The organism is Phenylobacterium sp. (assembly GCF_016124325.1).
Taxonomy (GTDB): domain Bacteria; phylum Pseudomonadota; class Alphaproteobacteria; order Caulobacterales; family Caulobacteraceae; genus Phenylobacterium.
In genome coordinates, this window is the sequence record NZ_WGNY01000008.1 from 1 (window position 1) to 55,286 (window position 55,286).

A 55,286-nucleotide genomic window follows, 5' to 3' on the forward strand; every position below is an offset into this window, starting at 1 on the left:
CCGGAGCCTCTACAAGGAGCTGGTCGAGACCAACACGACCTTCTCGGCGGGCGACTGCACGGTGGCCGCCCAGCGGATGGCGGATCGGCTGAAGGCCGCCGGCTTCGCCGACGCCGACCTGCATCTGATCGTGCCGCCCGATCGGCCCAAGGACGGCAACCTCGTCGCGGTCTATCCCGGCAAGGATCCCAAGGCCAAGGCGGTGCTGCTGCTGGCGCACATCGATGTGGTCGAGGCCAAGCGCGAGGACTGGACGCGTGATCCGTTCAAGCTGATCGAGGAGGACGGCTACTTCTACGGACGCGGCGTCGCCGACGACAAGGCGCAGGCCGCGATCTGGACCGACATGCTGATCCGCTTCAAGCAGGCCGGCTACAAGCCGCGCCGCACGGTGAAGATGGCGCTCACCTGCGGCGAAGAGGGCGGCGGCCAGATCAACGGGGCAAGCTATCTCGCCCGCAACGACCGCGACCTCATCGACGCCGGGATCGCGCTGAACGAGGGCGGCGCCGGCATGCTGGACGGCGCCGGCAAGCCCGTCTCCCAGAACATCCTGGTCGCCGAGAAGTACCCGGTGAGCTTCACCTTCGAGGTGACCAATCCGGGCGGACATTCCTCGCGGCCGGTGCCGGACAATGCGATCTACCGGCTGGCCCGCGCGCTCGACCGGCTGTCACAGTACGAGTTCCCGGTCACGTTCAACGACGCCAACCGCGCCTTCTTCGAGCGTATGTCGAAGGTGGTCGGCGGCGAGGACGGGGCGGCCATGGCCGCGATCGTCGCCAATCCGCAGGACGCCGAGGCCGACGCGCGCCTGTCGAAGAACCCCAGCTATCACGCCTATCTGCGCACCACCTGCGTGGCCACCATGCTCGACGCCGGCCATGCGGCCAACGCCCTGCCCCAGCGCGCCCGCGCCACGGTGAACTGCCGCATCCTGCCGGGCGTGCCGATCGACGAGGTCCAGGCGACGCTCGAGAAGGTGGCGGCCGATCCCGAGGTCAAGATCACGGCCGGCCGGCGGATGATGGTGGCCGCGAAGCCGCCCGCCCTCACGCCCCAGGTGCTGGGCCCGATCGAGAAGATCACCGCCGACATGTGGCCGGGCGTCCCCGTCGTGCCGCTGATGGAGGCCGGCGCCACCGACTCCACCGCGCTGAACGCGGTCGGCATCCCGGCCTATGGCGTCTCGGGCATCTTCTGGGATCCGGACCTCGGCCACATCCACGGCCTCAACGAGCGCATCCGGGTGAAGTCGGTGATGGAGGGCCGCGAGTTCCTCTACCGGCTGGTAAAGGCCTACGCCGAGCAGAAGGACTGAAGTGCGATCCGCAAAAGTGGAGGCCGGTTTTGCGATCAGATCGCACTCAAACTCTTGAATTAGAGCCTTTTTGTCCCGTTCAAACGATCCCGTTTGAACGGGAAAGGCTCTGGCCGGTGCGGGGGCTCGCGATCCTGGCGGCCGTCGCGGCCCTGGCCCTGTCTGCTTTGGCGGGTCCGGCGGCAGCCGCGCCCCAGCCCGGGGAGGCGGCGTTCCGTGCGCTCTACAAGGAGCTGGTGGAGACCAACACCACCCAGTCCTCCGGCAGCTGCACCCTGGCCGCCGAGCGGATGGCGGCGCGGCTGAAGGCGGCGGGTTTCGCCGACGCCGACCTTACCCTGTTCGCCCTGCCCGAGTTCCCCAAGGACGGCGGCCTCGTCGCCGTCTACCCCGGCCGCGACCCGAAGGCCGGCGCGATCCTGCTCTTGGCCCACCTCGACGTGGTCGAGGCCAAGCGCGAGGACTGGACCCGCGACCCGTTCACGCTGTTCGAGGAGGGCGGCTACTTCTACGCCCGCGGCGCCGCGGACGACAAAGCCCAGGCCGCGATCTTCACCGACCTCTTCATCCGCCTGCGCCAGGAGGGCTACCGGCCGCGCCACACGCTGAAGCTGGCCCTGACCTGCGGCGAGGAGGGCGGGCGCTTCAACGGCGCGAGCTGGCTGGCCCAGAACCGCCGCGACCTGATCGACGCCAGGTTCGCGCTGAACGAATGGGCCGGGGTCAATCTGGACGCTGCCGGCAAGCCGGTGTTCCACGCGATCATGGCCGACCAGAAGACCGTCGGCACCTATCGGCTGGAGGCCACCAATCCTGGCGGCCACTCCTCGCGGCCCCTGCCCGACAACGCCATCTACCACGTCACCCGCGCGGTCGACCGGATCGCGGCCTACGAGTTCCCGGCCCAGCTCAACGACGTCACCCGCGCCTACTTCGGCGCCATGTCGAAGATCGTGGGCGGCGAGCGCGGCGCGGCCATGGCCGCCATCGTCGCCGATCCGAACGACGCCGCCGCCAAGGCGGTCCTGGCCCGCGATCCCAACGACCACGCCATGATGGGCACCACCTGCGTCGCCACCATGTTCGAGGCGGGCCACGCGGCCAACGCCTTGCCCCAGCGCGCCACCGCCACCATCAACTGCCGCATCGTCCCGGGCGTGACCCGCGCGGCGGTGCGCGACACGCTGGTGGGCCTGATCGACGACCCGCAGGTCACCGTCTCGGAGTCCCGCGGCCGCGAGGGCGTGGCCGGCCCGCCGCTCACCCCGCAGATCATGGATCCGATCCGCAAGGTCAGCGAACAGCTCTGGCCTGGCGTGCCGGTGGTCCCCACCATGGAAGCGGCCGCCACCGACGGGAAGGCGCTGATCACGGCCGGCATCCCCACCTATGGCGTCATGGGCCTGGCGCTGGAGCCCGACCTCGGCCACATGCACGGCCTCAACGAGCGGATCGGCGTGAAATCGGTGCTCGACGCGCGCGAATTCACCTATCGCCTCGTGAAGATCTACGCCGACCAGAAGGACTGAACTTGAGGATCTGGCTCGCCGCCGCCCACGACGCGGCGCACAGGAACGGCGGCTGGGCGTTCGTCCGGGCGAACGGCGAGGTTTCCGGCCGCGCCGGGGGCGATCGCCGGACCACCCGCGCCCGCATGGCGCTCTCGGGGTTCGCCGCGGCGCTGGAGGGCCTCGCCGCCGACGAGGCGCTGGCGGTGGTCGCGCCGCGCCCGGACGCCCTGGTGCTCCACACGCTCCTGAAGCCGCCCGCCGATCCGCCCCAGGACGACCTCGACCTGCGCGGCGTGCTGGCCAAGGCGCTCGCGGACCGCGCCTGGACCCTCGCCGTGGGCGATCCGAACGGCCCGACGCCCGCCGCCTTCGCCGCGGCCTGGGCCGGCCAGGCGTCGGAGAAGGCCAAGATGGGCGGCGCGTTCGTCGCCGCGATCCCCAAGACCAACCTGGCCAAGGCCAAGGGGCTCTAGGCGGCGTCACCTTCCCTATTTGGACTACTCTATAGACCATTTTCGCCAGTTTTGGACTATGATATAGTCCGCACATGACCACCCACGCCTCCGTGAGCGACGCCAAGGGCCGCCTCACCGACCTCGTCCGCCGGGCGGAAGCCGGCGAAGAGGTGATCCTCACGCGCCATGGCCGGCCGGCCGTGCGGCTGGTTCCGGTGCGCGCCGTGGCCGACCGCGCGGAGAGGCGGCGCCTGCTGGAGGCCGCACGCCGCGAAGGCGCCCGCAAGGCTGTCGAGGGCGCCGGCGCCGCGGCCAGCCAGGACTTCCTCTACGACGACGAGGGCCTGCCCCGGTGATCGTGGTCGACACCTCGGCCCTCATGGCGATCCTGCTGGCCGAGCCCGAGAGCGACCGCTGCATCGCCAGGCTGGAAGCCGAGACCGACGTGCTCATCTCCGCCGCCACCCTGGCGGAAGCCCTCATCGTCGCCGGCCGCCGGAATGTCGGGCCGGAGATGGCCGCGCTGGTCGACGGGCTGGGCTTCGAGGTCGCGCCCGTCTCGCAGGCCGCGGCCGCACGGGTCGCCGACGCCTACGCCCGCTGGGGCAAGGGGATCCACAAGGCGTCGCTGAACTTCGGCGACTGTTTCGCCTACGCCCTCGCGCAGGAGACGGGCGCGCCCGTGCTCTTCGTCGGCGAGGATTTCGCGCTCACCGACGTCGCCGTCGCCTGACACTCAGGGCAGTTCGCTCATCCAGACGCGCAGGGCCCGCAGGAACGGCAGCGCCTCGCGGAACTCCTTCTGGGTGAAGCCGTCGCGCAGGCGCTCCACCTTGGGTCGGATGCCGGCCATGGCCCGGTGGTAGGCCTCGCGCCCGCCTGTGGTCATCCGCACGTACTTGCGCCGTCGGTCGGCCTCGCAGACGCCCACCGTGACCAGCCCCGTCGCCTCCAGGCGCTGGAGCGTGTTGGTGATGGCGCCGGGCGTCATGCGCAGCGCCGTGGCGATGGCGTTGGGGCTCAGGTCCTCGCCCCGGCGGGCGATCAGGTTGAGCACCTCGTACTGCGGATAGGTCAGCCCCACCGGCAGCGCCTTGGTGATCGCCATGCGCACGCCGTGCTCGATGAGGCTGATCTCGTCGAAGACCTGGACCTCGGGGTGTTCCTCGATGACTGCGGCCATATCCCTCCGCCTCCGAATCACCGGCAGGCCGAAGATATCGTTCAAGCTCAAAACTTCAAGATTGAAGCATCAGCCCGACGCCGCCTCGAGGGTTTCCTTCATGCCCCGACGGGCGAGCTCGTCGGCCCGCTCGTTGAGTTCATGACCCGCATGGCCCTTCACCCACCGCCAGTGGACGTCGTGATGCGAACGCGCTTCGTCAAGGCGCCGCCACAGATCGTCGTTCTTCACCGGCTTGCCGTCGGCGGTCCGCCAGCCGCGGCGTTTCCAGCCGTGGATCCATTCGGCGATGCCTTTCTGGACGTATTGGCTGTCGGTGTGCAGCTCGACCCGGCAGGGCTTCTTCAGCGCCTCCAGCGCCTGGATCGCCGCCATCAGCTCCATGCGGTTGTTGGTGGTGGCCAGCTCCCCGCCCGTCAGCTCCTTCTCGGTCTGCCCGTGGATCAGGATCGCGCCCCAGCCGCCCGGCCCCGGGTTTCCCGAGCAGGCGCCGTCGGTGAAGATCATCACGTGCGGGGTCACGTCTGGCTCCCGCACACCAGGAGGTCCGGCGAGGCGCGGTGCACCGCCAGCTTGCGCTCGTACTCCAGCGGGTCCTTGGGCTTCACCAGCGCCCCGGCGGGCGTGGCGCCCCAGTCGTAGAGCCGGGTCAGGAAGAAGCGCATCGCCGCCCCGTGCGCCAGCAGCGGCAGGGCCGCCCGTTCGGCGTCCGAGAGCGCCCGCAGTCCCTCGTAGCCGGCCAGCAGGGCGCGGGCGGCGGTGATGTTGAAACTGCCGTCCGCCTCGAAGCACCAGGCGTTCAGCGCCACGGCCACGTCGTAGGCGAAGGCGTCCGTGCAGGCGAAGTAGAAGTCGATCGCGCCCGAGAACTTCCCGCCGGTGAAGAACACGTTGTCCGGAAAGAAATCGGCGTGGCAGACGCCCGTCGGCAGCCCCTCGGGCCAGCGCTCGGCCAGCATGGCCAGGTCGGCCCCGATCGTCTTCGCCAGGCCCGGCTTGAGGCCGTCGGCCGCATCCTCCAGCCCCGCGAACATCCCCGCCCAGGCCGCCTGGCCCAGGTCGTTCTCGCGGCGCATCGGGAAACCCTCGCCCGCCAGGTGCAGCGCGGCCAGCCCCGCCCCCGCCTCGCGGCAGTGGGCCACGGTCGGCCGGCGCACCGACAGGCCGTTCAGGAACCCGGTGATCGCGCAGGGCTTGCCGCCCGCCGTCTTGATCAGCCGTCCCTGCCGGTCGGCCATCGGCTCGGCCGACGGATAGCCGTGGCGCGCCAGCCAGCGCATCAGCTCCAGGAAGAACGGCAGGTCGTCGGGGTTCGTCCGACTCTCGTAGACCGTCAGGATGTAGCGGCCCCGCTCGGTCTCCAGCAGGAAGTTCGAGTTCGACACGCCCTCGGCGATGCCCTTGAACGCCAGCGGCGCGCCCAGGTCGAAGTCGGCCAACAGCGCCGCCAGCTCCTCGTCGGTGATGTCCGTATAGACCGCCATGGGAGCCGCATGGGCGAGCCCGCGCCCGCGGTCAAGCGATCAGGCGCCCGGCCGGCGCGCGGGGTCGTCCCGCCGGGCCGGCAGGCGACGGCGCACGCGCGACGTGCTATTCATCCCACCTGGAGCGCACCCCATGATCGAACTCAAGATCGAGCAGACCGAGAAGGGCCTCGCCATCGTCCTGACGCCCGAGGCGCAGGAATTGCTGGGCGCGGCCGACGGCCAGACGATCGGATTTCAGGTCACCGACGACGGCGAGTTGCGCCTGGGCGCGCTCGACATGTCGTTCGAGGCGCGGCGCGCGCGCGGGCGCGCGTTCCTCAAGCGCTACGACGAGACCTTCAAAGCGCTTGCGAAGTAGCTCGTGGCCGAACCCGTCTGGCTGGACGAGGCGCTGATCCTGGCCTTGTATGAGGACGTCGTGGCCGCGTCGGGCGGCGCGTCGGGCGTCCGCGACCAGGGCCTGCTACGCTCGGCCCTCGCCCGGCCCGTCAATCGGCGCCTCTACGAGCGCGTCGATGACACGCTCGAACTGGCCGCGGCCTACGCCGTCGGCATCGCGTCGAACCATCCCTTCGTCGACGGAAACAAGCGGATGGCGTTCATCGCGCTTGGCCAATTCCTCGCCGACAACGGCGTGGTCCTGACGGCCAAGCCCGCCGACGCAACAGCGATCATGCTGGGCGTGGCCGCCGGCGAGGTCGACATCCCGCAACTGACCGAATGGCTGCGGTCTCGAACGCTGCGCCCTTAGGCGGAGACGTTAGGCGGCGGCTTGAATTGCTTCCCGGCCCGCGCGCCGCCGGCGCAGGGCGCCCCCGGCGAGGCCGAGGCCCCCGATCATCAGCGCCCAGGTCGCCGGCTCGGGTACGCTCCCCGGTTCGACATAGCCCCTCGCATAGTCGAAGCCGGTGTCCCCGCTGATCGCCGAGAAGTCGGTCACCGCGACGCCGCCCACCGTCACGCCGGTGATGCCCGCCCACGAGAACGTATTGCCGAGGTCCATCGTGCCCGACACCGCCCCCGGCTCGCCCATGCTCATGAACACCGAATTGTCGACGTGCAGGCTCATGCTGACGCCGTTCACGGCGCCGATCACCGCGTAGAAGCCGATGGTCTGAAGCCCCAGCGTCCCGCCGTTGGAGCAGGCCGGACAGACAGCGTAGTTCGATTGGAAATCCGACCAGGCCCCGCCGCCGCCGTTCGTTCCGGCCGCGACCCAGGCGTTCCAGCTCTGGGCGTAGCGATAGGAGCCCGAGCCGTCGTGCTCGAACAGGCTTCCATCCAGAAACACGTTGGCGGTCACATAGGCCAGCGTGCCCTGGGAATAGCCGTCCGCCAGGAGCAGGAAGCCGTCATGCGACGAGGCGTCGGCCGCGCCGTAGGAATAGGCGGCGCTCTGGGTCCCTGCGGGTTCGTTGTTGGTCGCCGCGCCGGTCGCGTAGACGTGGAGGGCGCCGGCTTCCGCCGCGGCCGAGGCCAGCGCCGACGCGTCCTGGCTCGCGGCGACATGGCCCGTCTGCGACGTCACCGAAACCGGGGCCGCGCCACTGGCGCCCTGCGGATCGGTCAGGATGATCGTGCCGGGCGCGCTCGTCTCCACCCTCACGGTGCTGCTGGCGCTGTAGTCGGCGGCCAGCGCCGCGGCAGGCAGCGCGACCGCGACGGCCGACGCCATCAGGATTCCAAGCCTCTTCGTCATCTGCATACCCCCACACCACGCCGACGCCTCCACTCGTGCGCCGTGGAGAAAGGCTAGAGGGCCGGCCGGGAATGCGCGTCCATCAGATGGTGTACCGCCGTGCGGGTCGCGCCGCCGCCTTCAGCCCGCGGGCAGCGCCAGGCTGGCGGCGAGCCGCACGAGATCCGACTGACGGTGCGCGCCGGTCTTGGCGTAGATCCGCACGAGGTGGGTGCGCACGGTGCTGACCTCGATGCCGAGCCGCTCCGCCGCGCCGCTGGGCGTCAGCCCTTCGGCGATGAGATCGAATATCCGCGCCTCGCCCGCGCTGAGATCGAACAGCTGGGCCGCGAGCATGCCGGATTCGGCCGCCGATGGCCGCCCCGTGCTCACGAAGATCGCCGCCGCCGCCCGGTTCACCAGGCCGGGACGCAGCGCGCCGCCCCGCAGGGGCAGCACATGCAGCACATAGGGCTCGCCGTTCTCGGCGCGGAGCGGAATGCCCAGGCCGCGGCGGCCGATCTGCGCCTCGTCCTCGGCCGCCTGCGCCACGGCCAGGGCGAGCGCCCGCGTCGCCGACGGCAGGTTGGTGGCGAGCCGCCCTCCGTTGAGGACCAGCGGGTCGCGCGCGTCGAGCAGCGCGCGCGCCGCCTGGTCCGCATGGATCAGGCCGAGTTGCGCATCGGTGACCAGGGTGGGCGTGCTGGTCCGGTCGAGAACGGCCTCGAAGGTCGCCGCCGCGACGGTCCGGGCGTCCAGCAGGCGGCTGATCGTGACGGCCCGGCGCAGGTGCGGCGCGAGCAGACGGATCGCGTCCGTCTCGCTCAGGCCGATCGGGCCCTGGTCCCTGTGGCGGGTGAGGCTGATCGACGCCAGCGCATTGGCGTCGCGGATCAGTCCGACCGCGGCGGTGTCGATCAGCTCCTGAGGGAGAAACCACTCGGTGTAGAAGGCGTTGCGGACGTCGCCGTCGCGCAGGCGCGGGTTCATCTCGCTGAGGAGTATCGGCTCCTCAAGCGGCGTGGCGGCGATCCGGGCGCCGCCGCCCCAGAGGGCGATGACATCCGCCCCGTAGGCCTTGCTGCGCTCGAACCACGGCTCGGGGATGCCGCTGGCGACGCTGAGCATGACCGCGCCGCCCGGCATGGCCTGGAGCGTGAGCGTCACCTGCTGGAACCCGAGCCGCTGCCCGATATGATCCAGCACATCGGGCCAGAGCCCCGGATCGAGCGCGCAGTCGTAGATGCGGCCGATGAGGTCCGACATCTCGAACAAGGACCCCGTGTCGATCCTACTCACGTACTGGCGCCCTCCAGCAGGCTGCCTGCAGTGCTTCCGCCGCGCCGAGGCCCGCGTCAAGCGTGACGCGGAGGGGCGCGCCGGAACGGCGGAGAGAAGGCCTGGAACCTCCCCTTCGGGCGCAGCGCGTCGCTAGCCCGCCAATACTCGCGGCAGCTTGAAGGTCACCGTCTCGCGCGCGGCATCGACCTCCTCGACGGTCACGTCGAACCGTTCGGCCAGCCGGTCGATCACGCCCCGCACCAGCACCTCGGGCGCCGAGGCGCCGGCGGTGACGCCGACCGTGCGCGCGCCCTCCAGCCAGGCGAAGTCCAGCCCCGCCGCATCGTCGATCAGGTGGGCCCTGGACCCGGCCCGGCGGCCCACCTCGGCCAGGCGCACCGAGTTCGAGGAATTGGCGCTCCCCAGCACCAGCAGCACCTCGGCCCGCGCGGCCACCGTCTTCACCGCCTCCTGGCGGTTGGTGGTGGCGTAGCAGATGTCCTCCTTGTGCGGCGCGGCGATCTCCGGGAACCGCCGGCGCAGCGTCGCCACGATCTCGGCGGTGTCGTCCACCGACAGCGTCGTCTGGGTGACGAACGCCACGTTCGCCGCATCTGCCGGCGCATAGGCCTCGGCGTCGGCGACCGTCTCGATCAGCGTCACCGCGCCTTCGGGAAGCTGGCCCATGGTGCCCACCACCTCCGGATGGCCGGCGTGGCCGATCAGCACGATCTCGCGGCCGGCGTCATGATGGCGCGCCGCCTCCACGTGCACCTTCGAGACCAGCGGGCAGGTGGCGTCGAGGTAGAGCATCTTGCGCGTCCGCGCCTCGGCCGGCACCGACTTGGGCACCCCGTGGGCCGAGAACACCACCGGCCGGTCGCCGGGCGCCTCGCTGAGCTCCTCGACGAACACCGCGCCCAGCGCCCGAAGGCGCTCCACCACGTGCCGGTTGTGGACGATCTCGTGGCGCACATAGACCGGCGCGCCATACTTCTCGATCGCCCGCTCGACGATCTGGATCGCGCGATCCACGCCCGCGCAGAAGCCGCGCGGGCTGGCGAGCAGGACGGTGAGCGGCGGGGGCGTCGGCATGGCCCAGGAACCTAGTGCGCCATCCCCTCCGCCGCCAGCCGCGTTGCGGCCCCAATCATGAGGCTGTAATCAGGCCCCGACCCCGCGACGCCCTCGCGGCCCTCTTGTCTGGACGCCTTCATGCGCCGCCAAATGCTTCTCGTCGCCGCCGTCCTGGCGGCTGCAACCTCGCTTCCGGCGATCACGCACGCCCAGGGCCGCAACGACCCCGACGAGCAGCAGCGCCGCCAGGAGCAGGAAGCCGCCAAGAAGCGCAAGCAGCGCGAGGAATGGGGAGACGTGCAGGGGCCCCTGCCGCAGTTGCGCAACGCCGGGCCCTGCCCCTTCGTGAAGTCGCTCTACGACGCGGCGCGCTACGTCGAGTTCAAGGACGGCAAGGAAGCCTCGGCCTCCGTCGGCTACACCGGCGAGATCCAGGGCGTCTCGGCCGGCTGCGAGTACAAGGACAGCGATCCGATCAAGGTGAAGATGCAGGTGCTGTTCGAGCTGGGCCGCGGGCCCACCGCCGGCAGCCGCGAGAAGACCTATCACTACTGGATCGCCGTCACCGACCGGAACCGCGAGGTGATCGCCAAGGAAACCTTCGATCTGCCCGTCACCTTCCCCGAGGGTCAGGACCGGGTCTATGCGACCGAGGACATCGACGAGATCCTCATTCCGCGGGCCAGTTCCACCACCTCGGGCTCCAACTTCGAGGTGCTCGTGGGCTTCGAAGTCACGCCGGAGATGGCCGAGTTCAACCGCCTCGGGAAGCGGTTCCGGTTGAACGTCGGCCAGACGGCCAGCAATACGGAACAATGAGCGACCTCAAACGCGCCCTGGGCGAGACGGTCGAGGCCGCCTTCGCCGCCATTGGCGCGCCTTCCGAACTGGGCCGGGTGACGGCCTCCGACCGCCCCGACCTGGCCGACTTCCAGTGCAACGGCGCCTTGGCCGCGGCAAAGCGCCTGGGCAGGAACCCGCGCGAGATCGCGACCGCCGTGGTCGAGCGGCTGTCCGGCGATCCGCGCCTGGCCTCGGTGGAGATCGCGGGCCCCGGCTTCATCAACCTGCGGGTTTCCGACGCGGCGCTTTCGCAGCGCGCCGACGCCATCGCCGCCGATGACCAGGCCGGCGCCGAGACGGTCGGCCAGCCCCGCCGGGTGATCGTGGACTACGGCGGCCCCAACGTGGCCAAGGAGATGCACGTCGGCCACCTGCGCGCCTCGATCATCGGGGAGTCGATCAAGCGCATCTACCGCTTCCGCGGCGACGAGGTGATCGGCGACGCCCACTTCGGCGACTGGGGCTTCCAGATGGGCCTGCTGATCGGCGCGGTGACCGACGCCCATCCGGCCATCGCCGCCTTGGTGGAGGACATCGACGCCGGGCGCGAGCCCACCAACGCCGGCCAGGAAGCGCTGCTGGCGCTGACGCTGGACGACTTCGGCGAGCTCTATCCCGCCGCCGCCGGGCGGGCGAAGACCGACCCCGCCTACCGCGACCGCGCCCGCAAGCTCACCGCCGACCTGCAGGCGCATCGCCCCGGCTGCTACCGGCTCTGGGAGCGGTTCCGCGAGGTGACCCGCGTGGCGCTGGAGCGCGACTTCCACGCGCTGGGCGTCGACTTCGACTGGTGGAAGGGCGAGAGCGACGTCGACCACCTGATCGAGCCGATGGTGGCCGAGCTGGACGCCAAGGGCCTGCTGGTCGACGACCAGGGCGCGCGGATCGTCCGCGTCGCGCGCCAGGGCGACAAGCGCGACCTGCCGCCGCTGCTGGTCGTCTCCTCCGAAGGCTCGGCCATGTACGGCACCACCGACCTGGCGACGATCCTCGACCGCAAGCAGACGTTCGACCCGGACCTCGTCATCTACTGCGTCGACCAGCGCCAGGCCGACCACTTCGAGATCGTCTTCCGGGCCGCCTACCAGGCCGGCTACGCCGCCGAGGGCCAGCTCGAGCACATCGGCTTCGGCACGATGAACGGCACCGACGGCAAGCCCTTCAAGACCCGCGAGGGCGGTGTTTTGAAATTGAACGATCTGATCGAGATGACCCGCGGCAAGGCGCGCGAGCGCCTGCACGAGGCGGGCCTGGGCGAAAGCCTGCCGGCCGAGGAGTTCGAGGCGATCGCCGGCAAGGTGGCCGTCGCGGCCCTGAAGTTCGCCGACCTGCAGAACTTCCGCGGCACCTCCTACGTCTTCGACCTCGACCGCTTCTCCAGCTTCGAGGGCAAGACCGGCCCGTACCTGCTCTACCAGGCCGTCCGGGTGAAGAGCCTGCTGCGCCGCGCCGCCGAGGAATCGAAGAATGGGGAAGGCGCCGAGCCTGGCCCCGTCGCCATCGCCGAGCCGGCCGAACGCGACCTCGCGCTCACCCTCGACGCCTTCGACGCGGCGCTGGCCGAGGCCTACGACAAGAAGGCCCCCAACGCGCTCGCCGAACACGCCTACCGCCTGTCGCAGGCCTTCTCGAAGTTCTACGCCGCCTGCCCGATCATGAGCGCGGCGCCGGCGGTCCGCGCCTCGCGTCTGACGCTGGCCTCGACGGCGCTGCGCCAGCTCGAACTCGCCCTCGACCTCCTGGGGATCGCCACGCCCGAGCGGATGTAGGCCCTTCTCAGGCCGCCTTCGCCGTCACGGCCGCGTCGAACTCGGCCTTCCAGGCGGCCAGGGCCGGGCGGTTGTCCTGGTCCCAGGGGTGGAAGCCCGGGCGGTACCAGGCGAAGTAGCTGCGCCAGCCGCGGCTGAAGAGGCCGGGCGTCTTCCAGACATAGGCCTTCACCGCCTTCAGCGCCGCCTCCGGCGAATAGCCGTCGGCCTCCAGCAGACGGGCGGCGTAGCGGGTGATGTTGCGGGTGAACATAAAGGTGATGATCGCCATCGAGATCGCCCGCCTGCGGTAGCGCAGGAACGGCGACCAGCCCTTCGTCACCTCCATGAAGACGTCGTAGGCCACCGCCTTGTGCTCGGTCTCCTCCATGGCGTGCCAGCGCCACAGCCGTTCCACGTCGGGCGCCACGCCCTCGAAGATGTCCTGATGGGCCATGTGCATCTCGGCCATCATGGCCGTGAAGTGCTCCAGCGCGATGGTCGACATCAGCATCGCCATCGGCCCGCGCTTGCGGCCCTGGGTCACCCGCTCGCGCACCGCCGCCTCGATCTCGGCCACCGGATAGCGCTCGCGGTCGATGAGCTGGTTCAGCACGTGGTGCTCGCGCGAGTGGATGGCCTCCTGGGCGATGAAGCCCTTCACGTCCTCGGCCAGCTTGCCCTTCAGCTCGCCGCGGTAGTGGCGCACCGCGTCCATGAACATCCGCTCGCCGTCCGGGAAGGTCAGCGAGAGCGCGTTGAAAACCGCCGTCCCGACGGGGTCGCCGCCCAGCCAGTGGCCGCCCCGGGCGGCCTGCAGGTCGAAGCTGATGTCGCGGCCGCGCACGTCGACGTCGGCGGGAGTGGTCTTGGCGCTCATGGCATGGTCCCGTTCGGCGGGTTAGGTAGGGGAGGGTCCGAGGCTGAGATGAGCTCTTATCAACAAAAATGTCAATAGTGAAGACGCCCGCCCGCGCGCCCCGCGCCCGCCGCTCGCCCGAGGCGGCGCGCGAGAACATCCTGGCGGCGGCCGAGCGGCTGCTCACCGAGAAGGGGCCCCAGGCCCTGAAGCTCACCGACGTGGCGGCCGCGGCGGGGATCGCCCACGCCACCGTCCTGCATCACTTCGGCTCGATCGCCGACGTCCAGACCGCGCTGATGGAGCGGATGATCCGCCAGCTCGTGGCCCAGATCCTCGCCGAGGGGGCTGTGGCCGCCGACCCGCAGGGCCGCGTCGGCCAGGGCGCGCGGGTGCTCTTCGACGCCTTCGGCGACCGGGGCGCCGCGCGGCTGGCCGCCTGGCTGGAGCTGACCGGCGAGTCGCGCCGTCTCACCATGGCCCGCGAGGCCGTGCGCGAGGTCATCGCCAACCGCCTGGCCCCCGAGGGCGTCGACCCGGCCGTGGCCGAGGACATGGTGCTGGTCAGCGTGATCCTGGCCATGGGCGTCGGCCTCTTCGGCCGCTCGCTGTCCGAGCTGATGGGCCGCCCGCCCGACACCGCCCGCGGCCTGGCCCTCGACCTGCTGCGCCGCCTTCTGCCCGCCGAAGGCGCCTGAGCCCGCCCGTCAGGGCGCCGCGCCCAGCGGCAGGCGGATCTCGACGCGCGCCCCGCGCCCGCCCGCGCCGCTCGTCCAGCTCACCGCGCCGCCGTGCCGCTCGGCCCGTTCGGAAAGGCCGCTCAGGCCCGCGCCTTGCGCTACCGCGGCGGGATCGAACCCGATGCCGTCGTCCTCCACGGCCAGCACCAGCTCGCCGCGCCGCTCGGCCATCTCCACCTTCGCCGTCTGCGCCAGCGCGTGCTTGAGGATGTTGTTGGTGATCTCGCGCAGCATGGCGCGCAGCGACTGCAGCAGCCGCGAGTCCGCCTGGCGGCTCACGTCGGCGTCGAGCGCCGGGTCCGGCCGCCAGTCCAGCGTCATGCCCCTCGCCTCCAGCCGCTCGGCCATCTCCTTGCGCGCCCCGGCCAGCGCCAGCACCAGCCCGGTCTCGCCGTTGGCCGGCTCGGTGACGATGCTGCGCAGGTCGGCCAGGGTCTCGCGGATGAAGCGGTCCTTCCGCTCGCCGTCGCGGCTGTGCAGGGCGCTGAGCAGGGAGGCGCCCAGGTTGTCGTGGATGTCGCCCGCGATCCGCCGCCGCTCCACCTTCACGCCGCGCTCGTAGGCGTCGCGGCTGTCGAAGACGAAGTCCAGCATGCCGGCCAGCGAGGCGGCCTGCGCCAGGTCGGCCGGCGTGAACAGCGCCCGGCCGCCGCGGGCGTACTCGAGCCGCAGCGCCGGCAGCCCCTTCACGGCGGGCGCCACCAGCGCCAGCCCGTCCGCCTCCAGCCGCGGCTGGGCGGCGCCCCAGCCGTCGCAGATGTCGATGCGCAGCGGATCGAAGCTGGCGTTCAGCACCTGCGTCCACCGCGCCAGCTGCTCGGCGGGCGAAGCCGTGAGGCCGATCTGCACCACCCCCTCGAACAGGGCGCGCGGGTCGGTCTTGCGCCGCCGCAGGATCCGCTCGGCCAGCCAGGTGCGCAGCGGCAGCCAGACCAGGCCGCAGACCAGCAGGGCCAGCGACAGGCTCGCGCCCGCCGACAGCTGCAGCCCGGCGAGCAGCGCCAGGTCGAGCGCGGCCAGCAGCATCAGGCCCAGCGCCCAGGTCATGATCCGCACCCACCACTCGCCCAGCTCGAAGAGGCGGTAGCGCATGATGCCGACCGCGAGGCCGAGGTAGATCACCGGGAACAGCAGGAAGCCGTACGGCTCGATCGCCGAGGTGTCGACGCCGAACATCTGCGGCGCCAGCACGAGCCCGGCGAACGTGCTCACCACCACCACCCACGACACCAGGAACCAGCCCAGGGCCGCGCGCCCCAGCGGATCGCGGCGGGTCGTCCGCCAGTGGACCGCCGCCAGGCCAAGGCTCGCCGCCAGCGCGCACATCACCAGGAAGCGCCGCGCGAAGGTCAGGTCGGGGAACAGCCCGGCGGCCTGGGCGACGTACCAGGCCAGGAACACGCCGATGATCGCGCCCCCCGCCCAGCGCGGCGCGATCCGCCGCGGGTAGTAGAGCAGCAGCGCCAGCACCGCGGCGGCGAAGAGGCTGCCGCCCAGGAAGTTGCAACCGTTGATCAGGTAGAAGGCCGTCGTCGGCAGGCCGAGCTCGCGGGCGGAATACATCACCCCCATCGGCGAGCAGAACAGCATCGCCGCGCCGCTCAGCAGGACGTAGCGGGCGCTCGCCTCCCGCGGACGGAAGACGAAGATCGCCGCCGACATCAGCCAGGAGAAGACCCCCACCAGCACGCCGATCCAGAAGTCGGGCCCCAGCGTGGAGATCGGCCGGCCGGAGCGATCCGGACGGATGGTCCAGTCGCGCCCCTGCGCGTCGGTGAACGTCATCTCGGGCGCGCGCTGCATCTGCGCGTAGAGGCCCTGGCGCGTCATGAACCGGCGGAAATCGGCGAACGGGCCGAAGCTGCCGTCGACCTGGCCCGTCAGGTCGTTGCGCTCCAGGCGCAGCCGCGCGCCCGCGCCATGGGCCGCGACCAGCACGGTTCCCGCCGGAATGGCCGCCGAGGGTCCCGCCGAGGCCTCCACCACCGCCCCGCCCGCCCGCGCGTCGAAGCGCAGGTCGAGGCCGAGCCACGGCTGGCTGATGGAGAAGCCGATCGCGCCGCCGGCCACGCCGAGGGCGACGAGCAGCGCGACCGTCAGCAGCCGGACGGGCGTCAGGCGCACGGTCAGGACGCGCTCAAGGTTTCCGGCCGCGGCCGCGAACCCGCCGCTCGCCATCGCTCACCCCCCACCCCTGGTCGAGCGTCCACCAAACCTTAGAAGATTCATGCGCCTGTGCCAGGGTTTGATAACATCGTCGTTGCAGGTCAGACGGAGTACGGCGTCCCGCCCATGGTGGAGGATAGTGCCCCCCCTTCCCTCGACGCCCCCCCAAATAGGGGGTGTCTGATCGTCGAGGACCGCCCGGACACCCGCGAGTGGCTGGAAGCGGTGGTGGGCGACGCTTTCCCCGGCATGGCCGTCGCCTCGGCCGCCAGCCTGCGCGACGCGCGGCGCTGGCTCGAGCTCTACGCCGCCGACCCGCCCTGGAGCCTGACGCTGGCGCTGATCGATCTGGGCCTGCCCGACGGGTCGGGCGTCGACCTGGTGCGCGAGATCGCCCAGGCCTTTCCGCAGGCGCTTCCGGTGGTCGCCACCATCTACGACGACGACGTCCACCTCTTCGACTCGCTGGCCGCCGGCGCCCAGGGCTACGTGCTCAAGCAGGAGCACCCCGAAGCCGTCGCCGACTGCCTGCGCCGCATCGACGCCGGCGAGCCGCCGCTGTCGCCCTCCATCGCGCGCCGCATGCTGGAGCGCCTGCGTCCGCCCCCGCCGGAGGCCCCCCCGCGGGCGCGCGACGAGGCCGGCCTGAGCGCCCGCGAGACCGAGGTGCTGACCCTCCTGGCCCGTGGCCTCTCGGCGCCCGAGGCCGCGCGCGCCATCGGCCTCAGGCCGCAGACCGTCGCGGGCTACGTGAAGGTCATCTACCAGAAGCTCCACGTCTCCAGCCGCGCCGAGGCGGTGCTGGCGGCGGCGCAACGCGGCCTGACCTGAGCGCGGCGGCCTAGAGGCCTTCCCCCTCACGATGAGGCATCGTGAGGGGACGAGAAGGCCTCTAAATTCAAAGACGCGAGCGCGTTGATCCCAGTCGGCCTGATTCAAGCCGACCAGGACGCGCTCTAGTCCTCGCCCTCGATCCGCCCGTCCACCATGTGGACCCGCCGGTCCGCGGCGGCGGCGACCTCCATGTCGTGGGTGACGCAGACCACGGCCCGGCGCTCCTCGTGGGCCAGTCGCCGGAACTCCTCCACCACCCGGGCGGAATTGGCCGAGTCGAGATTTCCGGTGGGCTCGTCGCCCAGGATCAGGGCGGGGTCGTTGGCGAGCGCGCGGGCGATGGCCACCCGCTGGCGCTGGCCGCCCGACATCCGGTCGGGGCGCTTGCCCCCCTCGGCCTCGATGCCCAGCTTGGCCAGCAGGGCGCGCGCCCGTTCCTCCGCCTCGCGCCCGTCGAGGCCGGCCCGCCGCATCGGCAGCGCCACATTGGCCAGGGCGGTCAGCTCGGGCAGCAGGAAGTGGAACTGGAAGACGAAGCCGATGTGCCGCAGCCGCAGCCGCGTGCGTTCGGTTTCCGACAGCGCCTCGGTGGCGCGGCCTTCGATCCGCACGCTCCCGGTGGTCGGCCGGTCGAGCAGGCCGAGGAGGTAGAGGAGCGAGGACTTGCCGCAACCCGACGGGCCGATGATGGCGACGAACTCCCCGCGATCGACGCGGAGCGAAACGTCGCGCACCAGCACCACGGGCTGGGGATCGGCCAGCCGCCGCGAGACGCCCTCCACCTCCAGCAGCCCGCTCACGCCGCCCCCCGCAGGATGTCCACGGGATCGACCATCGCCGCGCGCCGCGCCGGCAGCCAGGCGGCCACCAGGGCCGAGCCCATCGAGGCGGCGCCGGCGATCAGGTACTGCTCCAGGCCGCGCTCCAGCGGGATCACCAGCGGCTTGCCCTGGACCGTCAGCGGCGCCCGCGACAGCGCTTCGAGCAGGGCCGTGCCCAGCGCGAAGCCCATGGCCGCGCCGATCACGCCCACCACCAGCCCCTCGATCAGGAAGACCGTCTGAACGTCGCGGGCCGTAAAGCCCATGGCGCGCAGGATGGCGATGTCGCGCCGCTTGTCCGCCACGCTGGTCGAGACGCCGGTATAGATGCCGAAGCTGGCCACCAGCATGATCGCCGAGATGACCGCGTAGAGGATCACCCGGCGCGCCACCAGCAGGTTGAGCACGTCGCGCGAGCGCTCCTGCCACGACTCCCAGGTGTAGCCCCACCGCGCCTCCAGCGCCTTGGCGTCGGCGTCGGCCGCCTGCGGATCGGCGACCTTCACGTGGAGCTGGTTGACCACGTTGGGCCGCGCGAACAGCACCTGGGCGGTGCGCAGCAGGCCATAGGCGGTGTTGTCGCCCGCGTAGAAGCCGGCCATGGCGTCGGGCTCCACCAGGGCCAGGATGCGCATGCGCTGGGTCACCCCGGCCGGAGAGACCGCCACCAGCGTGTCGCCCAGCTTGGCCCCCATGCGGTCGGCGAGCGGGCGGGTGATGATGATCCCGTCGGGCCGCGCCTCCAGGTCGAGCAGGCGTCCGCCCACCAGGCTCGCCTCGATCTTGGCGAGGCGGCCCTCCAGCCGGGGATCGATGCCGTTCAGCGCCACCGCCTCGGTGCGGCCGGCGAACTGCAGCGTGGCGGCCCCGCTCAGCGACGGCGCGGCGATGGCGCCGGGCAGCGCCCTCGCGTCGGCCAGCATCGCCGGCCAGTCCTTGAGGCCCCGGACCTCCTCCGCCGGCTTCACGCCCGCCACCGCCACCGCCGCGCCCGGATAGGCGTCGCGCGCCGGCTGGCGCGCGCCCGCCCGCTGCTCGTCGCGCACGATGACGTGCGGCGCGGCGTCGATCAGGGTGCGGACGAAGTCCTTGTCCGAGCCCACCATCATTCCCGACACGGCCAGGAAGAAGCCGACGCCCACGGCCACGCCCACGGTGGCGACCAGCGTCTGGCGCGTGCGCACGACGAGGTGCGCCATCGAGATGCCGAGCAGCGTGAGGAAGCCGCGCATCAGGAGCCGATCGAGAGGCGCGTTCCGTCCTTCAGCTTTTCCGGCGGGTCCAGCACGACGGTCTGGCCGGCCTTGAGGCCTTCGGTGATCTCGGTGCGCTCCACGCCCTTGGTTCCGGTCTTCACGGCCTGGCGTCGGGCGCGGCCGTCCCGCACCAGCCAGACCGCGCCGTCCCGCAGCGCGGCCGTGGGCGCCAGCACCGCGTCGGCGCGCCGCGCGGTGACGAGATTGGCCTCCACCGTCATCCCCGGCTTCAGCGTGCTGTCGGGGTCCAGCGCCAGCCGCGCGCGGAACACCCGGCCGGTCGAGTCGCCCTGCGGCGTGATTTCGCTGATCCGCGCGTCGAACACCTGGCCGGGGAACGAGTCCGAGCGCACCGCCGCCGCCTGCCCCACCGCCAGCCGGCCCACGTCGCGCTCGTCGATGTCGGCGGTGATGCGCAGCGCGCCGGTGTCGGCCACCACGAACATCGCCTTGCCCACGCTGGCCAGGTCGCCCGGCTCGGCCTCGCGGCGGATCACCCGGCCGGCGAACGGCGCCTTGATGCGATAGTCGGCCAGCCGCGCCCGCGCGCTCTTCGCCGCCGCGTCCGCGGCGCGCGCCTGGGCGAGCGCGTCCTCCCAGGCGGCCTTCGCGCCGAAGCCGGCCTCGTGCAGCCGCGTCTGCCGGGCCGCCGTGGCGCGGGCCAGGGCGGCCTGGGCCTCCAGCTGCAGGGTCGTCCCTTCCTGCGGCCCGTCGTCGAGCTGGGCGAGGGTCTGGCCGGGGCGCACCGCATCGCCCTCGTGCGCCAGCACCTGGCGGATCGGGGCGGTCACCACCGGGGCGATGCTGGCCTGGCGCACATATTCCACGACGCCCGAGGCGTAGACCGCGTCCACCGCCTCGCCCGTGACCACCTGGGCCGTCTTCACCTCGACCGGCTTCAGCACCGACCAGGCCCCGAAACCGCCGGCCGCGGCCAGCGCCAGGACGATCAGCCCCCGCCGCCAGGGCCACCGTCGCCGCCGGGGCGGCGGTCCCGGCCGCGCCGCTTCCGGCTCGCTCACCACGCGCAGATCATGGATGGCCATAAGCAACGCCTCCGCGACGCGGACCCTAGTAGACCGACGGTCGGTCTGCTATCGGAATCGGACGCGGAGCCTGCTTTTCCAGACCGCGGGCGCGAGGGCCATGACGGCAATCAAGACGACGGTGCGGATCAAGCGGGCGCCGGCCGAGCGGCGGGCGCAGTTCCTCGACTGCGCCCAGGCCCTGTTCTTCACCCGCGGCTACGACGCCGCCACGGTCAACGACATCATCGAGCGCGCAGGGCTCTCGAAGGGCGCGTTCTATCACTACTTCGACTCGAAGGAGGCGCTGCTCGACGCCCTGACCGAGCGGGTGGCGGCCCAGATCGTCGCCGATGCCGAGGCCGTGCTGGAGGACCCTGCGCTCGACGCCCTGTCGCGCCTCAACGCCTTCCTCGAGCAGGGCCGCCAGTGGAAGATCGAGCGCGCGCCGGCGCTCAAGTCGGCCTACACGGCGGTGCTGCGCGCCGACAACGTCATGCTCAACCAGCGCCTGATCGACGCCACGGCCCGCGTGGTGCTGCCGGTGCTGACGGACATCGTGCGGGAAGGCGTTCGCGAGGGCCTCTTCCACCCGCCTTCACCCGAGATGGTGGCCGAGATTCTCCTGCAGATGTCGCACGCGCGGATGTCGGTCGCGGTCGAGGCCATGGCCCGCGCCGCGGCCGGCGACCTCGACGGGGCCGTGGCCTTGCTGGAATCCCGCCTGGCCGACGAGTCCGCCGTGGTCGAGCGCCTGCTGGGCGTCGCGCCCGGCTCCGTGCGGCTGGTGGAGCCGGGCTTCCTGCGCGCGATGCTGGCGGCCTTGAGCTAGAACATGTTGATCCCCTCACGACGCGCCTCGTCGTAAGAGGAAGGCCTCTAGGCGCCGGCGAAGGCGGCCGCCCTGCGGCGGCGCAGGGCCGACCCCAGCCCGCCGAAACCCACCAGCATCAGCGCCCAGGTCGCCGGCTCCGGCACGCCGCCGGGCGCCCCGCCCGAACCCCGGGTCTCGGACGAGAAGGTGACGGGCGCCGTGCCATCATAGAGCGCGATGTCGAAGGCCAGGTCGCCGCCCGTGGTCGGGATGACGTTGGCGATCACCTGGACGAGGGGGTTGGAGCCGACCGGCCCGAACGCCGTCGTCAGGTCCTGCGGCGTGGTCGTCTTCCAGAGCAGGATGTTGCGCAGTCCGGGCAGGTAGGTGTCGAACGCCACCTGGCCGGTGAGGGTGTCGTTGTAGAGCGCCGTGGGCGTGAGGATCGTGAACCCATCGAACCCGTCGATCACGCCCTGGGCCGAGATCAGCGGATCCAGCGTCTGGAGGGTCCCGGCCGCCACCACCTGGTCGGTGTCGCCGGTCAGGGTGAAGGTGAAGCCGGCGTCGCTGAAGGCCTGGCCGTCGAGGTGTCCGCTCGCCGAGCCCGTGATGGTGTAGACCACCGGGGCGGCCTGGGCGGCCGACGCGGCGAGCGTGAAGGCGGCGAACGCCGCGATCAGTCCAGTTTTCACGATCGTCTCCGAACTTGCGCCGCCGTCGCGGACGCAGGGCGTCGGCGGCGGCGGCATGATTTGATGAGCGCCCTCGCGGGCGGCGGATATGGCGGGGTCAGGCGGCCTGGAGCGCCGCGGCGCCGCGGCGGCGAAGCATCGCCCCCAACCCGCCGAAGCCCAGCAGCATCAGCGCCCAGGTCGCCGGCTCCGGCACGCCGCCCACCGGCTCGTCGATGGCGACGCCGGCGCCCGCGTAGGTGAAGTCGTCGATGAAGGCGGCGTCGTGGTACGTCGTCAGCGCCTCGGTGTTCGTGAGCGTGGCCCGCGTGATGCTGGACGCCGAATAGCCGAAGTAGTCGCCGGCGTTGGATCCGTGCACCGGGCTCAGCGCGACGGCCTCGATCAGATCGGCGCCGTTGTAGACCGCGAGCGACCAGACGACGTCCGTCGCGCCGAAGTTGAAGGTGAAGGCGGTCACGGGGCTCGTGAAGTCGAACACCCATTGCAGCGTGTCGCCGGACCCGCCGTTGTCGAGATAGTGGCCGGAGGTGTTGTAGTTGCCGCCGTAGAGGCTATCGATGTGGAGCTGGCCGCTGCCGCCGGCTCCCGACAGCGTCACCCCGCCGAACGTCTTGCTTCCGAAGCTCGACAGCGGCTCCGCATCGAAATCGATCGTCGTCCCGCCCGCGACCGCAGCGTCCGTCGGCGCCCCGCCCGTCCCGGACAGGAAGGCGGCCGAAGCCGAACTCGCCGAAGCGATCATGAGAGCCGCGGCGACGCCGCCAAGAAGAACACGCATATCAAACCACCCCTGAAACCCATCGTTGGGCCGCAAGGCTAGGTGGGGCGCCCTCACGCGGTCAGGTGCATCGGCGTGCGCGGAATTGCACGGCTGCGCGCCTGAGGCGAAGTTCTCGCCCGAGACGGGAATTCCGACAGCCTATTGATTAACCTTACAGATTTCGGCTCGCACGCCGGCAAGCCGCGCGCGGCTGACCGGCAGGGGCTCGCCCGCCGCCATCTCCAGGCCCCAGCGGCCGCCCCGCGCCGAAAGCCGGCGCGCGTGGGCGAGATTGGCGATGGCCGAGCGATGGACCCGCAGGAACGGCGGCGGCAGCGTCTGCTCCAGTTGGTCGAGGCGCGCGGCGTGCAGCAGCGTGCGCCCGTCGGTCAGCCGCAGTTCGGCGTAGTCGTCGGCGCCGACGATGGCGGCGATATGGTCCAGCCGCACGATCTCCACGCCCCGGCCGGCGGCCACGCTCAGGCTGTCGGGCCGGGTCGCGGCCCGGACCAGCTCGTCCTCCCGCGCGGTCGCGAGGCGCCGCAGCCGCACGACCTCGGCCACCAGCAGCGCGAGCGCCAGGGCGGCCATCACCATGAACAGCGAGAGGTCGAGGAAGGCGTCCGGCGCCGCCAGCAGCAGCGCCAGGAAGCCGCCCAGCGCCGCCAGCGCCGCGCGCGCGCCGGGCGCGCCGCGCCTCAGGCCCAGCGCCGCCGCGACCGCCGAGACGCCCGCGCCCAGGATCAGCGCCAGGCCGGTGCGGGTGTCGAAGCCGATGGGCAGGACGGCGGCCACGGCGCCGGCCGCGGCGGTCAGCGCGGGCGGGAGCCAGCGGCGGCGCGCCAGGAACCGTTCGCCGGCGAAGGCCGACAGCAGCACAGCGAACGCCCAGGCCGCCGCCAGGATCACCACCAGGCGCACGGCCTGCACCGGATAGGCGTAGGGCAGCAGCGAGCGCCACATCTCCGCGCCGGCCTGCAGCAGCGCCGCGCCCGACAGCGCCGCGAGCAGCGCGCTGGAGCGGGTGCGCTCCAGGATCGCCAGCGCCAGGAAGTAGAGGCAGCCGGCCAGCAGCGCCCCCGCGGCGACCAGCGTCGGCGCCAGCCGCCAGGCTCCGCGCGGCGCCGGTCGGTCGGGCGCGATCCCGAACGCGTGGGTCGGCGCGCCCAGCCGGACGGGGCTCAGGTGGCCGGACATCCTCAGGGCGATCTCGTTGCCGTCCGCCCGCCAGAGGTCGGGCGGGATCGGGAAGCTCGCATCCATCAGGCCCGGCCGCTCGTCGGCGGGGTCGGCGGCGGGCCGTCCGTTGCGCCCGATGAGCACGCCGTTGAACCACACCTCCGAGGCGGCCATCGAGGAGATGTGGACGCGCATGGGTCCCGTCGGCGTCCCGCGGACCTGCGCGATCACCCAGATCAGCCGCTTCTGGGCGTCGATCCGATACCAGGGGACGGGCCGGCAACCGCGCCGCGCCGCGTCGCAGGCCTCGATCCCCGTGATCCGCGGCTCCGCCGGCGCGGTCTGGGCGTGCGCCGTCCCGGCGGCCAGCAGGGCGACGGCGAAGAGGAGCGCGCGGAGCATCGCGCCAACCTAACCCGCCGCGGCCGGCCCGCGGCGTCATTTCACCGATCCCGCCCGCCGTTTCGCCGAGCCGCGGCCCCACGACCGCGCGAGGCGCGCTCCTATCGGGGTTCCCGTGACCAAGGAGCGTTCATGTATCTCCGCACCCGGCGCGCGATCCTCGGGACCGCCGCCGCCTTCGCCCTCCCCGCCCTGATGCCGGGCGCCGCGCGCGCCGCGTTCAAGGCGGGGCCCGGCGAGTTCCGCGCCATCGACGGCTCGACCTCCGACGTCGTCTACGGCGAGTTCCAGGTCCCCGAGAAGCGCGGCGACCCGGCCTCGCGCACCCTCACCCTGCGCTACGCCCGCTTCCCGGCGACCACGCCAAATCCCGGGCCGCCGCTGGTCTATCTGGCCGGCGGACCAGGCGGGCCCGGCACGGGCACGGCGATGGGCCCCAGGTTCCCGATCTTCCAGGCCCTGCGGCAGGTGGGCGACGTGATCGCCTTCGACCAGCGCGGGACCGGCTACTCCAACCAGATCCCCCGCATCCGGCCGGTCCAGGCGCCCGAACTGTCCCTCACCCGCGACGGCATGACCGATTGGTATCGCGCCGAGCTCGTCCGCTGCTTCGGCCTGTGGCGCGACCAGGGGATCGCCATGGAGGCCTACAACACCGTCGAGAGCGCCCACGACCTCGACGACCTGCGCCGCCACCTGGGCGCCGACAGGATCGATCTCTGGGGCATCAGCTACGGCACGCATCTGGCCCAGGCGGCGCTGAAGTATCACGGCGACCGGATCGGCCGCGTGGCCCTGGCCAGCCTGGAGGGCCTGGACCAGACCGTGAAGCTGCCCGCGCGCGTCGACGGCTATCTGGAACGCGTGGCCGAGCTGATCCGCGGCGAGTCCGCCGCCCGCGCCGCCTGTCCCGACCTCGTTGGCCTGATGCGCCGGGTCCACGCCCGCCTCGACGCCGCCCCGTCCCGCGTGAGCGTCGTGCTCGACCGCGACGCCCCGCCCACCGAGGTGGAGGTCGGCGCCTTCCCGCTGCAGCTCATGGCCGGCGGCCTGGTCAAGAACCCCTCCAGCCTGGTGCGCCTGCCCCGCCTCTACGCCCAAATCGACAGGGCCGACGCGGCCGCCGCCGGCCGGATGATCGCGCTGGCGGTCGGCCGCATGGGCGGCGTGGGCGGCATGTCCGACGCCATGGACATGGCCTCCGGAATCTCCGCGGCGCGTCTGGCCCGCGTGGAGACCCAGGCGAAGACCGCGGTGCTGGGCGACGCGCTCAACTTCCCCATGCCGCACGTCCGCGGCGCCGTGGCCGGGATCGAGCTGGACGACAGCTTCCGCGCGCCCTTCCGCACCCGGGTCCCGGCGCTGCTGATCTCCGGCAGCCTCGACGGGCGCACGCCCCTGGCCGAGCAGCGCGAGGTGGGAAAGCAGTTCGCCGACAAGCGCTGGCTCACCGTCGAGAACGCCGGCCACGACGTGCTGGAGACGACGCCCGAGGTGGCGAAGCGGCTGGTCGCCTTCTTCCGGGGCGAGCGCCTGTCCGACGAGACCATCGCCCTGCCGCCGGTCAGCTTCGCGCCCGGATAGCGTGACGGCTCAGGTTGAAGATCCGCTCAACGCTTTGAAATTATTATATATCGTCATGGCCCGGCTTGTCCGGGCCACCCATGAACATTGACGGCGAGGGTCGGTTGATTGGGTCCTCGACCTAGGCGTCGAAGTCGAGCGTCACGCGGGCGCCACGCCCGCCCTGGTCGATGGCGATCTTCGACTTCAGGTTGGAGGCCATGGCCGAGACGACGCGCATGCCGAGGCCCGAGCCCTTCGCCCCGCCTTTCCCCGAATAGCCCACGCCGTCGTCCTCGACGATCAGGCGCGTGGCCGGCCCGCGCTGCTCCAGGCGCACGCGGATCTCGCCGCTCGCGCCTTCGGGATAGGCGTACTTCAGCGCGTTGGTGACCAGTTCGGTCACGATGATGCCCAGGGAGACCGCCTTGTCCGTGGCGACGGTGATCGGCGGCGACTCGAACCGGATCGTGTGGGCCGGTCCCGATTGCCGCGCCGTGGTCCACAGTTCCTGGACCAGGGTCCGCAGGTAGGCGTCGAGCTCGACGGCCTCGACGTCGTGCGAGGTATAGAGTCGGCGGTGAACGCCGGCGATGGCGTGGATCCGCGCCTGCATCTCCTCAAGGGCCCGCTTGGCGGACGGGTCCGAAACCGCGCTCGCCTGCAGGCGCGCGAACCCCGCCACCATCGCCAGCGAGTTGCTGACCCGGTGGTTCACCTCCTTCAGCAGCAGCTCGGCGCGGTCCCGCGCGGCGCGGACCTCGGCGTCGGCTTCCGCCTTGGCCCGGCGCAGCCGTTCCCGCTCCAGCGCGCCGGCGACCGCTTCCACCAGCAGCTCGCGGAAGTGGCCCTGCACGTCCTTCCAGACGTAGTCGACCGCGCCGCCCTTCAACGCCGCCACGGCGACCCGGCTGTCGTCGGACCCGGTCACGTAGACGACGGGCGGGCAGTTCGGCAGCGCCGCGAGTTGGGGCAGCACGTCCAGGCCGGTCTCGCCGGGCAGGTGGTGGTCCAGCGCCACGAGGTCGAACGTACTCTCCCCCGCGAGGGCGACGCCGGCGCTTCCCGACTGCGCATGGACCATCTCGTAGCCGGCGCGCGCGAGGGTTCGTTCGACGAGGCGCGCGAGTCCTTCGTCGTCCTCGATGTAGAGGATTCGCGGCCTAGGGGTCATCAGTCGGCCGGCGGCACCTGGATCACGGACAGGAACAGCCCGAGCTGCCGGATCGCGTTGGCGAAGCCTTCGTAGTTCACCGGCTTCGTGATGTAGACGTTCGCGCCCAGATCGTAGCAGCGCTTCACCTCGCGCTCGTCATCGGTGGTGGTCAGCACGATGACCGGGATGCGGCGCGTGTTCGCGTTGGACTTCACCTTCTCCAGTATGTCCACGCCGCTCATGTCGGGCAGGTTCAGGTCGAGCAGGATCAGGAGGTGGCGGTTGGCGCTGACCTCGCCCGATCCGTCCGGCCCCAGCAGGTATTCGACCGCCGTCGTGCCCGATTGGAAGGCGAGGACCTCGTTGCTCACGCCGGCGCGACGGATGTTGCGCTCGATCAGGCGCGCGTGACCCTCGTCGTCCTCGATCATGACGATGGAGACGGGACTTCCATTAGGCATTGGGCGACTCCGCGTAGAACGTGCTCAGAGTTTTCGGCAGGACGACCCGGAACGTCGCGCCGTGGTTCAGCCGGGAGTCGACAGATATCTCGCCGCCGAGGCGTCGCACCAGCGTGCGCACGTGCGCCAGGCCGATGCCTTCCCCCGGCCGATCCTGGGCGCCGGAGCGCCGGAAGAGCTCGAAGATCCGATTGAAGTCCTGGGGCGCGATGCCCCGGCCGTTGTCCTCGACCGACACCTCCACCCGGCTGCCCAGGTCGCGGGCCGACACCTCCACCCGGCCGGGTCGCTTCGGATCGAGGTATTTCACGGCGTTGTCCAGCAGGTTGCCGAACACCTGCTCCAGCGCCAGCCGGTCGGAAACGACGGTGGGAAGCTCGCCGTCGACGTGGAACACCGCGCCCAAGGCCTCGAACTGGTGGCCCAGGGCCTGGAACTGGCCTTCCACGAGCGGGCCCAGATCGATGTCCTCTGGCGTCAGAACGCGCCCGCCTTCCCGGGAGATCTTCAGGATCGCGTTGATGAGGCGGTCCATCTTCCGGGTCGAGGAGCGGATGAAGTCGAGCGCCTCGGGCATGTCCTCCTCGACGGCGACTTCCGCGTCGTCCTTGAGCGCGCCCTTTCGCTCGTTCGCGGGCGCGGTCACGAAGCGGCGGACGGCGCCCAGCCCCTCCTCCAGTTCGCTCGTGAAGCCCATGACGTTGACCAGCGGCGCGCGGAGGTCGTGGCTGACGATGTAGGCGAAGCGCTGGATCTCGTCGTTCGCGCGAACCAGGTCGGTGGTGCGGGCCGCCACCCGCGCCTCCAGTTCGCGGTTCAGCGCCTCGATCTCGCCGCGGGCGCGCAGCAGGTCGCGCGTGTAGCGCAGCGCGCTCCAGCCCGCGAACGCCACGAAGATCACCACCACGACGCCGCCGGCGACGCTCACCACGGCCTGGATGCGGGCGTTGTCCTGCAGGTCCCGGCTCGCGGCCTCCACGCGGCGGTCGGACGAGTCGATGATCTTGTCGGTCTCGGCCCGCACGCTGTCCATCAACGTCCGCCCCCGGTCGCTGTTGACGATGGCGAGCGCGGCGGCCCGGTCGCCGGACCGGACGAGCTCCAGCGTGTCGTCGAGTTCGGCGAACTTGGCGCGGACCAGCGCGGCGGCCTTGTCCATCTCGCCGTCGCGGCCCTCGGCGTTCAGCGCCGCATCGAGGGCGGCCAGCTCCCCGGGCAAGTCCCGCTGCGCGTCGAGGAAGGGTTGCAGATAGCTGTCCCGTCCGGTCAGCAGATATCCGCGCTGCCCGGTCTCGGCGTCCTGGGCCAGGCCCTGGAGCCGGTAGGCGTGGCTCCTTGTCTGCTGAGAGAGCTGCACCCTGTCGGCGCTGGCGCGCGCGCCGTTGGCCAGCCAGATCGAACCGGAGACCACGCCCAGCAGCACGACGCCGCCGGCGGTGAGCAAGATGAACGAGTCACGGATGATACGGGGGGCGCGTGTGGGCATGCTTCCGGGTTGGAGGTTCTTGGTCGGATAAGAAAGCTTGACCGCGCGTTCAGTTCCGCCGGCGCACGAACCGCAGCGCCGTCAGGGTCTCGGAAAAGCCCACCACCTTGTTGTCCACCAGGCCGCAGGCCTTGGCGGCGGCCATCACCTCGACGTCCTTGACCGTGGCCGCCTTTCCCTTGCGCGACACCACCCACAGCGCCCCCGTCTCGGCCAGGGCCGGGACCAGCCCGCCGATCCGGGCCAGCGCCTCGGCGCTGTCGGCGGCGTAGAACAGCAGGTCGATCGCCTCCAGGTCGTCGGCGATCCGCGCGCCCGCCGCCGTCAGCTCGCCGGCCAGCGCCTCGTCCTCCACGCCCAGGATCGCCGCGCGCATGGCCGGCTTCACGCCGATCTTCTGCATCCGCGTCTTCGGATTGGCGATCGCCCCGGCCCAGGCCGCCGCCGCCTTCTCGCCCAGCGCGAAGCGCGCGCCGTCCGCCAGCACCAGGTCGGCGCCCTCGGCGCGCACGCCCGCCAGCGCCTCGCCCGTCCAGGCGCGCCGCTCCCGGCCGCGGAAGATCAGCTTCGGCGGTTCGTACTGCAGTCGGCCCTCGTCCGCGCCGTCGGCGAACCGCGCCCCGACCTGTACGTCCTTGCCCATGAGGCCAGCGTTGCCTCAGCCCGCCCGTTCGGGCAACCCGAAGCGCTCGACAACAGGTGTCATCCCGGTTTCGCCACAGGCGAAGACCGGGACCCATGAACACCTGATCTGCCTGACGCATGCGCACGGCCAGCTGACGGACATACCGGCCAACTCACCACGCATGGGTCCCGGTCTTTGGCGTCGCCAAAACCGGGATGACAGCCTTGGTTGGCTTACGCCGCCTTGCCGAGGCTCAGGAACTCGTAGCGGGCCAGGTGGTGGTCGACCGAGCCGAAGGCGCTCTCGATCATGGTGGCGCGCTTGAAGTAGTGGCCGATCGCCATCTCGTCGGTCATGCCCATGCCGCCGTGCAGCTGGATGGCGTTCTGGCCCACGAACTTGCAGGCCTTGCCGATCTGCACCTTGGCGGCCGAGACCGCCTTCGCCCGCTCGGCGTCGTCGGTGACCTTGATGTTGGCCATGTAGGTCATCGAGATCGACTGCTCGACCTGGATGAACATGTCGACCATCCGGTGCTGCAGCACCTGGAACGAGCTGATCGGCTGGCCGAACTGCTTGCGCTGCTTGGTGTATTCCAGCGTGCCTTCGTGCAGCTTGCGCAGCACGCCGCAGGCCTCGGCGCAGGTGGCCGCGATGGCTTCGTCCACCACCTTCTCGATCAGCGGCAGGCCGTGGTCGGCCGTCCCGATCAGGGCGTCGGCGCCCAGGCTGACGTTCTCGAAGTAGACCTCCGAGGCGCGGTTGCCGTCCACGGTCGGATAGTCGCGGGTGGTGACGCCCTTGGCGCCCTTTTCCACCAGGAACACCGAGATCCCCTCGGCGTCGCGCATCCCGCCCGAGGTGCGGGCCGTGACGATCAGGTGGGTGGCGAACGGCGCGCCGACCACCACCGCCTTGTGGCCGTTCAGCGTCCAGCCGGCGCCGTCCTTCTTCGCCGTGGTCTCCAGGGCGGCCAGGTTGTAGCGGCCCTTCGGCTCGGCGGCGGCGAAGGCGAAGAGGGTCTTGCCCTCGATGATCCCGCCGATCAGGTCGGCCGCGCCGGCGTGGCCCGAATGCTTCAGGAAGCCGCCGCCGATCACCACCGTGCCCAGGTACGGCTCGACGACCAGCGCCTTACCGAACTCCTCCATCACCACCATGTTCTCGATCGGGCCGCCGCCCAGGCCGCCCAGCTCCTCCGAGAACGGCGCGCCCAGGATGCCCAGCTCCTCGGCGAAGGCCTTCCACACCTCCGGCCGCCAGCCCGGCTCCTTGGTCACCACGGCGCGCCGCTTGTCGAAATCGTAGTGGTCGGCCAGGTACGCGGCGACCGTGTCGCGCAGCATCGACTGTTCTTCGGTGAAGCTGAAATCCACGGGCGTCTACTCCATTGCCTCCCCTCCCCCTTGCGGGGAGGGGTTGGGGGTGGGGGCGCCGGCGCTGAGCCGGTCGAGAATTGTGCGGACGATGTCCTCGGGGCGTTCGGTGTTCCGGAACCGCATAACGCTGTAGCCGCGGCCTGTCAGCCATGCCTCACGGTCAGCGTCGCGCGCCGCGACCTCGGACAGCCTGTGGACGCCTCCGTCGAGCTCAACGATGAGCCGGGCGGAATGGCTGGCGAAGTCGACGATGTAAGGCCCCAGCGGAACCTGCCGCCGGAAATGCAACTCCGTCCCGCGCAGGACCTTCCAGAGCTGCTTCTCGGCGAACGTCGGCGCGCGGCGCATCCGCTTTGCCGCGGCGGCGGCCCGCTCTGACGTATGGATGGCGCCGGGCGCGCGCTCCCCTCCCCCTTGCGGGGAGGGGCCGGGGGTGGGGGTGAACCTGCTGGGTTCGCCGCCGACACCCCCACTCCCAACCCTCTCCCCGCAAGGGGGAGAGGGCTCTGAGCGGCCATTCGCCGACATGGGCGCCAGCCTCAGAGTCCCAGCACCATCTTGGCGATGATGTTGCGCTGGATCTCGTTCGAGCCGCCGTAGATCGAGGTCTTGCGGCCGTTGAACATCTCCCCGGCCAGGCCCTCGGCGTAGTCGGGCCCGATCGGCAGGTTGGTCTTGGCCATGTCGCGCAGGAACGGCGCGCCGTAGTGGCCCACCGCCTCCAGCGCCAGCTCCTGCAGGCGCTGCTGGATCTCGGTGCCCTTGATCTTCAGGATCGAGCTTTCCGGGCCCGGGCCCTTGCCGCTCGACTCCCCGGCCAGCGTCCGCAGCTCGGTGAACTCCAGCGCCGTCAGGTCGATCTCCAGCTCGGCCACCTTGCGGCGGAAGAACGCGTCCGAGATCAGCGCGCCGCCGGTGTCGCTCCGCTCGGTGCCCGAGATCTCGCGCAGCTTCTCCAGGTTGCGCTTCGAGCGCGCCACCCCGGCGATGCCCGTGCGCTCGTGCGCCAGGAGCGCCTTGGCGCAGGTCCAGCCCTGGTTCTCGTGGAAGATCCGGTTCTCCACCGGCACCTTCACATTGTCGAGGAAGACGTCGTTGACCTCGTGGCCGCCTTCCAGGGTGATGATCGGGCGCACGGTGATGCCCGGCGTCTTCATGTCGATCAGCAGGAACGAGATGCCCGACTGCGGCTTGGCGTCGGGGTCGGTGCGCACCAGGAAGAAGCCCCAGTCGGCGTACTGGCCCAGCGTCGTCCACGTCTTCTGGCCATTGACGATGTAGTACTCCTTGCCGTCGTCGCCCTTCACCCGCTCGGCGCGGGTCTTCAGGCTGGCGAGGTCCGAGCCGGCGCCCGGCTCGGAGTAGCCCTGACACCACCAGACTTCGCCGTTGTAGATGTCGGGCAGGAACTTCTTCTTCTGCTCGTCGGTGCCGAACGTGTAGATCACCGGCGCCAGCATCGACATGCCGAACGGCAGGATCGGCAGGCAGTCGGCCTTCGCGGTCTCTTCCGACCAGATGTACTTCTGCGTGGGCGTCCAGCCCGTGCCGCCCAGCTCCTTCGGCCAGCCCGGGGCCACCCAGCCCTTCTTGGCGAGCACCTTGTGCCACATCAGGTACTCTTCCTTGGTCAGCGTGCGCCCCTCGTCCTGGGCGGCGCGCAGCTGGGCCGGATAGTTCTCCTTGATGAACGTGCGGACTTCTTCGCGGAAGGCGTCTTCCTCGGGCGTGAAGTCGAGGTTCATGGGTGTCTCCCTGGACGTGTGGCTTACGCCGTATCGGCTTGCGGCGATCCTATACGCGCGGGTGTGACAGGAGAAAAGATGACGCTTACGTCAAGGTAAGCAACGACATCGCCCCGAGCCTCCCCCACCCCCCGTCATCCCGGTTTCGGCCCAGCCGAAGACCGGGACCCCCGAGCGCGGGGGGTGCGTCGGTCGGTGGGAAGACCGGGGCTGGCGCAGCAACCGGTCGCTGTCGGCAGGATTGGACCAGGGCTCGACGCCTACGGGCGGACACTGTTCGCGAACTTCGGCCGATCCAACGCCTTGCGGAGCCGCTCGGAGAACCAAATGGCATAACGACGGTTGACGGAAGCCGGTAGCGTGAGATCATTTCGCAACCAGGGGGCGATTCGATGAAGAACTTGAAAGCTTTGACCGACGAGGAGGCGCTCGTCGCTGGCCTGGACGTGTTCGCCAAGTCGCGCGACCTGCAGAAGAATCCGCCCAAGGACGGCGAGACCCTGCAGGAACTCGGCATTGGGCCGAGCAATCTCGATGGCCCTGTCCGGGCGTGGATCAACGCGAAGTTTCGCAGACCCAGGGACTGGCCGTTGTTCGTATCGGGCGATCTGACCGTCGATATGAAATGGAGCGACTTTAGAAAGAAGGTGCTCACCCACAACGACAAGTCTGCAAAGGCTCTCAAAGCCGCTGCAACCCCGAAGCCGCCGTCAAAGGCGTCCCCGAAGGGAAAGGCCAATAGGAAGCCGGCCACGGCTACAAGCGCGGGGGCCAAGTGATGCGAGCCTGCTTTGTCCCCATTGCCCTCGCCCTGACGGCGAACGCAGCGCAAGCTCAGACGGAAAACGCACCCAAGTTCACGCTCAACGGGGACGAGGCGCCCAAGTCCAAGCCGTGGACGGAGCCGGCCGCCTTCACCTACACCAAAGACGCTGGCGACAAGGCCTCGGTCTCAATCGACGTGGCCGGCCGGGTTGATTGGCGCCTCGGCAGCGTGGCCGAGACGACCAACACTGGCTTCATTCGGGCCGTCGCGCACCGAAACACCGACAAGGGCAGCCAGGTAGAGTCCTATGCCGGCGAGTTCGGCATGCATTTCGAGCCGAATACAGTTCCTAAGGGCTCCACAGCGCCGGCGGACTTCGCGCGCGCCTGGTACTTCTTCAACGATCTGTCGCTGGGCTACAGCTACAAGACCAATTTCGACGATGAGAAGGAGGGCTGCGACGGGATCCCGCGGCCGGCCAGTTGCACGCGCTCGCACGAAGGGTCGGCGCGGCTGAAGTGGACCGTGCAACCCTTCCAAGCGGCCCTCGAAACCGTCCCGGCCTTTATGGACGGCAAGCCCACTGACGACAGCCCTGCGCTGGCCTACTCGTTCGGCCCGACCCTGACCCTCTTTTCCGACCAGGTCGTGCATGCCAAGGTCGACGCCGGTGGCGCCAAGCCGAAGGGCAACGTCACCGGTGCCTCTGCCGGACTAGCGCTTGCCGTCAGCCCGCGCCTCTTCGCTTATCGGCTCATCCTACGGGGCTCCGTACAGCAGACGGAGGCCCTGGAGCGCGGCGACCGCCGTCGCGCCGCCTTTCCACGCAGCAGCACTTTGGGCTCGATCTCGATCGACTATGAACTGGGCGCGCGATCGTTCGAGGAAGGACCGGCCTGGGTGCCGTCGTTCGGCGTCTCCTACACCAAAGGGGACGACCCACTCTCGGGCAAGTTGGACCAGGAGCAGACCGTCGTAGGGATCAAGCTGACCTACAAAGCGCCCTAGCGGCGATCCCGCGTCGCTGACGGGCGAGGGAGGAGAGGGACGATGAGCGAGGGCCTGAGCGCACCGCGTGCGATGGGCGCACACAACAACCTGCACGGCGTGCTCTTCAACGCCACGAGCGCGGAATATTATGCGCTCACGCTCCAATGCTACCAGCTCGCCCGCCACGCCTTGCTGCAACGGTTGGCAGAAGGGACATTCCGCAGGCCCGCCGTGGTAATGGATCTCGACGAGACGGTCCTGGATAACTCACCGTACCAAGCTTGGCTGATCGCCAGCGGCTCGAACTTCCACGATTCCAGCTGGGACGCTTGGTGCGCGGCCGCCCAGGCCGAAGCCGTCCCCGGCGCCGTCGAGTTCGTTCGCTTCGCACAGGCGCAGGACGTCGAAGTGCTCTTCATCACCAGCCGCACCAACGCGACCCGAGAGGCCACGGCGCGAAACCTTCATCTGCTCGGGCTCCTGTCGCAGGAGGAACTCGACGCAGAGCTGAAGGCAGGTGAATCTAAGGACCACGCGAACGAGACGCGCCTTTTCATGAAGGGCATGCCGTCGCTAGAGGTCGAGAGGCCTTCGGGCGGCACACTCTATCCGCTCAAGAATAAGTTTCAGCAGCGTCGCTTCTGCGAAGAGGTTCGTAGTTTCGAGGTGGCGCTGTCCATTGGCGACAATCTGGCCGACTGGGCAGAGTATTATGGTGGAGTGTTCGACAAGGACGGCAATCCTGTAAAAGGGACGCATCCGACCGTCGGAAGCCGCCGCGCCGCCGCCTTCCAGGACTCTCAGCTTTTCGGCAGAGACTTTATCCTCCTGCCCAACGCCACCTATGGCGGTTGGGTGCGCGCGTTCGAGGTCCAGGGCTTCGGCGCCTCCGACGAACTGGCCTACACGCCCGGAATCGTACGCCAGCCGTTGCAGGAGCCGCAGGACGAGTTTGTCTTCCCGGAAGGCAAAGCCAAGGCGACCGCTCCCAAGCTTGCGCCGACGAACCTGCGAATCTGGAAGGGACCAGCCTGAAATACATCGAACTGGGCGCCAAACCCGCGAAGCCAGGGCCGGGCTGCCGAGTTCACGGCGCGACGTTCGGCTAGGAGCCGGTCCGGCGACAATGCCCCTCTCCGAAAAGGGGTGTGAAGAGCGCGCAACCGGTTGCTGGTTAGGCTGTCAGCGCCGAACAGCTCCTACATGGCCCGACCCCAATGTTCGCAACTGGCGGATTTCGACCATCTCTCCCCATCACCCCATTTCACGCCTCCCGCCTTCTCGCGGCCTTGACGACCGACCCTTGATGTTCTATTTTTGTTCTCATGTCCGCCGTCGCCGACCTGCAGGGCCTGTCCGACCTCAGCCAGTGCGCCTATGCGCTGGGGATGGCGTTCGGGCGGCAGGCCGAGGCCGCCGAAGACGACGAGCGGCGGCTGCGGTTCTACGAGCTGTTCGAGCGCTGCTTCCACGGCTACCGGGTGGCCGTGGCGCTGAAGCTGCGGCTGGCGCACGCGGCGCCCAGGATCGCGGCCTCCGACGCCGAGGACCTGCGCGATCGCGACCCGCCCGACCGCGAAGCCCCCAATCACGAGGCGTCCGATCACGAGGCGCCTGACCGCGACCCGCGCGAGCGGATCGAATACGACCGGGACCGCGAGGCCGCCAGCCTGCCGATCCTGATCAAGACGCTGGACGGCGTGGCCGCCGGGGCCGAGGGCCTGCCGGGCCCGCACCGGGCCGAGCTTCCCACCCTGCGCGAGCTGCTCGCACGGATGGCCGCCAGCCCGCCCGCCCTCAGACCGCCCGCCGCCAAGCCCCCGCATCGCGAGACGGCCTCGGAGGCCGCGGTCGCCGTGCTGGCGAGGCCGCGAACGGCGCCCGCGCCCATCAGGTCGCGGCTGCTGCTGGGCGCGGCCCCGGCGATCCCGCCGCCACGCCGCCGCGCGACCGGCCCGCCCCCGCGCTGAGCGCACCCAAGTCCTCTCCTAAGCGCCGGAGCCAACGCTCCTCCCCCGCAAAGCGGGGGAGGTGGCTCGCGGCGCATGCCGCGAGACGGAGGGGGCGTGGGCCGATGAGAGCGCCGGCTTGGCGACTCGAGTGACCCACCCTCGCCGTCATCGCCCGGCTTGTCCGGGCGACCCATGAACACGGACGTCGGCCAGTTCGGCGGCGGCGCGCCGTCCTGGCCTGCGCGCACACTGTTTATGGATGGCCCGGACGAGCCGGACCATGACGACCTGTCGTGTTTTCAATCCATGGATCGGGCCTTCGGCCCACGCGCGAAGCTCATTCCGCCGGAGACCTTGCTTGGGGCGCGGCTTCGACGTCTCACGCGGCAGCGCCCCCTCCGGCGCTGCGCGCCACCTCCCCCGCTTCGCAGGGGAGGAGCGATCGGCGCGCCGCCGGCCCGAGGATCAGTCCCCGTTCGTGGTGATCTGGAACATGATCGGGATGCGGATGGTGCGGCCGGCGGTGGCCGTGCCGTCGGGCGCGGTGGCCGTCATCCGGAACAGCGGCGCCAGCTCCATGGCCGCCAGGCCGAACTCCAAGCCCACCGGGTCCTCGATCTCGACGCTGCAGCCGTCCAGCGAGCCCTCGGCCGCCACGCGGCATTCCAGCAGCACCGCGCCGCTCTTGCCGGCCTTCACGGCGGTGGGCGGATAGACGCTGGCGATGTCCTGGCCGGTCGGGGTCGCGATCCACTCCACCTCGCGCAGCGCCGGCGTCGGCGCGGCCTGGACGGCGGCGGCGGACGTCACGGCGGCCGTGGCCAGGGCGATGAGGTGCAGCATTTCGGTCCCCCCGTATTGGTTATCGAAACGTTACGGCAAGAGCCGTGCCAGCGCCAACACGCCTTGAAGCCGCCCCCGAAGGCGGCCACACCTGCCCCCTCCATGCCACGCATCGTCACCTACAACGTCCACCGCTGCGTCGGGACCGACCGTCGCCTGGACGTGGCCCGCATCGCCGAGGTGCTGGCCCGGCTCGAACCCGACATCGTGGCGCTGCAGGAGCTCGACGTCGGCCGGCGGCGGACCAACCATGTCGACCAGGCCCACGAGATCGCCCAGCGGCTGGCGATGACCCACCACTTCCACGCCGCCATGCGGGTGGAGGAGGAGCGCTACGGCGATGCGATCCTCACCTCCCTGCCCGAGCGGCTGGTCAAGGCCGGGCCGCTGCCCGGCTATCCCCGCGTGCCGGGGCTGGAGCCCCGCGGCGCGCTCTGGGTGGAGGTCGGCGTCGGCGGCCGGCCGCTGCAGGTCATCAACACCCACCTGGGCCTGGTGCCGCGCGAGCAGCAGATCCAGGCGGCCCATCTCGCGGGCGCGGCCTGGCTGGAGAACGACGCCCTGACCTGGCCGGCGATCCTGCTGGGCGACTTCAACGCCACGGCCGGCTCGGTGGTCTACCGCACCCTCTGCGCGCCGCTGAAGCCCGCGCGCAAGCTGGCGCCGCGCCGCGAACCCGACGCCACCTTCCCGTCGGCCCTGCCGGTCCTGCGCATCGACCACCTGTTCGTGAGCCCGGGCGTCGAGGTGAACGCCGTCTTCGCGCCGCTCGATCCCCTCACCCGCGTGGCCTCCGACCACCTGCCCCTGGTGATGGACTTCGAGCTGGCCTGAGCCGTTCAGGGCTCGGCGGCGTGGGCGTAGCTGAACACGCGCGCCATGCGCCAGCCGTCGGGGGCCAGCTTCCAGAGCTGCACGAAATGGGCGCGGCCGGCCAGCCGCTCGGGCCCGTCGCCCTTGCGCTCGTAGAAGACGTGGTCGCCCTCCTCGATCGCCCCGTAGCCGGGGACCGGATAGGCCGCGAGGCTGCCGGCCACCAGTTCGCGGCGCGAGCGCCAGGCGCCGGGCGCGGCCCGCTCGGCGCATTCCTTGGCGTAGGTCGCGACGAACGGGCCGGCCGAGGTCGCCACTACTCCGCCGCGGTCGTGATACATCTCGAAGTCGCCGGTCAGCATGCCGGCCAGGCGCGCCGGGTCGCATCCGCGGAAGAACAGCTCGAAGAACTCGGCGTCGCGCTTGGCGATGGCCTCGGTGAGGGCCGCGCCTTCGGGCAGGGCCGGTCCCTTGGCTGGCGTCTGGGCGGCGGCGGGGACGGCGAGCGCCGCGGCGACGGCGGCGAGGACGAGGCTGCGCATGGCGCGACCCTACCGGCCGCGCGCGGGGCGTCACCTTAAGCTTTGGTCAGGCGGCCGGCGGCGTCGTTCAGGGCGTGCGCTTGGGCGATCAGGCGGCGCCGGCGCCGGCCCAGCCGCATGGCGTCGCTCGGGCAGGACGGGTCGCCCACGTGGAAGGCGGCGATGAACTCGGCCAGCGGACCGCGGCGCGACGGATCGAGCGGCGCCAGCCGGCCCTCGCGGTTCAGGGCGTCGATGGCCGCGATCAGGCCCCCGCGCTCGGCCCGGGCCTTGGCCACCGCGTCGCCCGTCTGGGCGAGGAAGTGGCCCACCACCCGGTTCAGGAACGCCGCGGCCTGGCGGCGCGCCTCGTCCTGGTCGCAGGCGACGGCCAGCTCCAGTTCGGTGTCGAAGCCGAACGAGCGGTTGTTGAGGTTGGCCGAGCCCACCCGCACCAGCGCGTCGTCGAACACGCTCGTCTTCGAATGCACGATGATCTTGGATCCCGCCGCCGTCTTCGGCTGGAAGGCGCGGAAGCGTCCGAAGATGTCGGCCGAGCGCAGCCGCCACACCATGGCGCCGCGCGTGTTGTCCATGGTCAGCCGGTCGAACCAGCTCGGCGAGTGGCCGGTCGTCACCAGCACCACCTCCGGCCCGTCGGGCTCGCCCAGCCGCCGGGCCAGCGCCTCGGTGACGATGGGCGAGGTGAAGTACTGGTTTTCCAGGTAGATCGTGTGGCGCGCGCCGGCGATCGAGGCCAGGGTCAGGCGCAGGATCTCGTCGTGGGCCGGCTGGTCGCGCCAGGCCGGCGTCGTCCGCGCGATGCCGATCTTCCCGCCGATCAGGTGCGCCGGCACATGGTCGGGCCAGGGGTCGCCGCCGGCGTCCTCCGGTGGATCGAGCTGCTCGCCGGCGCCGCGCCGCCACCGCTCGCGGGCGTGCTCGCCCAGCGCCCGGGCCGCCGCGCCATCCACCATCATGGTCACCTCGTGCCGGGGCGCGTGGAACAGGTGGCTGGGCATGATCCGCCGCCGGTCCCCGTCCAGGTGGCGCGGGCTGTCCCAGCGGTCCACCGAGATGTCGCCGCCGCCCACGAAGGCCAGGCGGTCGTCGATCACCACGAGCTTCTGGTGGTGGCAGGCGCCCAGCGGCACCTGGTCGTCGAGGCGGAAGTCGACGCGGCTGTCCTTGAACCAGCTTCGCGCCTTGTGGGGGAAGAACTCCTGGCTGGCGCTGATCGGCAGGGCCGACTTCCAGATCAGCAGGCGGATGTCGAGGTCGGGACGCTCGAGCGCCAGCCGCTGCAGGATGCGCCCCACCTCGTCCGGGTCGGCCGGCCCTTCGTGGCCGTCCGGGAACAGCCGCGTCCGCGGATCGAACCCCCAGCCCAGGATGAGGATCGAGCGCCGCGCCTTCTGGAGCGCCGCGTAGAGCGCGGTGAAATAGGCCTCGTTGTCGACCAGGAACGCCACCCGGTCGGCCGGCTCGACGCGCCAACAGGTTTCGCCGGGAACGAGCGGCGTCATCGCGACCTCACTGCAGCGGCGGAAACGCGCCGCGCCGCATCAAAGCCTACGGTCAAGGCGGGGTTGCGACCACCCGCGCGATTTCCCGAAAAAAAGACGCGCCGGCGCGGGGCGTCGGCGCGTTGGCTGAGGGGCCGGAGTTGGGCTTTGGGGACTTATTGATTCACGACGTCGGAGGCCGAACCCTGCTTGGCCATGCTCGACGCGCCTCCGAGGAAGGCCTGGCACGGGCCGGTCAGTTCGGCGGTGAGGCGCGCCTTGCGGTCGTCGCTCCGCGCCTCCTTGCGGGCGCGCTGGAATTCGGCGTCACCGCGCTCGATGATGTAGTTGGCCCGCGCGCCGCGCGCGCCCTTCACGAACGAGGCAAGGGCGGCCTCGTCGACGACGCCGTCGATGCTGGCCGCGAGGCCCTTGCAGCGGTTGGCCTTCAGATAGTCCACGTCCGAAACCTTTTCGGAAGCCTGCGCGGCGCCTCCCACGAACAGAACCGTGGCGGCGGCAAGGGTGATCGCGGCGAATTTCATGAGATATTCTCCCTCAGGACTGAATTGAATGCTGTTCGCTGCGGGTCGATAACTCAAATGAACAAGCTGCAATGAAATGTCCTGGCGGATTAATATTTGTCCATGATACGCCGTTGTTACACGTTGCGATAATCGGCTTGTAATGAAGTGGTCACACGGGCGACCATGACATATGGCCAAGCTTCAGCCCGTCCTCGACGCCGACGGCGTCAACGCCCTCCTGCAACGCGCCTTTCCCGGGGCGAACCAGGCGCGGACGACGATCATCACGGAGGTCGGCCCGGGCCGACTCCACATGGTCGGGCCCTATCGCGAGGGCCTGCTGCGTCCCGGCGGCGTGATCTCCGGTCCGACCCTGATGTCGATCGCCGACAGCGCCGCCTACGCCCTGGTGCTGGCGCACATCGGCGACCAACTCATGGCGGTGACCTCACAGCTCAACATCAGCTTCCTGCGCGGCGCCCAGCCGGGCGACATTCACGCCGAGGCCGAATTGCTGCGGCTGGGCCGGCGGCTGGCCGTCTGCGACGTGCGGATCTGGACCGAGGGCCCCGACCGGCTGGCGGCGCAGGCCAACGTCACCTACGCTCTGCCGGGATGAGCATCCCGGCTCCCATCAAGACCCCGTGCGTGAAGGTCTGCGTCGTCGACGGCGAGAGCGGCCTGTGCCTGGGCTGCTTTCGCAAGCTGAAGGAAGTGGCCGCCTGGGCCAGCTTCACCGACGCCGAGCGCGAGACCATCCTGGCCGAGTTGCCCTCGCGGCGCAGCCTGATCCGTCCGGAGAAGCTGGGCCTGGTATGATCGGCCGCGCCCGCGACCAGGGCGCGAGATTCAGGCCTCGGAAACCCTGCCGATTCACGAGACGCCAACCCCATCCGGCTTAACCTTGCGCCCATAAGACAGGCCAGAACGGCCGCTTTCTGGGTGATGTGTGGTGTCTTCCCTCGGCAAACTTGCCGTCGTGGCGGGCGTGTCGGCGCTGGTGAGCGCCGGGGTCATGTCCGCCATGAGCCCGCAGCCGCTGCGGATGGCCCGGCTGGACGCCACCGGCCTTTCCGCCGGCTCGGCCTCGCTGGGCTCCGGTGCGGTGTCCAAGGGCGCCGACGGCCACTTCTGGGCCGACGCCGACGTCAACGGCCAGCCGGTCCACTTCCTGGTCGACACCGGCGCCACTGCGGTGGCGCTGACGGCCAGCGACGCCCAGCGTCTCGGCCTCAAGACCGCCGACCTGAAGTACGGCTACAACGTCACCACCGCCGGGGGATCCGCCCGCGCCGCCGCCGTGACCCTGGCCTCCGTGTCGGTCAACGGGGCGCGGCTCGAAAACGTCCAGGCGCTCGTCGTCTCCGACGGCCTCGACGTCTCGCTGCTCGGCATGAGCTACCTAGGCCGCCTCACCCGCTTCGAGGCCACGCGCGACACGCTGCGCTTCGAGCCCTGAGATCGCGGACAGCGCCTCGTCGATCACCGCCAGCCCGGCGCCCGGCTTGACGCCCTCCACCGTCAGGATGCGCCGCCACGTGCGCGCGCCCGGCCGGCCGTGGAACAGGCCCAGCATGTGCCGCGTCATGGCCGCGAGGTGCGTCCCCCTCGCCAGCTCGGCCGCCACATAGTCGCGATAGGCCGCCACCGCGGCGAACGGATCGACCGCCCCGCCCTCGCCGAAGATGCGCGCGTCGGCCTCGGCCAGGATCGCCGGGGTGTGATAGGCCGCCCGCCCCAGCATCACCCCGTCCACGTGCTTCAGATGTTCCTCGGCCTCGTCCAGCGAGCCGATGCCGCCGTTGATGACGATGGTCAGGTCGGGCCGCTCGCGCTTCAGGCGCCAGACCAGCGGATAGTCGAGCGGCGGGACGTCGCGGTTTTCCTTGGGCGACAAGCCCTTCAGCCACGCCTTGCGCGCATGGACCGTGAACTGCGTGACGCCCGCCTTGGCGCAGAGGTCGACCAGCCCGAACAGGCTCTCTTCCGGGTCCTGGTCGTCCACGCCGATCCGGCACTTCACCGTCACCGGGACCTTCACCGCCGCGCCCATGGCCGCTACGCACTCCGCCACCAGCTCCGGCTCGCGCATCAGGCAGGCGCCGAAGCGCCCCGACTGCACCCGGTCGGACGGGCAGCCGACGTTCAGGTTGATCTCGTCGTAGCCACGCGCCTCGCCGATCCGCGCCGCCTCGGCCAGCTCCGCCGGCTCCGAGCCGCCGAGTTGCAGCGCGACCGGGTGCTCGACATCCGAAAACGCCAGCAGCCGCTCGCGGTCGCCGTGCAGCACGGCGCCGGTCGTCAGCATCTCGGTATAGAGCAGCGCCCGGCGCGTCAGCATCCGATGCAGGACCCGACAATGCCGGTCCGTCCAGTCCATCATCGGCGCGACGGACAGTCTATTCGATTGAAATATCGTCACTTCTTGTCTGGCGTTCAGTCGATCATCGGCGACAGGTCGTGCGCCAAACTACGATGATTTTCGACCCGTTTCGCCCCTTTTCGAAGCCTTGCCGCGCCTGAGAGACGGCGTCCGTCCGCCCCGTGCGGGCGCAGCCACGAAGCGCGGGCCGCCACGTCAGCAGCGCTTGCACGGAATCGGTCCACGCCCAACTCGTTCCCGGGCAAGCGGCCGCGTGTGGGGGTGTGTCGGGCCTCACCGGACGGCGGCGGCCGGCCGACCGGGCCGCAGGAGGAAGAGGGAGACCTGGACCAATGGATGGCGCGAAGGCGGCCGGCGGCGGCGCGAGCGGACAGGATCGGCTGAACGACGGCGGGACCGCCGCGCCGCGGCTGCGCAAGGACATGAACTACGTGACCTTCGTCGAGCTGCCGGCGTGGTCGACCGGCCCGGGCCCGGGCCTGGAGGAGATCGTCGCCGCCCTGCGCGCGGCCAAGGTCGAGGCGGTCCAGGCGCGCGATCCCAGGCCCTACCTCGCGGCCGGCTTCCGGGCCACGGGCATGGGACGGATCCTGGCGCCGCAGGACGCCGACGCCGTGGCGCGCGCCGGCGCCGAGCTCGGCCTGGACGCCACGACGGTGCACCTGGGCGACGGACTGGAGACCGACGCCGAGGCGGATCGGCTCGCCGGCGCGATGCTGGAGGCCGGGGCGCGCCACGGTCACGCGCTCCACCTCGAACTCCACCGCGCGACCCTGGCGCAGGACATGCGCCGCACGCTCTCCCTCATCGAGCGGTTCCCGGAGCTGCGGTTCACCGCCGACCTCTCGCACTGGTACACCGGGCTGGAGATGACCTACGGCGACTTCACCGGAAAGCTGGACCGCCTCGGCCCCGTCTTCGAGCGCGTGCGTATGATCCACGGACGGATCGGCGATCCGAGCTGCATGCAGGTGGGGATGTCGGTGGATCCGGACCGCCGGGCCATCGGCCACTTCCGCGAGATGTGGCGGCGCTGCTGCCGCGGCTTCCTCGACGGCGCGGGGCCCGGCGACGTCCTCCCGTTCGCGGCCGAGCTCCTGCCGAACGCCGTGACCATTCAGGGGACCCGCGTGCCCCTGGACTACGCCCGCCTCGCGCCCGGCCCCGATGGCGAGCTGCGGGAGGAGTCCGATCGCTGGGCGGACGCCGAGCGGCTCTGGGAGATCGCCTCCGAGGCGTTCGCCGAGGCGACGCAGCCGGCCTGACCCGGCCACTAGAATGTCAATTGAGCGCCTGAAGCCGACTTTCCGGCTCCAGCGCAAGGACGAACGGCGCGCCCCGCCTTGAGCGGACTCGTCGCGGTCGCCTGCGGCCATCACGAAGTTTTCCCGCGAATTTAGTTAGTGACTACTAGATTTTTTCGAAGACCTGCGTCAGTTAGATGACGCGGAGGACGCGCTACGTGACATGCCAGCGCCCATCCGCCCGACGGCGCACACAAGCATCTGGCCGCGACGCGGGCCGGTGAAACACGGGAGGGACGGTAGGATGTCGAGGAGATCGAGACTCTGGGTTGGCGCGGCGGCTATCGCCATGGGCGGCTTCGCCGCAGCCGACGCCTCGGCCCAGGCCGCGGGCGGAGCCGGAGAGAGCGCCGACAATCGGAACACGGTGGCCGAGATCGTCGTCTCGGCCCAGCGCATCGAGCAGAACCTGCAGTCGGTGCCGGTGGCGGTGACCGCCGTGAGCGGCGCAGAGCTGGAAAGCCGCAAGCTCAACGACCTGACGCAGATCCAGCTCGTCGCGCCCAGCTTCCAGACGACCACCGACAACGCCTTCTCGCTGCGCGGGATCGGCAGTTCGATCTTCCTGGCCACCGTCGACTCGAGCGTCGGCGTCATGGTCGACGACGTCTCGCTGGGCGTGCCGCTGTTCCAGAGCAACGGCGTGTTCAACGACATCGCGCGGATCGAAGTGCTGCGCGGCCCTCAGGGCCTGCTGTTCGGCCGCAACGCCTCGGCGGGCCTGCTCAGCGTGGTCACCAACCGCCCGCGCCTTGGCGAGACCAGCGGCAACCTGAACGTCGAATACGACAATCGCGACACCGCCGACGGCGGTCACTTCGGCGCCGTGGCGCGCGGCGTCGTGAACCTTCCGGTCACCGCGAACTCGGCGCTCCGGATCAACCTGCTGGGCTCGTACCAGAACCCCATCGCCCGGGCGATCATCGCCGCGCCGCCGAACGCGGACATCCAGCAGAACCAGACCCGCGTCGCGGGGCGCATCAAGTACCTGTGGGAGCCCTCGGACGGAACGGATCTCTACCTGTCGGCCGACTACAGCCGCGAACGCGGCGTGGGCGGCATCTGGGACCGGACCCTGCGTACGACCGGAGCCGGGGTCTACAACGCCGCCCTGGCCAAGGAGGGCGCCGTCGCGGGGCCCAAGAACCTGCGCTACGGCATCGACGCGCCCGGCAACTTCCGCAGCGTGGACACCTACGGCGTGTCGGCCAACGTCTCGCACGAGCTCACGCCGAACCTGACGCTGTCGAACGTGGCGGCCTATCGCAGCTTCGACCTGTCGCTGTGGCTGGACACGGACTACTCGCTGGAGGACCGGCTCAACACCAACCGCAACGCCACGAACTACCGCCAGTACTCCGATGAGCTGCGGCTGGCCTACAAGGGCGACAAGATCGACGGGCAGGCCGGGCTCTATGCGTTCTCGTCGACGACCAAGGGCCGCACCCAGATCGCGGCGGCCTTCGGCACGGGAATCCCGAACCTGCTCGGCGGCGATTTCGACGCACGAAACACCAATGAGAGCATCGCCGCCTTCGGGCAGTTCAACTACCACGTCACCGACGCGCTCAGCCTGATCTTCGGCGGCCGGCTCACGCACGACAACGTCAAGATGCGGACCACGCAGGACGTCGGGAACTACGTCACCAAACCCGGCGTCTACGGCCCCTCCGGCACGTTCCGGTTCAGCCGCTCGAACACCGACTTCAGCTACAAGGTCGGCGGCCAGTACCAGTTCACCCCCGACGTGATGGCGTATGCGACCTATGCGACGGGCTACAAGGGACCGGGCTATCCGCAGAACCTGGGCTCATCCGCCTTCGACCCCTATATCGCGCCGGAGACGGTGAAGGACTTCGAGGCCGGCGTGCGCTCGACGCTCCTCGACAGGCGCCTGCGGCTGAACGTGTCGGCTTTCCACGAGAAGTTCACGGACTTCCAGACCCAGACCTACGACTCGGTCGCCGCGCTGTTCCGTCTCGCCAACGCCGGCGGGGTCCGCGCCTACGGCGTCGAGCTCGACGGGTCGGCCAGGCCCGTGGAGAACCTGACGATCAACTTCGGGGCCACCCTCTCGTCGACGAAGTTCACCGACTTCATCACGACCTGCTTCCCGAACCAGACGGTGGCCCAGGGCTGCGTCGCGGGCCAGCTGCAGGCCAAGGGCCTCGCGCCGCCCAGCGCCGCGAAGTTCACCTCCAACCTGCAGGGGCTCTACGACATCCCGATCGGCGACAATACGCTGACCCTGGAAGCGAACTTCTTCCATCGCTCGGGCGTCAACTTCTCGCCCAACGGCGATCCGGGCACCGCGCTCGGCGCGGTGAACAGCTGGGGGGCCAGCATGACCTACAAGGTCGCGGGCCGCTACGAGATCGGCGTGTTCTGCCGCAACTGCGGCGACGAGCGTGCGCCCAGCTTCCTCAGCCACGTCACGGGCGATCCGCTGGCGATCCTGCAGTCCTGGAACTTCAATTCGGTGCGCACGATCGGCGCATCGTTCAACTACGACTTCTAGGATCGAGAGAGCTTGTTCGGCGACCGGGCGGGGCGCCCATGCGCCCCCGCCCGGCCCTGCCCGCGAACTGGAATGCGACCCGCACGCGTCGCGCTGGCGTCCTGCAATCCTAGGCGATACCACGGACTTTCACTACGAGAGCCGTCATGCCCAAGAAGTCGGATGCATCCCAGAAGGATAGCGGCCAGGTCCCGATCCCGGGGATGCGGCAGCGGCGCGGCCGCAAGCGCCGGGCCGAGATCCTGAGGGCGGGCCGCAACCTCTTCGCCCAGTACGGATTCCGCGGCACCAGCCTGGCGATGCTCGCCCAGGAGGTCGGCATGACCGATGCGGGCCTGCTCTATCACTTCCCGACCAAGAACGACCTGCTGCTCGCGGTTCTCGAAGAGACGGACGAGGCGCAGGAGACCCGGATGGCCGGCGACCTCGACACCGCCAACGCCGACTACATCGCCTCCTGGGCCGAGTTCGGACAGGTGCTCGAGGACGATCCCGTCCTCACGGCGCTGGACGTCCTGATGTCGGCCGAACACCTCCAGACCTCGTCCGACTTCAACCAGTACTTCCGTCGGCGCTACGACTCCTTTCGCAACCGTCTGGTCCGCTCGTTCGAGGCCGGCCGGGCGGCCGGGGTGTTCCGCACCGACTTCGATCCGCAGACCGAGGCCGTGCTGATGCTGGCGACCCTGGACGGCCTGCGGCTGCAATGGCTCCTCAGCGACGGCCGCATCTCGATGGCGAACGCCATGCGATATTTCATCCGGCACATGGAGGCCCGGATCCGCGCCTGAGCCGGGCGTCTGCGGAGCCTTGCGCGCAAACCTAGTGGTCGCTAAGTAATCTCGACGACGGCGGCGGCGGGGAAGCGTTCATGGACATCGTATCGGCGACCGCGCCCGCCGCCGATACGGCGCAGCCCCTGAGCGTCCGGACAAAGCTGATCTACGGCGCGGGCCAGATCGTCGACACGGTCACGGCGACGCTGCTGCCGGCATTCCTGTTCTTCTACCTGACCGCCGTATGCGGCCTGTCGGGCTTCCTGGCCGGGCTCAGCATGCTGATCACCCTGGTCATCGACGCGGTCGCCGATCCCTTCATCGGCGCGCTGTCCGACAACACGCGGTCGCGATGGGGCCGCCGCCACATGTTCATGCTCGCCAGCATCGTTCCGCTCGCGGTCAGCGTCGGCCTGCTGTTCTCGATCCCCGAGGTCCTGACCGAGTTCCAGGCGTTCCTCTATGTGACGGCGATCTCGATCGCGCTGCGGCTCGCCTATTCGGCCTACACCCTCCCGCATGCGGCGCTCGGGGCCGAGCTGACCGCGGACTATGTGGAACGATCCAGCGTCGCGGCCTATCGGCTGACCTTCAGTTCGGCCGGCGCATTCATCCCGATCGTCCTGGGCTATTCGGTCTTCCTGACCGGCCCCAAGGGCGTGCTCGACCGAGGCGCCTATTCGCCCTTCGCCTGGACCTGCGCGGCGCTGTTGCTGGCGGCGGGCCTGTTCTGCGCGCTCGCCACGCTGCGCATGCGGCACGGCCTCCACGTGGCCCCGACGCGGAGCGGGCTGGGCCGGGCGCTTTTCCGCGACGTGATCAACCTCGCCCGGCACCGGTCCGCGCGCATTCTCGTGGGGGTGGTGCTGATGTTCAACATCGCCCAGGGCGTCGTGCTGAACCTCAACCTGCACGCCAACAAGTACTTCTGGGGCCTCTCCGAGGAGGGCCTGAAATTGGTCGGGCTCGCCCAGCCCGCGGGGCTGCTCCTTGGCGCCCTGGTCGGCGCCCTGCTGGCGAAACGGTTCGAGAAGAAGCCGGTGGTCGTGTACGGCCTCCTGGCGATGTGCGCGATCGAGGCCGCATTGCCGATGCTGCGCATCGCCGGAATCATTCCCGCGGACGAGAACGTGATCGTCGCCCTCATCATACCGGGGCGCATCGTCATGTACGTCGCCTACATGTCGCTGCTGATCAGCTTCACCTCGATGGTGGCCGACGCCGCCGACGAGCACGAGTTGATGTACGGGGTTCGCCGCGAGGGCCTGTTCTTCGCCGGCGTCGCGTTCGCGACGAAGTCCGCGGCGGGTTTCGGCGGCCTGTGGGCCGGGCTGGTCCTGGACATGATCGGGTTCCCGAAGGCGCCGACGGCGGAGTTGGTCACCCCGGAGATCACCACCCGGCTGGGCTATGCCGCCGGCCCCGTGGCCGGGGCGCTGACGCTGATCTGCGTGCTGATCGTGCTGGGCTACCGCCTCGACCGGAGAGCGCACGACGCCATACTCGCACAGATCGCGGTGCGGCGGCGGGCAGGCGGGGCCTAGGTCCCGAACCTCGCCGAGGCGTCCCGCGCGGCGTGCCGCGCCAGGACGAGCGCGCCCTCTTCCGGCGAAGCCGCCGGGGTGGCCAACACGGCGTCCGGGCGCTCGCGGGCCAGGCGCTCGCCGATGGCGGCGACGAGGGCCTCGCCACCCTGGGCGATCGTGCCGCCGCCGAAGCAGGCCTGGAACGGGCCGGGCTTCAGCCGGGCCGCCATGGCGAGGGTGGTGACGACATAGTCTTCGACCGCCCGCCCGACCAGTCGGCTGGCCGTGGCGTCGCCCTCCCGCCAGGCCTCGAACACCACCGGGGCGAGGCGAAGGATGCGCTCCCGCGCCGCCGGATCGCGCATCATCCACCGCGGGAACTCGGCCGCCGTCACGCCGCAGTGTTCCAGCACCCGCGCACAGAGCGGCGTGACGGTCGCGCGACCATCGAGCATGCGGGCCACGGCAGGCACGGCCTTGAGCCGCACGTCGAACACGTCGGCGACGCCGACACTGTCGAAAACCGTCTCGCCCCCGAGGCGCTCGCGCCAGGCCGTAGTGACCTCCGTGCCGTGCTGCACCAGCGTGGCCCGGTCCCGGCCCGCGGCGCCGGCCAGCGCCACCACGCCGTCGTTGACCAGCAGGAGCCGCTCGCGCGGGACCTCCAGCGCGTTGGCGACCCGCCGGTGCTGCTCGGGATGCTCGTCCGGGAAGTCGACGCCGCTCAGGCCGATCACGATGTGGGCGATGCGCGCGCGGTCGGGCGCCAGCCGGTCGACGACGCCCCGCAGCACGGCCAGCGCCTCATCGTCGGGCAGGCCGACGATGGCGCTCGGGCCGGTTCGGAGCCGGTCCAGCACGCCGCCGTCCAGAAGGCCGGCGATGGCCGCCGTCTTGGTGGCGCCGGCGTCGATGCCGATCACCACCCTGGACGTCGCCGTCACGCCGCGACGCCCGCTTCGGCCGAGTCCAGGGAAGCCCAAAGCGGCGCGCAGTCCACGATACGATCCTCGGCCAGCGCCCGGTCGATGGCCATCACGGTGAGGCCCGCCACCAGCGAGGCGGTGACCGACACGGGGAATGCGCGCTCGCCTTCAAGCGCGGCGACCAGATCGTGCGCCATGGCCTGGTCCGCGCCGCCGTGTGAATCGCCTGCCGGTCCCCGCCAGCGGAACTGCTCGATCGTGCCGCGCGGCTCCAGCGGCGTGATCGCCAGGGTGTTCTGCACGAGGTCGATCGTCAGCACGCCGCGGGTCCCGACCAGATTCCAGCGCCGCTCGGCCACCGCCGCGCAGGTGTTCGAGTGGAACGAGAGCCGCACGCCGTTCGCGTACTCGACGATAGCGACCTGATGGTCGGTGACGTCCATGTCGGCCCCGCTGGTGTCGGGGGCGGCGTTCCAGCCGGAGAGGCGACGCAGGATCGCCGGCCCCTCGTCGCGGGCGACCTTGGCGCTTTCGGGGGTGAAGATGCGCCGGCCGCCGAAGCTGGCCACGCGCGTCGGTCGCGCGCCGATCATCCGCCTCAGGATGTCGAAGTCGTGGCAGACCTTGTCCAGCATGTAGGATCCGCCCCACTCGGCGCGCCGGCGCCAGTTCCGGGCGAGGTAGGCGCCATGGGCCGGGGGCAGATGCTCGGTGGCGTCGATCGAGACGATGTCGCCGATAGCCCCCGCGTCGAGCCGCTCCAGCGCCGCCCGCACGATCGGCGCCGAGCGCGCCACGAGGCCGACGAACACGCGCCCGTCGCCCCGCTCGCGGATCAGGCGCGCCGCCTCGAACGACTCCGCCTCGGTGCGCACGATGGGCTTCTCGATGAAGATCGGCCCGGGGTGATCGAGGGTCGCGCGCAGGTGCTCCAGGTGCAGGTGGTTCGGAGAACCGATCATCACCAGGTCGAAGGGTCCGTCGGCCAGCAGCGCGGCGACATCGGGATAGGCGACGCCGGCTTCGATCCCCTGTTCCGCCAGCAGCGGCGCGCCCACCGGCGACGGATCGACGTGGCCGGCGAGCTCGTAGTCCCAGCCCTCGGCGTGCGCGGCGCGGAGGAACATGCCCAGCCGCATGCCCAGGCCGATGACCGCGATCCGATGTCGTTTGCTCTGTTTCATGCACCTCTCCGGATGGCCTCGGGCGTCGAGCCGACGGGCCTGCGCCCAGGTCGCGAAGCCGATCCGCCAGGGCGCGAGTTGACCGATCACTTAGTGGTCACTAGGTGTTTTGACAACAGCTTCTTGAGGGCGCGAGGGTCATGACCACGTTCACCAACTGCCGTGTGGTCACCGGGGACGGCGGCGCGACGCGAACCCAGCTGGCGGTGTCCGAAGGGCGGGTCGTGGAGACCGGATCGGGACCGATCGTCGATCTGGGCGGCCGCATCGTGCTGCCGGGGCTGATCGACCTGCAGGCGAACGGCGGCGGCGGCGTCATGTTCAACGCCGACCCGACCGTCGACGGCCTCCGCCGGATCGCCGCGGCCCACGCGCGGTTCGGCACGACCGCCCTGCTCGCGACCTTCGTCACCGACCACCTCGATCGCATCGACGTGGCGATCGCCGCGGTCGAGGAGGCCATCGCCCAGGGAACCCCCGGGATCGCCGGCATCCACATCGAAGGCCCCTTCCTGGCGGAGGCCAAGAAGGGCGCGCACGACGCCTCGAAGTTCCTGGTCCTCGAGCCGCAGCATCTCGACCGGATCACCGCGCTGCGCGGCGGGCCGACGCTCGTCACCATCGCCCCTGAGAGCGCCTCGCCGGAAATGGTCGCCGCCCTGCGGGCCCGCGGCGCGACCGTCGCCATCGGCCACAGCAACGCCACCCTCGCCCAGGCGCAAGCCGCCATCGAGGCCGGCGCGCGCGGGTTCACGCACCTCTACAACTCGATGTCGCCGATGGTGGAGATGGCGCCCGGCTGCGTCGGCGCGGCGCTGAGCGACGACAGGACCTGGGCCGGGATCATCGCCGACGGCGTACACGTCGAGCCGGAGAAGCTGCGGATCGCCTTCAAGTGCAAGGGGCCGGAAGGCCTCGTGCTGGTCACCGACGCCATGCCCTGCGCGGGACTGGCCGAGGGCTCGGTCTTCCATTGGGAAGGCCAGGCCTATGTCGGCCGCGATGGAGCCTGCTGGAACGAGGCCGGCGTGCTGGCCGGCAGCGCGCTGACCATGATCGCGGCCGTACGCAATGCCGTGAGGCTGCTGGGCGTTCCCCTCGAGACGGCGGTCGCCATGGCGTCCAGCACGCCCGCCTCGGCGATGGGCTTCCACGACCGCGGCCGCCTGGCTCCGGGCGCGCGAGCCGACTTCATCATCGTGGATCGCGACCTGCGCAGCCTCGAGACCTGGATCGGCGGCGAGCGGGTCGCCTGAGATCAGGCCGCCGCCGTCAGCGCCGCGTCGATCACGAGGCGCGGCCGTCGACAGGCGTAGATGACGCTCGCCGGCCATTGGGGATCGAAGCCGCCCGCGCTCCGCAAACGCGCCAGGGCGGCGGCCTTGTGCGCCCCGTGCAGGATCATGACCGCGGCCCGCGAATGCCGCACGATCGTGCCGAGCCCGATGCTGACGCCGTGGGTCGGCACCTCGTCCAGCGAACGGAAGGCCGGAAAGGTGGACAGGTTGTCCTGTCGCGTCGTCTCGGCCAGCCGCACGACGCGGGTGGTCTGGTCCAGGGTGGAGCCCGGCGGGTTGAAGGCCACGTGGCCGTCGCTGGCGCCCGAGGCCAGCAGGAACAGGTCGATGCCGCCCAGGCGTTCGATCAGGGCCTCGTAGGCCTCGGGCCGCTCCGGGTCAGGCCCATGAAGATTGGCCGGCGGCAGGCCGGGGAGCCCCGCCAGGATATGGCGCCTGGCGAAGCCCAGACAGCTGTTGTGGGCGGAGACGGGGACGCATCGCCAGGCCTCGCCGTCGCGCACGACGAACTCGTCCATCATGATCAGGTGCAGCCGGCCGAGCGGCGCGCCTCCGGCCTGTTCGGCGAGCGCCTGATAGACCGGCAGGGGCGTGCGGCCCGCCGGGCACCCCAGGACGTAGTTGCGCCCAAGCGCCTCGCTCTCCCGCACGCCCGCCAGGATCTCGCGGGCCAGCGCGGCGCCGATGTCCGCCGGCGCGGCCATCGTCTCGGCCCGGATGTCGGCCCTCACTGCGCCGCCCGGCAAGGCGTGTAATCGATCGCGTCGACGGCGATCTCCCCGCGGCGCACCTCAACGAAGGGCGCCCCGTCGCGGACGCCGGCAAGGCCGTAGCCGGTCTCCGTGGCCAGCAGGGCCGAGATGTCGCCGGGCAGGGCCGGCGCCAGCGTCAGCCGCCGGGTCCGCGCATCATAGTCCTGGCCGGTCATGGCCCGGAGCAGCGACCAGGACGACATGGGGCGTCCGTACCAGTGCCCCCACTCGAACTCGCTGAACGGGTTGCGCACACGCCCGTCGTAGCGCGAGCGCGCCGCCCGGACGATCTTCAGGCCAGCCTCGACCTCGCCGCACATGATCAGGTGGGCGGCGACCTGGTACTCGATCCCGGTCCACGCCTCGTCGCTGTAGACGAAGGGAAAATGCGGCGGCGACCCGTTCGGCCAACTGCACAACAGGAGCGCCGACTCGTCGCCCAGCGCATAGGCCGGACGCTGCGGATTGGCGTGGTCGCGCAGCGAACGGCGGAAGTTGTACCGATGGACCGATCGCAGGTGCGTGGCCACCTTCGCCGGGTCCAGCCCGGTGTCCAGCCCCGAGACCCGCGCCAGCCACTCGCCCAGGACGCCATCGGAAAGGCACCCGTCCGCGTATTGGTACTTCGGCCCCTCGCGCTCGATGCTGGCGCGGGCCTCCGTCGACATCGCGCCGGCCAGGGCTTCGTCGGTCCACTGGACCTTCTGGATGAAGAACTCGCCGTTGAAGAGGTCGTTCTCCAGGCGACCTCTGACCCGCTCGGCCAGGACGCGGTAGCGTTCCGCCGGCTCGCCCAAGGCGTCGGCCATCGCCTCAGCGGCGCGCAAGGCGCTCAGGTAGAAGGAGCCCGCCATGCCATCCGGACCCCAGAACTCGATGTCATAGGTGTTGTGGTGGGGTTCGGTCAGCCACCCGGCCTCCGCCGGATCCCAGGTGCGGATCGCATACTCGAGGCTTGCCACGACGCGCGGCCAGAGCCGGCGCAGCCAAGCGTCGTCGCCGCAGATCCGCCAGTCGCGGTAGACCTTCACGATTCCGCCGAACTGGCCGTCGGCCGCCGGTCGCGCGCGACGCGGGTTGGGCCGGATCGGCAGCTGGGCGCGGAAGTTCTGGTGGCCGTCGTCGTCCTGGTTCTCGAAGAACTCCGTCTCGCGCAGCGTCCGCTCCAGGGACGGGAACAGATGCGGGATGGACTGCGCGTAGTTGAAGACGTGCGTGCACGACCCTTCGAAGCTGCCTTCGTTGTCGGCGCACCCTTCCCACATCCAGAGCCGCCCGTCGGCCTGGCGCATGACGGTGGGCGACTTCAGGGTTGTCAGGTTCGCCGAGACGGCCTCGAGGACTTCCGGCGGCAGGCGCTGGTCCGCGAGGCTGGCGGCGAACACCTCCGACGCATCGCGAAGGCGATCATAGTTCTGCGCCCAGAACGCCGCGAGTTCGGCGGCGTCCGCGAAGCGGCCGCCGTACCACGGCACGAAGGTCTCGGTTCCGTCGGTGCGGCCCTTCGGGTCGAATGGCCCGCCGCCGCGGCGTAGCGAGGTCTTCGCCACGAACCAGGACAGCCGCAGGCGCACGCGGCGCGTCTCGCCAGGCTCCAGGACGAACGGGACGTACAGGCTTCCGCCGTCGCTCGGCGCGCCCTCCTCGTGCGCGCCCGCCGCGGGAATTCGCCCTTCGGCCAGGCCGCGCCAGAGATCCGTCACCGGGTCCCACCACCCCCCTCGGAACCAGCGGGCGCCGGCCACCGCGCCGGGCGCGTCGGTTTCGACGGTGAAGCGCCCCTCGTCCTCGGGTCGGGCGTCGTCGCCCGACTGCCAGAGGGAAAACCCGCCGTCCGCGGTGTCCACGCCCGCGGGCGACTTCGAACCCGCGACGCGCATGAAGTTCCGGGCGTGAAACGACAGGATGGTCTCGACGCGCTCGGCCGCGATGTTCCGGATCTCGTATTCCAACCCTGCGACCGGCAGGCTGGAAGCGTCGGCGTCTCCAGGAACGAAGGGGCTCCAGGCGACCAGGCGACAGGCCAGCGGGCCGCCCGGCGCCTCCAGCGAGAGCTCGGCGAACGGGAAGCGCGGCGCGAAGCTGGCGTCGGCGAACCGCGGGAGGCCGAAGGTCTTGCCCTGTTGGCCGCGGCCCGTGCCCGTGGAGT

General features: G+C 70.7%; 56 protein-coding genes (1 of these 56 running past the window's edge). 26 read left to right on the top strand and 30 right to left on the bottom strand.

The window, feature by feature from the left end; all coding sequences use genetic code 11:
* The 5 genes from GC203_RS03520 to GC203_RS03540 form a co-directional block, all read left to right on the top strand.
* A partial coding sequence (locus tag GC203_RS03520; RefSeq protein ID WP_293451389.1) for a M20/M25/M40 family metallo-hydrolase occupies positions 1-1,321 on the top strand: 1,321 nt, incomplete at its 5' end.
* A 116-nt stretch (positions 1,322-1,437) separates the two neighbouring features.
* Positions 1,438-2,850: a M20/M25/M40 family metallo-hydrolase gene (locus GC203_RS03525; RefSeq protein WP_293451391.1), complete on the top strand. Its 1,413-nt coding sequence runs from the start codon at positions 1,438-1,440 to the stop codon at positions 2,848-2,850.
* A 2-nt stretch (positions 2,851-2,852) separates the two neighbouring features.
* On the top strand, positions 2,853-3,305 hold the full coding sequence (locus GC203_RS03530) for a hypothetical protein (protein ID WP_293451393.1): 453 nt from the start codon (positions 2,853-2,855) through the stop codon (positions 3,303-3,305).
* A 74-nt stretch (positions 3,306-3,379) separates the two neighbouring features.
* The gene (locus GC203_RS03535) at positions 3,380-3,643 is read left to right on the top strand and encodes a type II toxin-antitoxin system prevent-host-death family antitoxin (protein WP_293451395.1); all 264 of its coding nucleotides are present in this window, start codon (positions 3,380-3,382) and stop codon (positions 3,641-3,643) included.
* The gene (locus GC203_RS03540; protein ID WP_293451397.1) at positions 3,640-4,020 is read left to right on the top strand and encodes a type II toxin-antitoxin system VapC family toxin; all 381 of its coding nucleotides are present in this window, start codon (positions 3,640-3,642) and stop codon (positions 4,018-4,020) included. Before GC203_RS03535 ends, GC203_RS03540 begins: the two co-directional genes overlap by 4 nt.
* A 3-nt stretch (positions 4,021-4,023) precedes the next feature.
* Here the strand turns inward: GC203_RS03540 and GC203_RS03545 are convergent, their stop codons facing one another.
* From GC203_RS03545 to thrB, 3 genes are all read right to left on the bottom strand, one after another.
* A complete protein-coding gene (locus GC203_RS03545) occupies positions 4,024-4,470 on the bottom strand; it encodes a MarR family transcriptional regulator (protein ID WP_293451399.1) in 447 nt (148 codons plus the stop codon).
* Between the two features lie 69 nt (positions 4,471-4,539).
* Positions 4,540-4,992, bottom strand: a complete 453-nt coding sequence (gene rnhA / locus GC203_RS03550) for a ribonuclease HI (protein WP_293451401.1) — start codon at positions 4,990-4,992, stop codon at positions 4,540-4,542.
* Positions 4,989-5,954 carry a homoserine kinase gene (gene thrB, locus GC203_RS03555; RefSeq protein ID WP_293451403.1) on the bottom strand — a complete coding sequence of 322 codons (966 nt, stop codon included), beginning with the start codon at positions 5,952-5,954 and terminating at the stop codon, positions 4,989-4,991. The genes rnhA and thrB overlap by 4 nt, the downstream gene beginning before the upstream one ends.
* A gap of 133 nt (positions 5,955-6,087) precedes the next feature.
* Between thrB and GC203_RS03560 the strand changes: the two genes are divergently transcribed.
* Both GC203_RS03560 and GC203_RS03565 read left to right on the top strand, forming a co-directional pair.
* On the top strand, positions 6,088-6,315 hold the full coding sequence (locus GC203_RS03560; protein ID WP_293451405.1) for a hypothetical protein: 228 nt from the start codon (positions 6,088-6,090) through the stop codon (positions 6,313-6,315).
* Positions 6,316-6,318: 3 nt separating this feature from the next.
* Positions 6,319-6,708 (top strand): type II toxin-antitoxin system death-on-curing family toxin, encoded by a 390-nt coding sequence (locus GC203_RS03565; protein WP_293451407.1) that lies wholly within the window; start codon positions 6,319-6,321, stop codon positions 6,706-6,708.
* 9 nt (positions 6,709-6,717) lie between these two features.
* On the opposite strand, the gene GC203_RS03570 is transcribed toward GC203_RS03565, so the two are convergent.
* The 3 genes from GC203_RS03570 to ispH all read right to left on the bottom strand — a co-directional run bounded on the left by GC203_RS03570 (position 6,718) and on the right by ispH (position 10,011).
* A complete protein-coding gene (locus tag GC203_RS03570; RefSeq protein WP_293451409.1) occupies positions 6,718-7,656 on the bottom strand; it encodes a PEPxxWA-CTERM sorting domain-containing protein in 939 nt (312 codons plus the stop codon).
* 120 nt (positions 7,657-7,776) lie between these two features.
* Positions 7,777-8,934, bottom strand: coding sequence for a helix-turn-helix transcriptional regulator (locus GC203_RS03575; protein ID WP_293451411.1), 1,158 nt, complete (start codon positions 8,932-8,934; stop codon positions 7,777-7,779).
* Between the two features lie 132 nt (positions 8,935-9,066).
* Positions 9,067-10,011, bottom strand: a complete 945-nt coding sequence (gene ispH, locus GC203_RS03580) for a 4-hydroxy-3-methylbut-2-enyl diphosphate reductase (protein ID WP_293451413.1) — start codon at positions 10,009-10,011, stop codon at positions 9,067-9,069.
* A gap of 120 nt (positions 10,012-10,131) precedes the next feature.
* Between ispH and GC203_RS03585 the strand changes: the two genes are divergently transcribed.
* The gene (locus tag GC203_RS03585; RefSeq protein ID WP_293451415.1) at positions 10,132-10,812 is read left to right on the top strand and encodes a Tat pathway signal sequence domain protein; all 681 of its coding nucleotides are present in this window, start codon (positions 10,132-10,134) and stop codon (positions 10,810-10,812) included.
* Positions 10,809-12,605: an arginine--tRNA ligase gene (gene argS, locus GC203_RS03590; protein ID WP_293451417.1), complete on the top strand. Its 1,797-nt coding sequence runs from the start codon at positions 10,809-10,811 to the stop codon at positions 12,603-12,605. The genes GC203_RS03585 and argS overlap by 4 nt, the downstream gene beginning before the upstream one ends.
* 7 nt (positions 12,606-12,612) lie before the next feature.
* Here the strand turns inward: argS and GC203_RS03595 are convergent, their stop codons facing one another.
* The gene (locus GC203_RS03595; RefSeq protein WP_293451419.1) at positions 12,613-13,464 is read right to left on the bottom strand and encodes a metal-dependent hydrolase; all 852 of its coding nucleotides are present in this window, start codon (positions 13,462-13,464) and stop codon (positions 12,613-12,615) included.
* 68 nt (positions 13,465-13,532) lie between these two features.
* On the opposite strand from GC203_RS03595, the gene GC203_RS03600 reads away from it, so the two are divergent.
* Complete coding sequence (locus GC203_RS03600; protein ID WP_293451421.1) at positions 13,533-14,141, top strand: TetR/AcrR family transcriptional regulator; 609 nt, start codon at positions 13,533-13,535, stop codon at positions 14,139-14,141.
* A 9-nt stretch (positions 14,142-14,150) separates the two neighbouring features.
* On the opposite strand, the gene GC203_RS03605 is transcribed toward GC203_RS03600, so the two are convergent.
* The gene (locus tag GC203_RS03605; protein ID WP_293451423.1) at positions 14,151-16,361 is read right to left on the bottom strand and encodes an ATP-binding protein; all 2,211 of its coding nucleotides are present in this window, start codon (positions 16,359-16,361) and stop codon (positions 14,151-14,153) included.
* A gap of 114 nt (positions 16,362-16,475) precedes the next feature.
* Between GC203_RS03605 and GC203_RS03610 the strand changes: the two genes are divergently transcribed.
* The gene (locus tag GC203_RS03610) at positions 16,476-17,180 is read left to right on the top strand and encodes a response regulator transcription factor (protein WP_293451425.1); all 705 of its coding nucleotides are present in this window, start codon (positions 16,476-16,478) and stop codon (positions 17,178-17,180) included.
* Between the two features lie 125 nt (positions 17,181-17,305).
* Here the strand turns inward: GC203_RS03610 and GC203_RS03615 are convergent, their stop codons facing one another.
* From GC203_RS03615 to GC203_RS03625, 3 genes are read right to left on the bottom strand one after another with little or no spacing between them, the layout of a single operon-like run.
* Positions 17,306-17,983 carry an ABC transporter ATP-binding protein gene (locus tag GC203_RS03615; protein ID WP_293451427.1) on the bottom strand — a complete coding sequence of 226 codons (678 nt, stop codon included), beginning with the start codon at positions 17,981-17,983 and terminating at the stop codon, positions 17,306-17,308.
* Positions 17,980-19,236, bottom strand: a complete 1,257-nt coding sequence (locus GC203_RS03620; RefSeq protein WP_293451429.1) for an FtsX-like permease family protein — start codon at positions 19,234-19,236, stop codon at positions 17,980-17,982. Before GC203_RS03620 ends, GC203_RS03615 begins: the two co-directional genes overlap by 4 nt.
* On the bottom strand, positions 19,236-20,306 hold the full coding sequence (locus GC203_RS03625; protein WP_293451431.1) for an efflux RND transporter periplasmic adaptor subunit: 1,071 nt from the start codon (positions 20,304-20,306) through the stop codon (positions 19,236-19,238). The genes GC203_RS03620 and GC203_RS03625 overlap by 1 nt, the downstream gene beginning before the upstream one ends.
* Positions 20,307-20,406: 100 nt before the next feature.
* Between GC203_RS03625 and GC203_RS03630 the strand changes: the two genes are divergently transcribed.
* Positions 20,407-21,117, top strand: coding sequence for a TetR/AcrR family transcriptional regulator (locus GC203_RS03630; protein ID WP_293451433.1), 711 nt, complete (start codon positions 20,407-20,409; stop codon positions 21,115-21,117).
* A 47-nt stretch (positions 21,118-21,164) separates the two neighbouring features.
* On the opposite strand, the gene GC203_RS03635 is transcribed toward GC203_RS03630, so the two are convergent.
* From GC203_RS03635 to GC203_RS03645, 3 genes are all read right to left on the bottom strand, one after another.
* On the bottom strand, positions 21,165-21,794 hold the full coding sequence (locus GC203_RS03635) for a PEPxxWA-CTERM sorting domain-containing protein (RefSeq protein ID WP_293451435.1): 630 nt from the start codon (positions 21,792-21,794) through the stop codon (positions 21,165-21,167).
* A gap of 97 nt (positions 21,795-21,891) precedes the next feature.
* On the bottom strand, positions 21,892-22,575 hold the full coding sequence (locus GC203_RS03640) for a PEPxxWA-CTERM sorting domain-containing protein (protein ID WP_293451437.1): 684 nt from the start codon (positions 22,573-22,575) through the stop codon (positions 21,892-21,894).
* A 141-nt stretch (positions 22,576-22,716) separates the two neighbouring features.
* Positions 22,717-24,138 (bottom strand): LytTR family DNA-binding domain-containing protein, encoded by a 1,422-nt coding sequence (locus GC203_RS03645; protein WP_293451439.1) that lies wholly within the window; start codon positions 24,136-24,138, stop codon positions 22,717-22,719.
* A gap of 132 nt (positions 24,139-24,270) precedes the next feature.
* Between GC203_RS03645 and GC203_RS03650 the strand changes: the two genes are divergently transcribed.
* The gene (locus GC203_RS03650) at positions 24,271-25,722 is read left to right on the top strand and encodes an alpha/beta fold hydrolase (protein ID WP_293451441.1); all 1,452 of its coding nucleotides are present in this window, start codon (positions 24,271-24,273) and stop codon (positions 25,720-25,722) included.
* 121 nt (positions 25,723-25,843) lie between these two features.
* On the opposite strand, the gene GC203_RS03655 is transcribed toward GC203_RS03650, so the two are convergent.
* The 7 genes from GC203_RS03655 to GC203_RS03685 form a co-directional block, all read right to left on the bottom strand.
* Positions 25,844-26,875 carry a histidine kinase dimerization/phosphoacceptor domain -containing protein gene (locus tag GC203_RS03655; RefSeq protein ID WP_293451443.1) on the bottom strand — a complete coding sequence of 344 codons (1,032 nt, stop codon included), beginning with the start codon at positions 26,873-26,875 and terminating at the stop codon, positions 25,844-25,846.
* Entirely contained in the window at positions 26,875-27,318 is a 444-nt protein-coding gene (locus GC203_RS03660; RefSeq protein WP_293451445.1) for a response regulator, read from the bottom strand. The genes GC203_RS03655 and GC203_RS03660 overlap by 1 nt, the downstream gene beginning before the upstream one ends.
* A complete protein-coding gene (locus GC203_RS03665; RefSeq protein ID WP_293451447.1) occupies positions 27,311-28,804 on the bottom strand; it encodes a CHASE3 domain-containing protein in 1,494 nt (497 codons plus the stop codon). Before GC203_RS03665 ends, GC203_RS03660 begins: the two co-directional genes overlap by 8 nt.
* Positions 28,805-28,853: 49 nt before the next feature.
* Positions 28,854-29,447, bottom strand: a complete 594-nt coding sequence (locus GC203_RS03670; protein ID WP_293451449.1) for a DUF3052 domain-containing protein — start codon at positions 29,445-29,447, stop codon at positions 28,854-28,856.
* 215 nt (positions 29,448-29,662) lie between these two features.
* Positions 29,663-30,805: an acyl-CoA dehydrogenase family protein gene (locus tag GC203_RS03675; RefSeq protein ID WP_293451451.1), complete on the bottom strand. Its 1,143-nt coding sequence runs from the start codon at positions 30,803-30,805 to the stop codon at positions 29,663-29,665.
* A gap of 6 nt (positions 30,806-30,811) precedes the next feature.
* Positions 30,812-31,195 carry an endonuclease domain-containing protein gene (locus GC203_RS03680; protein WP_293451724.1) on the bottom strand — a complete coding sequence of 128 codons (384 nt, stop codon included), beginning with the start codon at positions 31,193-31,195 and terminating at the stop codon, positions 30,812-30,814.
* 152 nt (positions 31,196-31,347) lie between these two features.
* Positions 31,348-32,553 (bottom strand): acyl-CoA dehydrogenase family protein, encoded by a 1,206-nt coding sequence (locus GC203_RS03685; RefSeq protein ID WP_293451453.1) that lies wholly within the window; start codon positions 32,551-32,553, stop codon positions 31,348-31,350.
* Positions 32,554-32,945: 392 nt separating this feature from the next.
* Between GC203_RS03685 and GC203_RS03690 the strand changes: the two genes are divergently transcribed.
* From GC203_RS03690 to GC203_RS03705, 4 genes are all read left to right on the top strand, one after another.
* Positions 32,946-33,332 carry a hypothetical protein gene (locus GC203_RS03690; RefSeq protein ID WP_293451455.1) on the top strand — a complete coding sequence of 129 codons (387 nt, stop codon included), beginning with the start codon at positions 32,946-32,948 and terminating at the stop codon, positions 33,330-33,332.
* The gene (locus GC203_RS03695; RefSeq protein ID WP_293451457.1) at positions 33,332-34,327 is read left to right on the top strand and encodes a hypothetical protein; all 996 of its coding nucleotides are present in this window, start codon (positions 33,332-33,334) and stop codon (positions 34,325-34,327) included. The genes GC203_RS03690 and GC203_RS03695 overlap by 1 nt, the downstream gene beginning before the upstream one ends.
* Positions 34,328-34,369: 42 nt before the next feature.
* Positions 34,370-35,344: an HAD family acid phosphatase gene (locus GC203_RS03700; protein WP_293451459.1), complete on the top strand. Its 975-nt coding sequence runs from the start codon at positions 34,370-34,372 to the stop codon at positions 35,342-35,344.
* Positions 35,345-35,634: 290 nt separating this feature from the next.
* The gene (locus GC203_RS03705) at positions 35,635-36,279 is read left to right on the top strand and encodes a hypothetical protein (protein WP_293451461.1); all 645 of its coding nucleotides are present in this window, start codon (positions 35,635-35,637) and stop codon (positions 36,277-36,279) included.
* Positions 36,280-36,726: 447 nt separating this feature from the next.
* Here GC203_RS03705 and GC203_RS03710 read toward each other — a convergent pair whose 3' ends face one another.
* Entirely contained in the window at positions 36,727-37,104 is a 378-nt protein-coding gene (locus tag GC203_RS03710; RefSeq protein ID WP_293451463.1) for an energy transducer TonB, read from the bottom strand.
* A gap of 102 nt (positions 37,105-37,206) precedes the next feature.
* Between GC203_RS03710 and GC203_RS03715 the strand changes: the two genes are divergently transcribed.
* A complete protein-coding gene (locus GC203_RS03715; protein WP_293451465.1) occupies positions 37,207-37,938 on the top strand; it encodes an endonuclease/exonuclease/phosphatase family protein in 732 nt (243 codons plus the stop codon).
* Positions 37,939-37,943: 5 nt separating this feature from the next.
* On the opposite strand, the gene GC203_RS03720 is transcribed toward GC203_RS03715, so the two are convergent.
* From GC203_RS03720 to GC203_RS03730, 3 genes are all read right to left on the bottom strand, one after another.
* Positions 37,944-38,459: a nuclear transport factor 2 family protein gene (locus GC203_RS03720; protein WP_293451467.1), complete on the bottom strand. Its 516-nt coding sequence runs from the start codon at positions 38,457-38,459 to the stop codon at positions 37,944-37,946.
* 35 nt (positions 38,460-38,494) lie between these two features.
* A complete protein-coding gene (locus GC203_RS03725) occupies positions 38,495-39,964 on the bottom strand; it encodes a phospholipase D-like domain-containing protein (protein WP_293451469.1) in 1,470 nt (489 codons plus the stop codon).
* Between the two features lie 155 nt (positions 39,965-40,119).
* Entirely contained in the window at positions 40,120-40,560 is a 441-nt protein-coding gene (locus GC203_RS03730) for a hypothetical protein (protein WP_293451471.1), read from the bottom strand.
* Between the two features lie 100 nt (positions 40,561-40,660).
* On the opposite strand from GC203_RS03730, the gene GC203_RS03735 reads away from it, so the two are divergent.
* From GC203_RS03735 to GC203_RS03745, 3 genes are all read left to right on the top strand, one after another.
* On the top strand, positions 40,661-41,089 hold the full coding sequence (locus GC203_RS03735; RefSeq protein WP_293451473.1) for a PaaI family thioesterase: 429 nt from the start codon (positions 40,661-40,663) through the stop codon (positions 41,087-41,089).
* Positions 41,086-41,289 carry a DUF1289 domain-containing protein gene (locus GC203_RS03740; RefSeq protein WP_293451475.1) on the top strand — a complete coding sequence of 68 codons (204 nt, stop codon included), beginning with the start codon at positions 41,086-41,088 and terminating at the stop codon, positions 41,287-41,289. Before GC203_RS03735 ends, GC203_RS03740 begins: the two co-directional genes overlap by 4 nt.
* 133 nt (positions 41,290-41,422) lie before the next feature.
* The gene (locus GC203_RS03745) at positions 41,423-41,929 is read left to right on the top strand and encodes a TIGR02281 family clan AA aspartic protease (RefSeq protein WP_293451477.1); all 507 of its coding nucleotides are present in this window, start codon (positions 41,423-41,425) and stop codon (positions 41,927-41,929) included.
* On the opposite strand, the gene dusA is transcribed toward GC203_RS03745, so the two are convergent.
* Positions 41,873-42,892, bottom strand: coding sequence for a tRNA dihydrouridine(20/20a) synthase DusA (gene dusA / locus GC203_RS03750; protein ID WP_293451479.1), 1,020 nt, complete (start codon positions 42,890-42,892; stop codon positions 41,873-41,875). The two genes, GC203_RS03745 and dusA, sit on opposite strands and share 57 nt — an antisense overlap.
* A 293-nt stretch (positions 42,893-43,185) precedes the next feature.
* On the opposite strand from dusA, the gene GC203_RS03755 reads away from it, so the two are divergent.
* The 4 genes from GC203_RS03755 to GC203_RS03770 all read left to right on the top strand — a co-directional run bounded on the left by GC203_RS03755 (position 43,186) and on the right by GC203_RS03770 (position 48,995).
* The gene (locus tag GC203_RS03755; RefSeq protein ID WP_293451481.1) at positions 43,186-44,118 is read left to right on the top strand and encodes a hypothetical protein; all 933 of its coding nucleotides are present in this window, start codon (positions 43,186-43,188) and stop codon (positions 44,116-44,118) included.
* Between the two features lie 283 nt (positions 44,119-44,401).
* Positions 44,402-46,675, top strand: coding sequence for a TonB-dependent receptor (locus GC203_RS03760; RefSeq protein WP_293451483.1), 2,274 nt, complete (start codon positions 44,402-44,404; stop codon positions 46,673-46,675).
* A 146-nt stretch (positions 46,676-46,821) separates the two neighbouring features.
* Positions 46,822-47,466, top strand: a complete 645-nt coding sequence (locus GC203_RS03765; protein ID WP_293451485.1) for a TetR/AcrR family transcriptional regulator — start codon at positions 46,822-46,824, stop codon at positions 47,464-47,466.
* 80 nt (positions 47,467-47,546) lie between these two features.
* The gene (locus GC203_RS03770; RefSeq protein WP_293451487.1) at positions 47,547-48,995 is read left to right on the top strand and encodes an MFS transporter; all 1,449 of its coding nucleotides are present in this window, start codon (positions 47,547-47,549) and stop codon (positions 48,993-48,995) included.
* On the opposite strand, the gene GC203_RS03775 is transcribed toward GC203_RS03770, so the two are convergent.
* Together GC203_RS03775 and GC203_RS03780 are read right to left on the bottom strand one after the other, a co-directional pair.
* Positions 48,992-49,921 (bottom strand): BadF/BadG/BcrA/BcrD ATPase family protein, encoded by a 930-nt coding sequence (locus GC203_RS03775; protein ID WP_293451489.1) that lies wholly within the window; start codon positions 49,919-49,921, stop codon positions 48,992-48,994. The genes GC203_RS03770 and GC203_RS03775 overlap by 4 nt on opposite strands.
* Complete coding sequence (locus tag GC203_RS03780) at positions 49,918-51,087, bottom strand: Gfo/Idh/MocA family oxidoreductase (protein WP_293451491.1); 1,170 nt, start codon at positions 51,085-51,087, stop codon at positions 49,918-49,920. Before GC203_RS03780 ends, GC203_RS03775 begins: the two co-directional genes overlap by 4 nt.
* Before the next feature lie 140 nt (positions 51,088-51,227).
* Between GC203_RS03780 and nagA the strand changes: the two genes are divergently transcribed.
* Entirely contained in the window at positions 51,228-52,343 is a 1,116-nt protein-coding gene (gene nagA / locus GC203_RS03785; RefSeq protein WP_293451493.1) for an N-acetylglucosamine-6-phosphate deacetylase, read from the top strand.
* 2 nt (positions 52,344-52,345) lie between these two features.
* Here the strand turns inward: nagA and GC203_RS03790 are convergent, their stop codons facing one another.
* Positions 52,346-53,131 carry a 6-phosphogluconolactonase gene (locus GC203_RS03790; RefSeq protein WP_293451495.1) on the bottom strand — a complete coding sequence of 262 codons (786 nt, stop codon included), beginning with the start codon at positions 53,129-53,131 and terminating at the stop codon, positions 52,346-52,348.
* A protein-coding gene (locus GC203_RS03795) for a GH116 family glycosyl hydrolase (protein WP_293451497.1) crosses the window boundary here: on the bottom strand, positions 53,113-55,286 show its 3' portion. 259 nt of this gene lie beyond the right edge of the window; the window shows 2,174 of its 2,433 coding nt (coding positions 260-2,433); its start codon lies off the right edge, out of view; the stop codon is at positions 53,113-53,115. Before GC203_RS03795 ends, GC203_RS03790 begins: the two co-directional genes overlap by 19 nt.

Bases quoted from the DNA above. Each gene is read 5' to 3' on its own strand.
- GC203_RS03695 (WP_293451457.1), top strand. From the start codon at position 33,332: ATGCGAGCCTGCTTTGTCCCCATTGCCCTCGCCCTGACGGCGAACGCA.
- GC203_RS03780 (WP_293451491.1), bottom strand. From the start codon at position 51,087: ATGAAACAGAGCAAACGACATCGGATCGCGGTCATCGGCCTGGGCATG.
- GC203_RS03630 (WP_293451433.1), top strand. From the start codon at position 20,407: ATGACGGCAATCAAGACGACGGTGCGGATCAAGCGGGCGCCGGCCGAG.
- GC203_RS03770 (WP_293451487.1), top strand. From the start codon at position 47,547: ATGGACATCGTATCGGCGACCGCGCCCGCCGCCGATACGGCGCAGCCC.
- GC203_RS03690 (WP_293451455.1), top strand. From the start codon at position 32,946: ATGAAGAACTTGAAAGCTTTGACCGACGAGGAGGCGCTCGTCGCTGGC.
- GC203_RS03560 (WP_293451405.1), top strand. From the start codon at position 6,088: ATGATCGAACTCAAGATCGAGCAGACCGAGAAGGGCCTCGCCATCGTC.
- GC203_RS03645 (WP_293451439.1), bottom strand. From the start codon at position 24,138: ATGCTCCGCGCGCTCCTCTTCGCCGTCGCCCTGCTGGCCGCCGGGACG.
- GC203_RS03605 (WP_293451423.1), bottom strand. From the start codon at position 16,361: ATGGCGAGCGGCGGGTTCGCGGCCGCGGCCGGAAACCTTGAGCGCGTC.
- GC203_RS03740 (WP_293451475.1), top strand. From the start codon at position 41,086: ATGAGCATCCCGGCTCCCATCAAGACCCCGTGCGTGAAGGTCTGCGTC.
- GC203_RS03765 (WP_293451485.1), top strand. From the start codon at position 46,822: ATGCCCAAGAAGTCGGATGCATCCCAGAAGGATAGCGGCCAGGTCCCG.
- GC203_RS03650 (WP_293451441.1), top strand. From the start codon at position 24,271: ATGTATCTCCGCACCCGGCGCGCGATCCTCGGGACCGCCGCCGCCTTC.
- GC203_RS03715 (WP_293451465.1), top strand. From the start codon at position 37,207: ATGCCACGCATCGTCACCTACAACGTCCACCGCTGCGTCGGGACCGAC.
- GC203_RS03570 (WP_293451409.1), bottom strand. From the start codon at position 7,656: ATGACGAAGAGGCTTGGAATCCTGATGGCGTCGGCCGTCGCGGTCGCG.
- GC203_RS03610 (WP_293451425.1), top strand. From the start codon at position 16,476: ATGGTGGAGGATAGTGCCCCCCCTTCCCTCGACGCCCCCCCAAATAGG.
- GC203_RS03655 (WP_293451443.1), bottom strand. From the start codon at position 26,875: ATGACCCCTAGGCCGCGAATCCTCTACATCGAGGACGACGAAGGACTC.
- GC203_RS03600 (WP_293451421.1), top strand. From the start codon at position 13,533: ATGTCAATAGTGAAGACGCCCGCCCGCGCGCCCCGCGCCCGCCGCTCG.
- GC203_RS03720 (WP_293451467.1), bottom strand. From the start codon at position 38,459: ATGCGCAGCCTCGTCCTCGCCGCCGTCGCCGCGGCGCTCGCCGTCCCC.
- GC203_RS03685 (WP_293451453.1), bottom strand. From the start codon at position 32,553: ATGAACCTCGACTTCACGCCCGAGGAAGACGCCTTCCGCGAAGAAGTC.
- GC203_RS03710 (WP_293451463.1), bottom strand. From the start codon at position 37,104: ATGCTGCACCTCATCGCCCTGGCCACGGCCGCCGTGACGTCCGCCGCC.
- GC203_RS03545 (WP_293451399.1), bottom strand. From the start codon at position 4,470: ATGGCCGCAGTCATCGAGGAACACCCCGAGGTCCAGGTCTTCGACGAG.
- GC203_RS03595 (WP_293451419.1), bottom strand. From the start codon at position 13,464: ATGAGCGCCAAGACCACTCCCGCCGACGTCGACGTGCGCGGCCGCGAC.
- thrB (WP_293451403.1), bottom strand. From the start codon at position 5,954: ATGGCGGTCTATACGGACATCACCGACGAGGAGCTGGCGGCGCTGTTG.
- GC203_RS03725 (WP_293451469.1), bottom strand. From the start codon at position 39,964: ATGACGCCGCTCGTTCCCGGCGAAACCTGTTGGCGCGTCGAGCCGGCC.
- GC203_RS03700 (WP_293451459.1), top strand. From the start codon at position 34,370: ATGAGCGAGGGCCTGAGCGCACCGCGTGCGATGGGCGCACACAACAAC.
- GC203_RS03670 (WP_293451449.1), bottom strand. From the start codon at position 29,447: ATGGGCAAGGACGTACAGGTCGGGGCGCGGTTCGCCGACGGCGCGGAC.
- ispH (WP_293451413.1), bottom strand. From the start codon at position 10,011: ATGCCGACGCCCCCGCCGCTCACCGTCCTGCTCGCCAGCCCGCGCGGC.
- GC203_RS03760 (WP_293451483.1), top strand. From the start codon at position 44,402: ATGTCGAGGAGATCGAGACTCTGGGTTGGCGCGGCGGCTATCGCCATG.
- GC203_RS03735 (WP_293451473.1), top strand. From the start codon at position 40,661: ATGGCCAAGCTTCAGCCCGTCCTCGACGCCGACGGCGTCAACGCCCTC.
- GC203_RS03705 (WP_293451461.1), top strand. From the start codon at position 35,635: ATGTCCGCCGTCGCCGACCTGCAGGGCCTGTCCGACCTCAGCCAGTGC.
- GC203_RS03665 (WP_293451447.1), bottom strand. From the start codon at position 28,804: ATGCCCACACGCGCCCCCCGTATCATCCGTGACTCGTTCATCTTGCTC.
- GC203_RS03640 (WP_293451437.1), bottom strand. From the start codon at position 22,575: ATGCGTGTTCTTCTTGGCGGCGTCGCCGCGGCTCTCATGATCGCTTCG.
- GC203_RS03585 (WP_293451415.1), top strand. From the start codon at position 10,132: ATGCGCCGCCAAATGCTTCTCGTCGCCGCCGTCCTGGCGGCTGCAACC.
- GC203_RS03660 (WP_293451445.1), bottom strand. From the start codon at position 27,318: ATGCCTAATGGAAGTCCCGTCTCCATCGTCATGATCGAGGACGACGAG.
- GC203_RS03625 (WP_293451431.1), bottom strand. From the start codon at position 20,306: ATGGCCATCCATGATCTGCGCGTGGTGAGCGAGCCGGAAGCGGCGCGG.
- GC203_RS03535 (WP_293451395.1), top strand. From the start codon at position 3,380: ATGACCACCCACGCCTCCGTGAGCGACGCCAAGGGCCGCCTCACCGAC.
- nagA (WP_293451493.1), top strand. From the start codon at position 51,228: ATGACCACGTTCACCAACTGCCGTGTGGTCACCGGGGACGGCGGCGCG.
- argS (WP_293451417.1), top strand. From the start codon at position 10,809: ATGAGCGACCTCAAACGCGCCCTGGGCGAGACGGTCGAGGCCGCCTTC.
- GC203_RS03620 (WP_293451429.1), bottom strand. From the start codon at position 19,236: ATGCGCGGCTTCCTCACGCTGCTCGGCATCTCGATGGCGCACCTCGTC.
- GC203_RS03755 (WP_293451481.1), top strand. From the start codon at position 43,186: ATGGATGGCGCGAAGGCGGCCGGCGGCGGCGCGAGCGGACAGGATCGG.